Below are 57,671 nucleotides of genomic sequence, written 5' to 3' on the forward strand. Positions count from 1 at the left end.
AAGATGAGTAATCAATGGATAAAACAGCTGCCATTCATGTAGAGCAGGTTTCTTTTACTTACAATGGCCCGCAGATCCTTGAAAATGTAAATTTTGTTGCACAAAATAAGGCATTTGTCGGACTGGTTGGACCTAATGGTGGTGGTAAAAGCACTTTACTGAAATTAATTCTGGGTTTATTAAAACCAGACAAGGGACACATCAAAATTCATGGCCTGCCACCTGAGAAGGGGTGTTTGCAAATTGGTTACGTACCACAATTTGCATTGTTTCCCAGAGATTACCCTGTTTCCGTAGAAGAAGTGGTATTAATGGGACGCCTGGGTCAAACCCGTTTTTGGGGGGGGTATCGTGAGCAGGATAAACAGATTGCGATGCAAGTGATGCAGGAAGCACAAATTGAAAATCTGAAACAGCGCCCAATTAACAGCTTATCTGGCGGACAATTGCAGCGGGTATTAATTGCGCGGGCGCTGGCTTGTGAGCCAAAAACACTCATACTGGATGAACCCACCGCCAATATTGATATGCGCACTGAAGAAGATATTTTTGAACTGCTGAAAACCCTGAATCAGCGCTTGACCTTATTGGTGGTCTCACATGATATTGGTTTTATTTCCGGTTATGTTGATCAGATTGCCTGTTTGAATCAAACTTTGTTGTGCCATCATACCGATGCACTGGAAGGGGGATTGGATGCACAATCCATAGAAAACTTATATGGTGGTGCAGTACGCGCAATTCATCATCAACACCCAGGGATGCCGCATCATTGCCCTACACCGACTAACTCCCACTGATACCTCATCATGAATTTTTTTGAAGCCTTAGTGCAATTTTCATTTCTGCAACATGCCTTGCTGGGCGGCGTATTAGCCAGTATTGGTTGTGGTGTTATGGGGACTTATGTCGTGGTTAAACGCATCAGTTTTCTGGCCGGTGGTATAGCGCACGCCGTACTGGGCGGTATGGGGCTGGCCTATTATTTTCAGGGGCAGCCAATCATCGGTGCATTGATCGCCGCTATTCTTTCCGCCCTGCTCATTGGCTGGATTAAACTGCGTTGGCAGGAAAATGAAGATACCCTGATCAGTGCTATCTGGGCGATTGGCATGGCAGTGGGGATTTTATTTATTTCCCAAACCCCCGGTTATAACACCGATCTCATGAGTTATTTGTTTGGCAATATTTTATTGGTTACGCAGCAAGATCTGTATCTCATGCTGGTTCTGGATATACTGATTCTGGCAACTGTATTGCTGTTTTATAAACAGTTTCTTGCGGTTACCTTTGATGAAGAATTTGCCCGTTTGCGCGGCATCAAGGTTGAAGTATTTTATTTGCTGCTATTGTGTCTGGTGGCATTAACAGTGGTCTTATTAATCCAATTGGTCGGTTTGATACTGGTCATTGCTTTGTTATCTTTGCCTGCGGCAATTGCCCGTCAACATTTTAATTCTCTACCCCGCATTATGGGGTTTGCGGTTTTGCTCGGCATAATATTTACCGGTGGCGGCCTGATGCTGGCTTACAGCCCGGATTTACCCGCAGGTGCCACCATTATTTTGTTTGCTGGCAGCGGCTACTTGTTGTCGAGTTTAATTAAATATGCCAAGTTGTATCACATCAGTGAATAATAAACTTATCTGTTTTTTTTGCTGCCTCTGGCTGCCCGCCACACTATTTGCCAGTAATAACCCGGCAAACAATGAGCCGCATTTCACTGTTGCGCAAATTAGTGCTTTTGCTAAAAAAGTCGAAAAGAAACTGGGGCAAAAAGGCGCGCGGGTTTTTATTTTGTCGCGCGTAGGACGCCCCCGTGAGCAATTACCAGCGGGTATTCAATATACCCATACCGCACTTGCAGTGTACTCAAAGATTACGACAGAAGCCAGTGATACAATTCCAGGTTATGCGATTTATAATCTGTATCAAAAAAACCAACAAACTGATCGCAGTGAAATCGTGATTAATTTTCCGGTAGATTTTTTTGCTGACAGCTATTTGCTGGAAACCGGCATCATCATTCCCGTTCCCAAATTGCAACAGCGTTTACTGCAAGATATTCAGGCAGGTATGCATCAGAAACTGCACAATCCCCGCTATTCGATTATTGCCAATCCCTTTAACCAGCAATTTCAAAACTGTACTGAATATGTACTGGATTTATTAAATGCCGCAATTTATAAGACCGCTGATAAAGTGCAGTTAAAAGCCAATGCCAAAGCCTATTTTCAAGCACAGGCTGTTGAGGTGAACCCCTTAAAACTGATGTTTGGTGCGATGCTGGCACCTGAGGTGGCCTTGTCGGATCATCCAGATACGCCTGAAACAGCCACTTTCACCCGTATTGCCCGTTATCTGGAGAAGTATCAAATGGTACAGGAAGTGTTTGTTATCAAAGCGGATTAATGCGGGCTGGCATCATAAGATGTCACCTGATTTTGCACCACTTTACGAATCATTGCGGGTAAAGTCACCTTAAAATTGGAACCTTGTTCGGGGACACTGGTGACTTCAATCTCCCCTCCCATCATCTGAATAAAACTGTGTGTAATCGCCAGCCCCAGACCCGTGCCACCATATTTGCGGGTAGTAGAAGCTTCTGCCTGAGTAAAAGGTGTGAATATTTTTTCTAATTGCTCAACTTTTATACCAATGCCATTGTCACTGACCGTAAAATGCAACTGGTTTTGGCGCTCAAACCGTTGTCTTCGTACAATAAGCTGGATGCGGCCTTGCTGGGTGAATTTACAGGCATTGCTGAGTAAATTCAGCAGGATTTGTCGTAACCGTGTGAGATCGGAGTACATTTGCCCTAAATTATTATCCGTCGGTATATCCAGTAGCAATTCATTATGATTTTTTTCAGCCATTGGCAGCATGGTGCTATAAACATCCTGTAACATTTCTTCTACAGAAAAATCTTCCAGAAATAATTCCATACGATTGGCTTCAATTTTTGAAATGTCCAATACATGATTAATGAGTCCCAGCAAATGCCGTCCTGACTGACTGATTTTCATGGCATCTTGTTGTAAATCCTGATTTCCCACTTCTTCTGCCAGCATTTCACTGTAACCAATAATCGCATTAAGCGGGGTGCGTAACTCATGACTCATATTGGCTATAAAATGGCTTTTTGCCTGATTGGCTTCTTCAGCCGTTTTTTTCGCCTTTTCCAGCACCTGAGTCTGTGCATTGAGGTGATTTAGTAAATGGTGATTTTCATGGAAAGTATGCGCGACTTTGACAAACCACAACATCCACTCATCAGGCACATCAGGAATTTTAGTATTGGGCGAGTGACTTTGATCCTCAATATGCTGCACCAGTAAACCTGCCGGAGTAATAAATTCGCGGCGAATCAACCCGGCGCTGATCATGATTAAAATAATTAAAGCAGGCAATAAAAACAAAAAAGCCCAGTCACTCTGGCGCAGGGATTTGACCAGCAATTGATGTTTAGGTACTAATAAAATTAAATGCCAGGGTACATGTTGTAACGACTGTGATAAATACAGATAATCGCCTTGGGATAAAAATGTTTGCGTAGGCTGTAATAATATATCCGTGACGGGTTGCCTCAGCACGGCAGGCAAACCTGTCTTCAAGGTTTTAATTGTTTGCGTGCTGCTGCCTGCCATTGTGGAATGCCCCAATAACTGATCGTGCTGATTGACAATCAGAAAACTGTTATTACTGGCAGTTTGCACAAAATCTTTGAGCATATTCAAAGAGGTGTCTAATGCCACCACCCCAAGAAATTCCCCGCCTTCATCTTGTGGCGCGTAAATTGGCGCGGAATAGGTTGCCATTAAGCCTTTTCCGGCCTCATCCATATAAGCCTGACTCCATAAGGCCTGCGCTTGTGGATTATTTTCTGGTAATACTGCCGTGTAAAAATCACGTTGATAATAATGGCTATCAAATTTGAAAAACTGACTGGGAATCCAGGGATATAGATTGATGAAATAGCGCTTTGACATATAATAGGCCCAAGTCATATTGCTGAGGCTGTTTTGCGCGACCTGGAATAGGGTATTCAGGTTCAAAGCCATATTAATTTCCTGATAGAAATCTGCGCTGCGCTCAGTTAATGAACCACTGCCGGTTAAATTCCCCACCTTATCCTGTGAGTAAGGGGGGCAGACCTGATCTAATGCATAAGCAGGCATTTCTCCTGATTTTATTTCTCCAGGCTGTATGCGTAATTGTGAAAATAAGCCCTCTTCCAGCCCATCATTTAGAAAATGGGAGCGCGGATGGGTTTCCAAAAAATAATTGGCACTAATGCGTATACCTTCCAGCATTTCAACGCTGGTTTTCATTTTATGGTTTAATTGCCCCAGACGATCCATAAATAAACTGTGTAATGCGGTTTTTTCATGCAAATAGTGGGCACTGAATTGGAAATAAAATAATGTCAGCGAAATCATCGCAAACAATATAAAACTTACCGTCATGATCTGGTTGTAGCGTTTGAAAAAGTTCATTTTAGATGGTGGTATAACTATTTATTATCTGATGTTATGCAGTCACTATTTTTTACAATACGTAACACCAGTTATTTATTTTCAGAGAGCTATAACATAACCTGATGCCCGTGATTTGTACAGATACAATTCTACAGCTTGCAATTCCCTGCCCCTTGCCAGGGTTATTTGACTATCTGCCGCCACCACAAGCGGCAAGCGATAACTGGCAGGCCGGGATGCGTTTGCGTGTGCCTTTTGGCTCTAGCACACGTACCGGGGTACTCATTAAGGTGGCTACGCATACTCAGGTGGCACTGGATAAATTACGCGCCGCAGAAGTTGTGCTAGATGATAAGCCGGTTATTCCCACTGATATCTTAAAATTGGCGCAATGGGCAGCAAATTATTATCACCATCCGCTAGGACAGGTGCTGGAAACCCTGCTACCGTCTTTGCTTAATCGCGGTGAAGTTGCGGCTTTGCCAGACTTACCCGGATGGTGTGCGACAGAAAAAGGGCGGGAAAGCCAGATTGACAGCTTGCCCAAAAGAGCCTTGCGCCAACGCGCTTTATTGCAATGCCTGCAACAATACCCGGAAGGTTTAAGCAACGCCATGATCCAACTGGCTGCGCCGACACCACCAGCCACGCTAAAGCGATTGGAACAACAAGGCTTGATTCAGGCCAAGCGTTTTGCCAAGCCTTTGCATAGCCTGCTTAACACCCACAACGATACGACTCAATCCAAAACTGTGGCACTGGCATTAAATGCTGCACAACAAGCCGCAGTTGATGAGGTTTGCGGCGCACTGGGCCAGTTTCAGGCTTATTTGTTAGACGGCGTCACTGGCAGCGGTAAAACTGAAGTTTATTTACAAATCATTCAGCACGTCATTGCGCAGGGTCAGCAAGCACTGTTGCTGGTGCCGGAAATCAACCTCACGCCGCAAATGCTGTCACGTTTTACCCGCCGTTTTGATGTGCCGATTGCCATTTTGCACTCCCGGTTGACGGATAAGGAGCGTTTATCAGCCTGGTTAATGGCACGTGATGGTTTGGCCCCCATTGTGATTGGCACCCGCTCAGCAGCCTGGACGCCACTGTTGCGCCCTGCTGTATTTATTATTGATGAAGAACACGATAACAGTTATAAGCAGCAAGGCGGCCTGCACTATTCAGCGCGCGATTTAACGGTCATGCGCGCCCATCAAACCGCTTGTCCGGTGTTACTTGGCACTGCAACACCCGCATTGGACACGCTCTATAACAGCCAGCAACAGCGTTATCAGCGTTTGCATTTACCTGAGCGCGCAGGCGGTGCAAAGCCCCCTGATTATAAGCTGATAGACTTGCGGGTACATAAAACCTATGACGGCCTGTCTCAGCCGCTGGTTAAAGCCATTCAGACCCGCCTGGATTTGGGCCAGCAAAGCCTGATTTATATCAACCGCCGCGGTTACGCACCAACGGTGATGTGTCATGATTGTGGCTGGGTTGCCGAATGTCGCCATTGCAGCGCGCATTTAACTTACCATGCGCACAATAAACAACTGGCTTGCCATCATTGCGGCATGGTAATCGCGTTGCCCAGACATTGCCCCAGTTGTCAAAAAACTGCGCTACGCTGCCTGGGACAAGGTACGCAGCGCCTTGAACAAAGCTTGCAAGGGTATTTTCCCAAAGCCCGGATTCTGCGTATAGACAGTGATACCACCCGTGGCAAACACAATATGGAGAACCTGCTGGAACAGGTACACAGTGGTAAGGTGGATATTCTGGTGGGTACACAGATGCTGGCAAAAGGCCATCACTTCCCTAATGTCACCTTAGTGGGTGTCATTAACATGGATGGCGGATTGTTTGGCGTGGATTTTCGTGCGGGTGAGCGGGTAGCTCAAGCATTGATTCAGGTCGCTGGACGCGCTGGACGCGCGGAACTACCCGGAGAAGTGCTGGTACAAAGTTATCATCCCGACCACCCCTTGCTGCAAGCTTTGTTAAAACAAGGTTACGGCGCTTTTGCTGACACCGCACTGGCAGAGCGCAGCGAAGCAGAGTTGCCGCCTTATACCTATTTGGCGCTACTACGCGCGCAGCACCGCGATGAAAATAACTTACAAGCTTTTTTAAGTCATGCCATGAATCAAGCCAGTGCTGTCACCACCTCAAATCCCGTGGAACTCTTCGGGCCACTACCTGCACCTTTAAGTCGCCGCGCGGATTTACATCGCGCGCAATTACTCATCCAGACCAGGCAGCGCGCCGCTTTGCATCACTTGCTTCAGCAATGGCTGCCGCAGTTGACTGATAACCCGCATCGTAAAGGGATACAGTGGATGCTGGATGTCGATCCTCAGGATTTGTTTTAGACAGTGCCCAAGCCCCACTGGGGTTAGCTGTATAAAATTATGCGTTTTTTGGTTTTTTTACCACTACCGGCATTTGTCCGGAACATTTCAGTACGCACTCATTGACTGATTTTTTGACAATACTGCTGCGAAAATTGTCATCCACTTGCAGCCAGCGTTCCGCAATTTCAGGGCTGAGTCCTTCATCCAGTATCGCCTGACACAGAATATTCTGGCGTAAATCAGCAATTTCATCGGTGATGAACATGTGCATATGGATAAAAGCAGGGGTATCCCCCCGATATTGGTTTTCGCCACCAAAGGCGGCAACCATAAACTGGGTTTGTTTCATCACCAGTGATTCTTTGGATTTGCCAAAGAAAAACTGCCCCAGCCAGTCGTGGTCAAACATCACGTCATAAAAACGTTGATGCACCTGAGTGACCTTATCTTTGCCCCCAATTTTTTCCAGCAAATCCGTATTATCAGCCAGATTCCTAATATCACGGTGGACTTTACGCCGCTCTACCTGTGCGATGGCCTGTTTCATCAAGGCTGCCACATCAGCAAAAACAGCTTGCCAGGCTTCGCGTAAAGCTGTATCCATCTCAATTTCAGGATTACTGTCCAGAGCGCTTAACAAGGCGGCTTGTGCGGTATCAAAATATTCCGGTTGTACACCGTAATCAATCAGATGGCGCTCACCCATACGTGCCAGAGAAGGCTGGATTTTTTCCAGGTGCTTAACATTTTTCAGGATGTTCAGCATATTGGAAAACTTACGATTTAATACCTCAACACCGCCGGGAAACACTCGTTCCAGCGATATATCACGCAAAAACAGTTCCCGGAAAAATAAACGTGAAAGTTCATTAATATCTTGGATATTTTCTATGCAGTCTTTCACTAAAAGACGTTGCTCGGTTTTCTGTTCAAGCATTTTCTTTAAATCCAATTAATCGTCTTTAGCTCGAATCACACCAGTGACTTCGGCATCCTTAAATGAAGCATCTTCAATTTCAGCACCCGTTAAAATCGCATTACTGAGTTGTGCTTTATCAAAATTGGCTTTAGTCAGCGTTGCGCCGGTTAAATCCGCAAATTGAAACTCTGCGCCTGTGGCATCGGCTTCTTCAAAATTGGCTTCTTTGAGTTTGGCTTCAGATAAGTCCGCACCCTGCAAATTGGCTTTGGTAAAATTTGCACCGCGTAAATCCGCGCCACGCAATTTTGCCCCCGCTAAATTGGCACCTTCAAAATTAGCCTCGCGTAAATCCACTTTTAAGAATTTGGCACCTTGTAACTTTGCGCCTTCAAAATTGGCTTCTTTGAGGTTGACCCGGATAAATTTTGCACCCTGCAAATCTGATTGGGATAAATCAGCCTCATTAAAGTTCAGGCGATTTTTTTTCTTTTTAGCTTTGACCTTAACGCCTTTTAGATTACATTCTGAGCATTCCTTGTCTTCCAGCAGTGTTTCCAGGTTTTCCTGTATTTCTTCGGCATCTTCCTCTTCATCAGCCAGTACGATGCTGCTCCCGGCAAGGTTAAACCCCAATAAAAACAAGTATAAAGGCAAGTGTTTTTTATGATTCATGCTAAGACTCCTCAGACAATCAATAACGCAGCAAGTACATTACGTCCTTCTGCGGCTAACAGGCCATAAGTGCGACATGCTGCTGCGGTATCCATGACTTCAACACCAATACGGGCATTGATCAAAGCTTGCAACAGATGTGATGGTGGGTAACGAAAACAACTACCAGAGCCAAAAATAAGCAATTCAGCTTGCCAGTCCAGTAATGCGCTGAAATGTGATGGCGTTAACTGCTCAAATTGTTGCGGTGTCCAGAATTCCAGGCGTTGCGGACTGACTAACAGGCTTTGCGTGTGGTGCTCGCCATTAACTTTCACATATTCCTGAGATTGATAAGCCTGGATTTGGTAATGAGCTTCATTATGATCCAGTTGCAGGTTCATTGTTTTCAGCCGTTGTTTTTTCTTGTTGAATGCGTTGATAAATTTCTTCTCGGTGTACAGCAATTTCTTTTGGTGCATTGACGCCGATGCGCACCTGATTACCTTTAACACCCAATACGGTTACGGTCACATCATCGCCTATCATCAGCGATTCCCCAACACGCCTTGTTAATATCAACATCCTTTTATCCTCCTTGTCGATGTTTTGCCTGCTGCGCTATAAGAAACAGAATAAGGAACATGTTTGACTTGTTTTTTATCCTTGTTCCTGAGCGTTTACTCTCCAATGCTCATGATAATTGAGCAAGCGCCCCCCCAGATTTTACAACCTGTGCCAAGCCCTCAGGTTCACATCTATTATGACTTTATCGTATTATTATAAATCGCTGGCGTTACGCAAACGCTTCACAATGAGTTTTCCAAAGCAAAGCGAGTTACATAACATCAGTATAGAACTTTATAATACCATCAAAATTATAATTAATGCTACGCAACCCGGTTATTTTTGGTTTGAGGTGGAAGCAGTTTTTAGCCATGCAACGGCTAATCGGGCTTCCACCAACAAAGCTAACCTGCTGCCAACCATACTGCTGCGCGTAGTGTGACAGCACGGTTGGCGGTTAAGGAGTAAGGATGAAATAAGTGCAGAAACTGGGCGCAGGATTTTTATTTATTTTCAAGGCATGAAAACAGGCGCATAGCAAGCTATGTAACTGTTTTCACAACGCAGAAAATGGAGAAAAAGACCAGCCAGGTTGCTGAAGTTATAAAATTCTCACTCCTAAGTAGCTTGTGTATGTCCGGCGGTTCCCTGTAGGAGAATCACCGTCAAATAACAATATCATTATTTTTTCTCAACCGTTATTTACTGACCATTCCTAAGCTGATTCCCGCTTTTGAAACACGCCACTGCCCGCCAGTTCTTCCGTTTTGATTTCTTCCTGCACAATAATCGCATCCTTTAAGGATGTTTTGCCGGATAATAAGCGATTGAGATTGACATCAAAAGAGTCAAAATCAGGGTGGGTCAGGATTGGGATATAGACATTGACGTCTTTTTTCTGCCCGATGCGGTAGGCGCGGTCAGTAGCCTGGGCTTCTTTGGCGGGATTCCAGTGGCGCTCCAGGTGGATGACGTTATTGGCGGCGGTAATGGTCAGGCCCACGCCTGCCGCAACCGGGGAAATCAACATGACACCAAAACCTGGTTGTTCCTGGAAGTGGTCAATGAGTCCCTGGCGGGTGGGATTGTTGGGGTTTTTGCTCACGGCTTTGGTTTCACCGTTGATAATCGGCACTGATAAACCATAAATACGGCTCACGCCCAGCGCGACCATTTCCTGCAAGCGTTTATTGACGGCAAACACCAGCGCCTTTTCTTCACGCTCGCGGACGCCATCGAGTATATCCAGCAGCAGGCGCATTTTTTCCGATTGGTTCAAAAAGACACGCATGGTTTCCGGCGTTTGCGGCAGTTCCGGCACACCTTGTAATAAGGTCGGGTGCAGGGAGGCATCACGCAATTGTTGCAAGCCTAATAAGGCCGTACCCACGCCTTGCTGCGCTTCCATTTTGTCGATAGTAACATCGACCACTTCCTCATAACGCAGACGCTGCTCTCCCGCCATTTCGCAACTGATGCGCTCATCAAAAATAAAATCACCGTCCGCGTTGTAATCACCCAGAATTATGTGTTTTTTTGGCAGGTTTTTCAGGTGGTCTTCTTTAATACGCCGTAGCATAAAGCCGCCGACTGTATCCCGCAGCGCCTGTCCAATTTCTTCGCGCACCTCCTGGGCGGTTTCCTTGGGTGCTTTTAAGATGGGTTTGATGTAGTTTTGGCGGAATTCCTGGTAAGAGCCTAAAAAACCGGGCTGTAATGTATCAAACAAACACCAGAATTCTCCGAGGTGGTTTTCTACCGGGGTGCCTGTCATCAGTAGTTTGAAGTCGGCGTTTAAGGCTTTGGCGGCACGGGTTTGCAGCGTATTGGGGCTTTTGATGTTCTGCGCTTCGTCAAATGCGGCAATAGACCAGTTGACCGAGGCCAGTGAAAACTGGTAATCGCGCAGGGTTTGAAAGGTGGTTAAAACCAACGTGCGCGGTAAGTCCAGACGCTGTTCTTCCCAGATTAAACCAACTTTCAGTGAGCAGGGTGGATAAAAATCCTGTTCAGCTTCAGCTTCGGCTTCGGCTTCGGTTTCAGTTTCTGTTGTCGTTGCTGTTGTCGTTGCTGTTTCCTGGGGTTCGTCTTCTACGGCTGTGCTGGTGTTTTCTTGCAGGATTTCCGGCAAGTCTTCCCAGGGTGGTATATCGGTATCAGGTTCTGCAATTGGGGTTGCTGTTTCTTCCTGCAATGGCGCTTTGGTTTCTACACCCATGCCTTCAATACGGTACTGGGGCAAGTCACCATCCGACTGCAAAGTGATAATACGCTCAAATAAAGGGGTTTTGTAAGTGTCTTCAACTTCCCGTTTCCAGTTTTCCAGCAGGCTCAGCGGCGCAACCACCAGCACGGGTTTTTCAGACTGGGTGTGCCGCAGAATTTCCCGGATGCCAACGATAGTCATATAGGTTTTACCCAGGCCCATGTCATCTGCCAGCAGCGCGCCTTCGACTTTTTGTTTGGGGCCTAGCGGCTGGCCTTGGTTTTGCGCTAAGGCCAGCATCCAGCGTATGCCTTCGACCTGATGTGGAAAGGGGGTACGGCTGTATTCAGCAAAATCAATTTCTGTGCTGCTGCGTATACCTTTTGGCGGTGGTTGCAATTCTTCGCCAAAATCAGATTCCATATCATTGAGATGAATATCAATGGCGATGGGGCCAGTGTCTTCCGTTTGCTCTTCAGCAGCGTTTTGTAGTTCAACTTCCAGTTCTTCGACCGCTTTTAATACCGTGACGGGATCGGAAATATCCACCTGCCGTCCTTCAACGTGGACACAGGATGCATTGGTTTGTTGTGCATCAGCCAGACTCTGGCGAAAGTCTGCCAGGGTGGGCAGGTCACTAATAACCTCAGACAAGGCTTCCGGGGCAACCAGCGCAGGGCTATCTTCCCAGTTTTCAATCAGGGCATCCATTTCTGTGCCTGCGGCGGCACCAGCCTGGAACCATTGAATTTCATTACCACCGGTTTCGCCAAAATAGGCTTGTTGAAAGGGGCCAGCACCTTTTACGCGCAAAGAAAAACCATTATCCAAATGGATTAAGTCGGCATCTAAAAATGAGCCGGGCGCAGCAAAAAACTTGCTGCGCTGGGATAGCGGAATATAACGTTTTTGAATAATCTCATGAGCGGCTTTTAAGCGTGGCTCATCCAGCAAAATCAGTTGTTTGCCAACCCGCAGACTTTGTGCTTTGCCATCGGGATGTAATTGTCCCAGGCGTTTGGCGACTAAGGTCTGATCCAAGCCCTCGCCAAAGCTTGGCATGAGTTCCAGACTGCCATCGGCCTGCACTTCAACCGCCAAGCCAACTTTGTCCGGCGCGCAAACCTGGAAATCATTAAATGCGGCACAATCCAAATCCAGACCGGCTTTACTTGCGCTAATCAAACGGTTAACCGCAGCGAGATTGTCATATTCCTGGTGTGGTGAATGCTGGTGTTCGGCGATGGTATTGAGCGCATCCCATTGCAGGGCATCTGGCAGATAGATTTCAGTCTCACTGAGTTGCAGCAAAGGGCTGTCAAACTGGTAATAACGGATGAGTTCATCATCCTGGCTGCGTAAATTTAATTGCAAGGCAAAACTGTCTTCAGTGGAACGCCCGCTGATTTGCAATTGCATGGCACCCGGCCAAGGCGCGGGCAGGTTAAAAATATAACGGCTGTCGGCATCCAGCGCGGCGGCATCTGCCGGGGCTAAGAAAATACCGCAGGGCAAATCTTGGGCGATACCTTCTTCCAGCAGCATTTGCATCCGTAAAAACTGGTGTAATACCAAATCAGTGCCAGCACCGCGTTTGGCTTGTTCCCAGTCTTGTTCAGGAAACTGTAACGTGAGTCCTTGATCCTGTACCTGGTAACTCAGTTGTGAGCTTTCTACAAGCTGTTCCTTGCTGAATAAATTTTTGACTAAATCCGTCAGTCCCATGATTTTCCTTATGAATTAAAGAGTCTGTTTAACCAATTGGCAAAGCTGCTGGCAATTTCATGATCATGTTGGAGTGCATGAGAAGTAAGCGATTGCCCCAGTGGTTTGCCGGGTTCATCTTGCCAGGACAGGTAGGTGTGTAGTATGGCTTTACTGCGATGCACAGGCTTAAAACGGGTTAAGTTTTTAGCTTCGGCTTGGGTAACGCAATATTTCGCGTATTCCAGTGTTGGTGTCTCAGCCAATGGCATGAGGAAATCTTCCAACATACCTGGATCGTGATTATTGGGCATGAACCAGAGACCTATGCGAGGGTGGTTTTCTAATGTTTCAAGCACCGTACCCTGAGCTTCAGGCGCTTTGGGCAGGCTATAGCCAAAAGTGCTTAGAATACCTGCAAGCTGTTGCCAGCGGACGGCAAGGTTTGGTATTTTTTCCAGGATGTCAGTATCTAATACTACACCAATCGTATTAATATCCTGTTCTTCAACCAAGGCATCTAAACGGGATAATAAGTTTTCATCACCACCACACTCATATAAACCAAAACTTTCTTTTAGGTTGTATTTTTCGCACAAGGCCATAATGACATGGCAATCATTTTTTCCTTCTACCAGCAACACTTGGGAGCCTTTATATTTACAATTTGAAGACATCAGCGCATCTCCACATCTGTTGTCAAGGCATTGCCTAATCTTTTTCTTGGATATTCAGTCACAAACACAGTTTTATCGGGTGGATTATTCAAACGTAAAAAACTCCCGATACTTTCATCAGCCTGTAGCATCCATGCCTCATAAAAGCTCTCTACACAATCCCGGCTATGGGTGGTGGCAAATACCTGTACCTTGAGTTCTTCCGCCAGTTGAAAAATTAAAGCCCAAATTTGTGGTTGTATGCGCCAGTGCAAGCCATTCTCAAATTCATCAATCAATAAAGTACCATTTTGCGCATTGACCAGTGCTAAAATGATATGAAATAAATGGGTCATGCCATCACCGAGTTGCCGCAAGGGGACGCGCTGCCCCTGACGAAATACAACCGGAATCATTTCAATTTCTTCGTTTTTGGTATGATTGCGTATCAGTCCAAAACGGTCAATTTCAGGGTCTATTAATTGCAGAGCATGAATAACCGTATCTTCAAATGCTGTAAATACAATCTGATCCCATAATATTTCTATCTGCTTAGAAACAAAGCGCGTGGTAAATAGAAAATGCGTTTTTCCAGTGAAACGATATTCACTCATCAAGTAGGGTGTCAATTCGGATAAAAGGGTTTCATTGCGTATTATCCCTCCTGGCCCAGCATACTCCGTTACAAAAGTATTTTTTCCAGGAAATTTATTATTCATTTTCAGATCATATCCATAACACTCTTCTTCATATTCATTAACACCTTCAAGATGACGCAAGAAACAATCGAATAGTTCAATAGTTTCTGAATCTTTATGCTGGTGAAAAAGATGATATATCGGATGGTTGGCATCGCTGGATTCGTTTTTATTTTGCCAGAATTCTTCACGCTGCGTAAGAATGCTGCGCAAAATTTCAGGTGCTACATCTCCTGTGTAAAGCCACAAGGCTTCCAGCAGGCAGGTTTTGCCGGCATTATTTTTACCTACAATCAGATTTACGCGCCCGAAACGCTGAATATCAAGCGTCTTGAACACCCGAAAATTTTTAATATGAAAAGAAGTGATCATGCTAAACCCACTTTTGAGGACTAAAATAACAAGCAACTCAAACATTACAGTGCCAGGAGTATACGGTTTGCGCCAAGTTGCCGTCAAACCTGGTACTTTTGTCATCATATTATATTGCTTTGCCAAGAAAAATTTGAATATCCCCTCTATTTTTTCGATAATACTCTGTTTTATCTTAATCGCAGCAACACGAGGGCAAGGTATTGGAACGCATTTATGGAACAACCATCCTGTCTGTACGCAGAAATGGACAAGTTGTAATTGGTGGTGATGGTCAGGCGACCTTGGGTAATGTCATCATGAAAAATAATGTCCGTAAAGTACGGCGCTTGTATCATGATAAAATTCTTGCAGGTTTTGCAGGTGCTACCGCCGATGCTTTCACCTTGTTTGAGCGTTTTGAAGGCAAACTGGAACAGCATCAGGGCCACTTGGTGCGCGCAGCAGTGGAATTGGCGAAAGATTGGCGCACTGACAGGATTTTGCGCAAACTGGAAGCGATGCTGGTGGTGGCAGATGCCAATGCCTCATTAATGATTTCAGGTACCGGCGATATTATTGAGCCGGAAAAAAACTTAATGGCAATAGGCTCCGGCAGTTCTTATGCACAGGCGGCAGCGCAGGCCTTGCTGGAAAATACCGAGCTCAGCGCACAGGAAGTTGTAGAAAAAAGCTTGAGTATTGCCGCTGATATCTGCATTTATACCAATCACCAATTCACCATCGAAACGCTGGAAACCGGAAATTGATAATGAGTGAAATGACCCCAAAAGAAATTGTCAGCGAACTGGATAAACATATTATTGGGCAGGCGCAGGCGAAACGTGCAGTTGCCATTGCCTTGCGTAACCGTTGGCGCAGAATGCAGGTGAGTGATCATCTGCGTAATGAAATCACCCCCAAAAATATTTTACTGATCGGGCCGACAGGCGTGGGTAAGACCGAAATTGCCCGCCGTCTGGCACGTTTGGCGAATGCACCGTTTTTGAAAGTGGAAGCCACTAAATTTACCGAAGTCGGTTATGTTGGGCGTGATGTGGAATCCATTGTGCGTGATTTGATGGATATTTCCATTAAAATGTTACGCGAAGAAGCCACTGAAAAAGTTCAGTACCGGGCTATGGATGCCGCAGAAGAGCGTGTTTTAGATGCACTGCTGCCACCCGCACGTGGCGCACAGGAAGAAGACCAGAGCAGTACCCGGCAGAAGTTTCGTAAAATGCTGCGCGAAGGCAAGTTAGACGATAAAGAAGTCGAACTGGAAGTCAATGAATCACGCATAGGCGTTGAGATCATGGCACCGCCAGGCATGGAAGAAATGACCAGTCAGTTGCAGAATATGTTTCAGAACATGGGCAACAACCGCACCCGTTCGCGTAAAATGAAAGTTTCTGAAGCAATTAAGGTGCTGACGGAAGAAGAAGCGGAAAACCTGATTAATGAAGATGATCTCAGAGCCAATGCCGTAGAGCGCGTGGAACAGAACGGCATTGTATTTTTAGATGAAATGGACAAGATTGCGCGGCATTCTGAACGCAGTGGCAGTGGTGGCGATGTTTCCAGAGAAGGCGTGCAGCGCGATTTGTTGCCTCTGGTTGAAGGCAGCACGGTCAGTACCAAATATGGCATGGTTAAAACCGATCATATTCTGTTTATCGCTTCAGGTGCATTCCACTTTTCCAAGCCTTCTGATCTTATCCCGGAATTACAGGGGCGTCTGCCAATTCGGGTGGAGCTTCATGCCCTGACAGTAGATGATTTTACCCGTATTCTCACCGAACCCGATGCTTCTTTGACCGAACAATACACCGCCTTAATGGAAACTGAAGGGGTGAATCTGTCTTTTGATTTATCCGGTATTCATCGCATGGCAGAAATGGCATGGCAGGTGAATGAGCGCACGGAAAATATTGGTGCAAGGCGCTTGCACACGGTGCTGGAATCCTTGCTGGAAAATTTGTCGTTTGAAGCAGCAGAGAAATCAGGAGACAGCATTGTGATTGATGAGCAGTATGTGAATAGTCATCTAAATGAACTGGTGCAGAACGAAGATCTCAGCCAGTATATCCTGTAATACCAAGCCTTTTCAGGTTAATTTAGTTGTTCATAAAAAAGCCCCACTTAAGGGGCTTTTTTATGATTCCTGAGGCGTTTCCTTGCATTCTCCCAATGGATTTTTAGGGGTAAATAGCGCTTGTTTTACCTGCGCTAAAATGGATATCGGCGTACTCAGGATAATTTTCAGATCCAGCCAGAAGCGTATATTACGTGAATATGCCACATCCAGTGCCATCATTTGTTCATAGCTGGTATTATTTTTACCACTGACTTGCCACAGGCCGGTTAAACCAGGGTAGGCATCAGAACGGGTGTGATACCAGGAATAGTAATTTTTAACGGCGTATAACACATCCGGGCGCGGCCCCACCAGGCTCATTTCACCACGCAACACGTTAATAAGTTGTGGAAACTCGTCAATCCCGGTTTTACGCAGGATATTTCCATAAGGAATCACCTTGGGATCGGTATCTTCCAATTTGTACATGGGCTTACCATTTTTCAGCAATTCCGCCACATAATGCTGATGTTTGCTGGTATCGATATTACTTTCCATCGTTCTGAACTTGAATATCGTAAAGGTTTTTCCCAAATACCCGACTCTGGGTTGGGTGAATAGCACCTTGCCTTTGGAAATGGATTTAATATAAATGGCGACCAACAAAAATAAAGGGGATAGCAAAAGCAGGCCAATACTGGCCCCGACAATATCCGTTGCTCTTTTCCACCAGGGCATTGCCTGTATTAATAAGTGATCTAAGCTGGGCGGTGATTCCAATACTGCACCACGCTCTTCAGCATGTAAGTATTGTACGGTATCTGATACCATATTCTCCTGAGCGACCTGATACCATTCTCTTTCCAGCTCAGGATGCCAGTCTAAAGGATAGTGGTGAACCTGATGCAAGGGCATATCTGCTGATTCATAACGCTGCCTGAATAAGTGCGTGATGCTGTTAAGAAAATATTGTGTCCCTTGCATTTCTTGTACACCCGATAGCAATACACCAAGATAGTGTTCATTAACCCAACCGGCAACATCACTTAAGCACAAGCGCGAGGCTAATACTGTCAGCATTCTGCTGGCTTGCTCAGAACCTTGATCCAATTGAAAAGTGACCAGCATAAAATTATGTCCGTACTGGTCAGAACGCGCGCACTCGCGATCAATGATATTTAAAAAATCATTTTCGCTATAAAATAACGTATCCGTATCCAGAAATTTTTTCTGGCTTTTTGAGCTTGCTATCAGTTGGATCAGTGTATTATGAATCAGGGCATTATCCATAACTTTACTCCAGTTTTTTATCATGATTGATATTATTCTTGAGTTTGATGCATGGTGTTTAGGAGTGTTATTCTGAAAAATCAGGTGTTAAACTCAATTTTTTCTAATTTATATTGAGTAAGATCAACTTCAACACTTGGCACTTAACCATACAATAACTACAACAATTTGTAACAAAATATTATTTTTAAATTAAAAATGAGCAAGATAAAGTCCAATATCTGGGATTTAAATATAAATACTTGTAACAATTTGTAATAAAAGATTATTTTCAAGTTACAATAATATGATTTTTGATAAAACCTAAGTAGTCAGGATACTTAATTTGCATTTTGGGAAATTGATTTTCTCAAAATGAGACGCATTTTAAAAATACAGTTTTCTGTCTATCCAATCATTACTTTGAGTACAACTTATGTTCCCTTACCTCTTTTTGATTTTTATTATTGTTCCCGTTATTGAGATTTATTTGTTAATTACAGTAGGCTCGATCATTGGTGCCTGGATTACGATTTTGTTGATTATTGCAACCGCCATGATTGGTAGCGTATTGTTACGCCAGCAGGGTATTTCTGCACTACAACGTGCGCAACACAACATGCAACGCGGTGAAGCGCCCGCGCAGGAACTTTTGGAAGGTCTGGTGTTATTAATTGGTGGACTCTTATTAATTACGCCAGGCTTTTTTACTGATGTGCTTGGTTTTATCTGTTTAATTCCACCTTTGCGGCGTGGACTTATCCGCTTTTTTATGCAGCGTCTGCTGCAAAACATAGTTGTGATGCAAAGTGGCTATTCCAATACTCAGGAAGGCACCATTATTGATGGTGAATACCAGAAAGAGAAGGATGAATCGTGGCGTTTGAAGTGAAGCCATAATTTTAAAATCATGCTGTTTATCCTTTGTTTTTATGCTGGAATTAAGCTAATTTCCAATATGGAAAAACGGGCACTGCTTCGTTATACTCTTGCATTTAATTATTGAAGTGAATCAACCGGGTTCGATATCAAGCTTTACAGCAGTGGACACGGTTTTTAGTCGCATAGCGGCTAATCGAATTGACACCGAACTCAGGTTGAATCAGTAAAAGTGAATAGTTGTGATTGATGTAGAAGGTTTCAGAGCAAATGTAGGTATTATTTTGACCAATCAACTTGGGCAGGTTTTCTGGGCCAAACGGATTGGGCAGAATTCCTGGCAGTTTCCACAGGGTGGGATTAAGTCCTATGAAACACTGGAGCAGGCCTTATATCGGGAGCTGACTGAAGAAGTTGGCTTAACACGCGATCATGTTGAAATCCTGGGCATGACGCAGCAATGGCTTTATTATAATTTGCCCTACCATTTGATTCGCCATCACAAACGCCCATTGTGTATTGGGCAAAAACAACGCTGGTTTATTCTGCGTCTGCTGGGGAAGGAAAGTGATGTGCGCCTGGATTTAAGTGGAACCCCCGAATTTGACGGCTGGCGCTGGGTGAATTATTGGCACCCATTGCGCGAAGTTGTGCCATTTAAACGCAAAGTTTATGAATCTGCCTTAAAAGAATTGGAACCACTCTGCCCTGCTTTGAAAAGGCCGGCATAAAAAAATGACTACCCAATTAAGCCGTAGGTCTATATGCGTGTGCTTTTCAGCGGCTGCCACACAGCCCATACTTCCCATTAAGGTACCAACAGCAGCCGTATCTGCTTTTATTTTATTTCCATTTATTAGCTTATTTAATACAAGCTTTTTCTATCGAAGCAAGTTCTTCAGTGCTGAAAATTTCTTGTACAATATTAAATAATTCTCTTTCTTCAAACCTTGCATGTTTTTCTAATAAATCACCCAACTCTTTTAGCGTATCAGCAGTATGTTCAGCTGTTGGGTTAAAATAAGCGCTAATATCAGCATGCTCATTATAGAGCCTTTCTATAAGTGCTGTTTTTCCAAGTAACTTGAGTTGTGGTGCAATATGGGTTTCTTCTATACGGAAATGATTTTCTAACTCAGCTGCATAATATGCTTCCATTTCATGCCATATATCAGAGATATTCAAGTTACCTGTTAATTTAGCCTGTTTTGCCTTTTTAGCCATGACTAAGGCCCGGTGGTGATCGCTGGACAGACCGCTTAATTCGGGTACTCTTTTCATTGAAAATTTCCAATACTTTCTGGATGATGCTTTGCCAGTACGGCGAGAAAGGCACGCACAGGCCATCTATAGGCTGTCAGATAATTAATTTCCTGGAAGACCAACGGATAACACCCCTTTGAAGGGGTGTTATCCGTAAACCATTTACCTGAGAACTTATAAAAGACTAATGCTTAAAAAACATGAACCTTTTAGGCATTTAGATTTATTTTTTAATTTTCGTATTTTAGGAGTGAGGATGAAATAAGTGCAGGAACTGGGCGCATGATTTTTATTCATTTTCAAGGCGTGAAAACAGGCGCATAGCAAGCTATGTAACTGTTTTCATAACGCAGAAAATGGAGAAAAAGACCAGCCAAGTTTCTGAAATTATAAAATTCTCGCTCCTTATTCAGTATGTGCAGCAACTTTTTGTGCAGAAGTACTAACAGCTTTTAAACGCTCATTACATTCTTTCATAATAACGCGACGTGCTTTATATTCAGCCTGACTTTGTTTGGCTCTTGCTTCAAACGCTTCTTGATTTGGCATTTCAGCAGCACCGGGAAACATTTTATCCATTTGTGCGCGCATGGTATTCATTTGTTTTTCTTGCTCTGCACGCATTTTTTCAAATTGCTGTTTCATCGCTTCAGCATCAGCAGGGGCAGCAGGATAAGCAACCTGAGCTGGTTTTGCGTAAGGTGCGGGCATATTTTGGAATTGTTTTTCAAACTGTTCGCGCATGGCTTTCATTTGTGCTTCCTGTGCAGCGCGCATTTTTTCCATATGTGCTTGACGTTCTGCCGCAGAAGGCATTGCTGGTGCATTCCAGGTGGGTTGGAAAGGCCGTGGCATTGTTGCAGCCTGTTTTTCCATTTGCGCTCGCGCGGCTTTCATGCGTTCTTGCTGAGCAGCACGCATTTTTTCTATTTGTGCTTTATGCTCTTCTACTGATGGTCCGCCTGTCCATGGGCCGTTTACTGGATAAGGTGGGACAAAGGCTGACTGCTGGTAGATGTTATCCATTTGTGCTTTTTGCGCTTGAAACTGTTGTTCCATCCACTGCCGTTGTTGATCCATTTGTGCTTGCATGTGCTTCGCCATTGGATCTAAAGCTAATGCAGGGAAGGCTTGCGCGTGCATTTTTTCCATTTCAGCTTTACGTGCTTCAAATTTTTCTTGCATTTGTTGGTGACGTTTTTCAGCTTCAGCCTGCATTGCCTGTGCAGGACTATCATTTGCTACAGCGAAGGAGGTTGAAAAAGCCAGAGTAATTGCAAGCGGCAGGGTAGCGTATTTCATTTGATGGTACTCCGTATTATTAAGATAAGATATATGGAAGATAAGATATATGGAAAATTGTTATTTTCGAATATTATAACTTTCTAATGTTTGGATTTCAAGTTACTTTGTATAAAATTCACTTTCAATGTAAGCTCTGATAAGGAGTAAAATATTGAAAAGGCTGTCTACCTCTCGCTGCTTGGAATTAAAATTATATGCGGATTTTTTTTGCCATCATCTTGGCTTTTCTTGTAAATTTAGGACTTTTTTGGTGGATGCAGGAAATGATTGCTAAGCAATCAGTAATAATGGAAAAAAAAACATCACCTTATGTTATTGAAACCTTGAAACAGCAAGCTCCACAAAATCTGGAAAATACCGCATCTGTGCAATCTGCTCAGTTACCAGCAATGCCCCCAATACCTACATCATCACCTGTAACACCACCTCCAGAACCACTTGCTGTGCCGCCTCAAGCCAAAGACATCAGTTTACCGAAAAAAATCTTAAACTTACCACCATTAGATTTTATTCCACAATTTGCAAGCCTGAAATCGCATGAGATAATAAAAAAACCACCGAAACCCCCTGAAAAACAAGCAGTAATCCCAAACAAACAGGCTGAGCCTGGTAAAAACAGGCTAAGTACAAGTTCTGTTTCAAAACCGCTGGTTCATGCTCAGACAAAACCTGTTGCAGCCAGTAAACAATCCAGAATCATCAAAGCTGACAGTAACTTAATTCCTCTGCGCCGCATCGACCCAGTTTACCCCCCACGGGCCAGACGTAAACATATTGAGGGCCGGGTCACGATAGAATTTATTGTGACCGAGCAAGGTGCTGTCAGTGCGCCGGTTGTGGTAAAAGCAATACCCGCAGGCATTTTTGAAGAGGAAGCTTTACAGGCAATCAAACGCTGGAAATTTTCACCTAAGTACATTGATGGTGAAGTGGTACGACAACGCGCCAGACAAGTGATGTTATTCAAATTAAAATAATTAATAACATCTAAAGCATCAGTTTTCTCAGCTTAAAAGTGCTTTCATCACCCAAACGCTCTGGTATTTTGATATATTTATCATTTATCATTCTCACAATAACCTTATGGCTTTATTTTTTACGGTGTATCTTCCATGATATTCAGAATTGCAGGTATTTTTTTATTTTTAATAATGGGTGCCAGTCATGCCGATGATAAACAGGCTGTTTTAACATCAGGGGAAGCTGCTTTTTCCCGGGGTGAATTTCAACTTGCGGCAAGCCAATGGGAAAACCAGTTAAAAAATACTACGCCAGCAACAGCGCAGGCTATTGATTTACGTCTGCATCTGGCAGAGGCTTATCAAGCGCTGGGGATGCACGATAAGGCTTTTGCGCAATTATCACCACTGTCAGCCTGGGCTGAGCAATTAGTGGATAGCAAACGCCAGATTCAGGCACATAATCAAATCAGCGATATCTGGCTTAGTACAGGAGAATTGAATGCCGCGCATAATCATGCGCAGGCCAGTATGGACTTGTTAAAAGCATTGCAATCACCCCAACCAGGTCTGCAGGCGGCGACGTTAAACACCTTAGGTAATGTCTTGACCGAATTTGGCAGCCCTGAGCAGGCGCTATCAACTTATCAGCAGGCTGTTGCGCAGGCCGATAGCGCCATGCAACCCGCCTTGGCAAATAAAGCCGCCATTAATCTGTTGAATGTGCAAATCAGTCAGCAGCAGTTTCCTGAAATCACCCAAAATCTGAAAGATATTCAACGCAGACTGACATTGCAAAACAACGATCAGGATAAATTACATACTTATCTGGCGTTGGGTCTGGCAACACAAACACTCAGCACGGTTGCAAAAGCACCGGATAATATACGCCAGCAAGCATGGAAGAGTGCGGTTAAAAATTTTCACAGCGCCGCCCAACTTGCCAAAACCCTGGATTACAGCCGCGCACGCTCGCAGGCTTATGGTTACCTCGGTGCTTTATACGAACATTCCGGGGCAATAGCCGATGCTTTAAAACTCACCCGGCAGGCGATTTTCTTTGCACTGCAAGGTGAAAATCCCGATATTTTATATCGCTGGCAATGGCAGCAGGGACGCTTATTTGCAGCACAGCAAAAAAATGACCGGGCAATCAGCGCTTACCGGGAAGCTGGGCGCACCTTAAAACCCATACAGCAACGCCTGGATGTTGGTTATCGGCGCTCCCCCCCTGATTTTGATAGCGTAGTACGTCCGGTTTATTATGGCTTGGCGGGTTTATTAATCGCTAAAGCCCGGCAAAGTCCAGATAAAACCCAGCAACAAGCTTTGCTGCGGGAAGCCCGAAATGCTATTGAATCAATGAAAGTAGCAGAGTTGCAGAATTATTTTCAGGATGAATGCGTACAAGTTGCACAGAAACGGGCGAACCTGCGTAAATCCAGCCTGGAAAATGCCACGCCCGGCACGGCAACGATTTACCCTGTACCTTTGGATAAACAATTAATTCTGTTGCTGGGTATCAATGACCATATTGAAGCGGTCAGCGTACCGGTAGCCGCTGCGCAACTGCATTATGCGGTTAATCTGCTGCGCCTGCGTTTGCAAACCCGTACCACACGCCGCTTCATGTACCAATCTCAGCAATTATACAATTGGTTGATTCGCCCCTTGTTGCCACATTTGCAGGCCAGGCAGATAGATACCCTGGTTTTTGTGCCTGACGGTAGCTTGCGCAGTATTCCATTTTCCACTTTGCATGATGGACAACAATTTTTAATTGAGCAATACGCCCTGGCGAATACGCCGGGCTTGAGCCTGACTTACGCACAACCCATTAACTGGCAAAACAGCCAAATATTGCTGGCGGGTTTATCGGATGGAGTGCAGGGTTACAGCCCGTTACCCAATGTGCCGAAGGAATTGAAATCGATTCAGCAACTCACCCACGGTCTGGAAATGCTGAATGTGGCTTATACCCAGCCTAAATTTCGTGAAGCCTTAGCACAAACTTCGTATAGCGTGATACATCTGGCAACGCATGGTGAATTTGATGCCAACCCGGAAAATACCTATTTGCTGACATATCAGGAAAAACTGCATATGGATGATTTGCAGCAATTAATCGGCTTAGGCAAATTACGTGAAAAGCCGCTGGAATTACTAACACTCAGTGCCTGTAAAACGGCTGTCGGCGATGATCGCGCCGCCTTAGGTCTGGCTGGCGTTGCGATTAAAGCTGGTGCTGGCAGCGCATTGGCAACCTTATGGTTTATTGATGATGAAGCCACCTCTCTGGTGGTTACGCAGTTTTATAAAAACCTGCTTGGCACGCCCGGTTTATCCAAGGCTAAAGCCCTGCAACAAGCGCAAATTCAATTACTGACACAGGTACGTTATACCCATCCTGCCTACTGGGGGCCTTTCCTGTTGATAGGAAACTGGCTCTGAGGTACAACGCCAAATGCGTTGAAAATTGCTGCTGTCTATTGATAGTGCCTACTGGATTTTATAATTTTTTGTTAAAAAAGCTTACATCAAGTTCAGCTTGTAATATTAATCAAACGTTAAAAAAACTGCCAAGGAGGCAGACTCAAAAATGAATAAAAAATATGTTTATGCATTTAGCGAAGGTGATGGGAAAAATAAACAATTATTAGGTGGTAAAGGTGCAAATCTTTGTGAAATGACCCAGATTGGGTTGAATGTGCCTGCCGGTTTTGTGATTTCCACTGAAGCCTGTCTGACTTATCTGGCAGATGAGCAACACCGACTGCCCGAAGGTTTAATCGAAGAAGTTCACCAGCAAATTGCCACCGTTGAAAAAAATAGCGGTAAAGGTTTTGGTAATGCTGATAAGCCATTATTGGTTTCCGTGCGCTCCGGTTCAGCCATGTCCATGCCGGGAATGATGGATACGATTTTAAACCTGGGTCTCAATAACAATACCTTACCCGCCTTGATTGCGGAAACTGGTAATGAGCGCTTTGGTTACGATGCGTATCGGCGCTTTATTCAGTTATTTGGCAAGGTTGCCTTAGGTGTGCCTGATGAAAAATTTGATGTACATTTTGAAGCGGTTAAAAAACGCTCCGGGGTTAAAGCCGATGTCGGTCTGACAGCTTCAGATCTGAAAGAAATCAGTGGTTTGTTCCTGGATGTGGTTAAAGAACACACGGGTCGTCCTTTCCCAATGGATGTTTACGAGCAGTTGGAAATTTCCATCAAAGCCGTATTTAATTCCTGGATGGGTAAACGTGCGATTGATTATCGCCGAGAATTTAAAATTACCCCGGACATGGCCAATGGCACTGCCGTTAATATCGTAGAAATGGTATTTGGTAACATGGGTGATGATTGCGCAACCGGTGTGGGCTTCACGCGTAATCCCGGTACCGGTGAAAACCTGATGTTTGGCGAATATCTGGTTAATGCCCAGGGTGAAGACGTGGTTGCCGGTATCCGCACCCCCAAACCTGTGCATCATATGGGCGAAGAAATGCCGGAAATGCACAGTCAGTTAGAAACCCTGCGCAGCAAACTGGAAGCCCATTATCTGGAAATTCAGGATTTTGAATATACCATTGAAAAGGGTATTTTATACTGTCTGCAAACCCGCAACGGCAAAATGAATGCTGCGGCGATGGTGCGCACTTCCGTGGAAATGGTTAAAGAGGGCCTGATTAACAAAGAACAAGCCTTGTTACGTGTAGATCCTGAATTATTAGAGCAATTACTGCATCCCCGCTTAATGCAGAATATCAAAGTGCAGCCATTGGCGCAGGGCTTGCCCGCTTCTCCGGGCGCAGCCTCCGGGCATTGTGTATTTGACGCGGATCGCGCGGAAATTCTCGGACGTTCCGGGGAAAAAGTGATTCTGGTGCGTGAAGAAACCAAGCCTGAAGATATTCATGGTTTTTTTGCTTCAGAAGGCATACTTACCAGTCGTGGCGGTAAAACCTCTCATGCCGCCGTGGTTGCGCGCGGCATGGGTAAACCCTGCGTTGCCGGTGCGGAAGGTATTTCCGTTGATACTCAGCAGCGCATTGCCGTGGTAGGCGAGGTTACCTTAAAAGAAGGTGACTTTATTACCATTGATGGCGGCACGGGCGACGTGTATTTGGGTGAATTGCCTACGGAAGAACCGGAATTTTCTGATGAATTAAAAATCCTGTTGTCCTGGGCTGATGATATTGCTGAGCTCAAGGTGATGGCGAATGCCGATACCCCGGATGCCGCACAAAAAGCCGTGGAATATGGTGCTATGGGTATTGGCTTATGCCGCACCGAGCGCATGTTTAACGCCACTGACCGCCTGCCGTTTATGGTCAACATGATTCTGGCTGATACCACCGAAGAGCGCGAAGAAGCTTTGGCAAAACTGCGCGCCATGCAACGCCAGGATTTCAAGTCCTTGTTTAAGACGATGGCTCCCAATCCCGTCACCATTCGCCTGCTGGATCCTCCAATTCATGAATTCCTGCCCACCGAAAAAGAGCTGGAAGATGATATCGATAATCTGGAACAGGTACGCAAAGACATTAACGGCGTTGCGGTATTGTTAAGTTCTTTACGCCTGTTGCGTCCAGAAGTGAAAAGTAATCCGGAAAATACCGTATTACCGTTTAATGAAGAAGGCAAAACCCTGGTTGATGAAGCCATCGCGATGAAACGGCACATGCTGAGCAAGGTAAGGGAACTCTTTGAAGTCAACCCCATGCTGGGGCATCGCGGCGTGCGTTTATCGGTTACTTACCCTGAAATTTATGAAATGCAACTGCAAGCGGTGATGGAAGCCGAAGCAGAATGTATCAAAGAAGGGGTTTCTGTACATGTTGAAATCATGGTGCCGCAGGTTTGTACCTTACAAGAACTGAAACATGTCAAACGTTACGTCAGTGCCACTAAAGAGCGCATTGAAGCGCGTAACAATCTGACCTTGAACTTCAAATTCGGTACCATGATCGAAGTGGTTCGCGCTTGTATGCGTGCAGGGCATCTGGCTGAAGAAGCAGAGTTTTTCTCTTTTGGCACCAACGACCTGACCCAGGCAACTTTCTCCTTCTCGCGTGAAGATGCGGAAAACAAATTTCTGCCTTTGTATACCGAGAAAAATATTTTGCACAGCAACCCTTTTGAAGTGCTGGATATTAAAGGAGTTGGGCAACTCATGGGCTTAAGCGTGGATTGGGGGCGTCAAACCCGTCCCGGCATGAAAATCGGGATTTGTGGTGAGCAAGGCGGGCATCCAGAGTCGATTCGTTTTTGCCATCACATTAAGCTGAACTATGTTTCCTGCTCAGCCCCGCGTGTACCGATTGCACGCTTGGCTGCGGCACACGCCAAGCTGACAGAATCTGGCTATGTGGTTACAGAGCGGGTACAGGAAGTCAGCAGTTAATTTTTTCTGTTAGAAAAAATTAAAATACTATTCGGATTAAACCTTGCAGGTCTTAAAGACCCGCAAGGTTTTTCCAAATTTGCGACATACAATCAAAAATTTATCGTGAAATTTTGGCGGTTTTCATCGCCATAAGCGATGAATAAAGCTTAAATCAAACTCAGGTTAAATAATATGCACGTTATTGATGCCCTTAAACAACGTAAATCCACCCGCGCCTTTCTGGATAAAGCCGTCACAACTGCCCAAATTGAACGTATTTTAGATGCTGCCAGACACGCGCCTTCCGCCGCTAACACTCAACCCTGGCAAGTCGCTGTAGTGATGGGAGATAGTAAAAAAGCACTGGAACAAAAACTGGAGCAGGCTTTCCAGGGTGGTGAGACACCGGCAATGGATTACACTTATTATCCACAGCAGTGGCAGGCCCCCTATAAAGAACGTCGTGGAGCCTGTGCGGTACAAATGTATCAAGCTTTAAACATCCAGCGGGAAGACAAAGAAAAGCGCCGCAGCCAATGGGCCGCCAATTACCGGGCGTTTGATGCGCCAGTGGCGCTGTTTTTCTTTCTTGACAGCGTCATGGAAACCGGTTCATTCATGGACTATGGCATGTTCCTGCAATCAGTGATGCTGACAGCGCAGGCTGAAGGTCTGGCGACCTGTCCACAAGCCGCGCTGGGGGAATATCCACAGATTGTGAAACAAAGTCTGGGGTATGCGCAAGATACGGTATTGTTATGTGGCATGGCACTGGGTTATGAAGATACGGATGCCGAGGTCAATCATTACCGCACCCCCAGAGAAGACGTAACAAGTTTTACCCGGTTTTTTAGCTGATAAACTGAGTTCAAGGTAAGCTTCTTTTTGCGCCAATAGCGCAAAAAACTGCTTCCGCTTCATGCTAAGTTTTTGATAGTGAGCATAGAAAGTCACTATTTTTTAAAGATCCTTACATCGAACGCTGGTTTTTATTAACGATAAACCGGCCACACTGGTTTTTTACAACAAAATAGCTGCCACAAGGGTTTGACGACCACTCCTTGACCGGCGGCTTGTGCGCTGTACCAGCCATGCAGAAAAGCAATTGCCGGATGTTCGGAGTCCAGTTGGGTTTCGGCCTGCTGCTGTTGCAATTTCTTGCGTTTCTCAGGTTCGCCCAGTTCTTCGGCTAACAAATACAAAAAATTCAGGTAATTTTTACTGCCTGTATATAAGTTGCTTAGCAGACTTAAAGCGCGCCATTGCTTCTGACATTGTTTCCATAACCATTGTTGTTGCAGGGTATTCATTGGCTGCTCAGACATAATTTTCAAATGTCGGCGTTGCAGGCGATTACTGGCAAAACGCAGCAGCGTATGCGATAACAGTCGTTGCTGCTTATTATTGCCATATTTTCTCCAACTTTTAGTCAACAGAATATTGGATAACTGTAATAATAAGCGGGTGTAACGCGGCGAATCCAGTAAACCGGCAATCCGCTCCAGATGCACATCCTGACGGCTAATAGTGATTTCCAGCAATTCCTGAATATAATCGTCTTTGCGCATTTGCTGGGGAATCTGTAATAAAGCTTTATGTAATAAAGTCCAGTCTTCTGCCGGGGTCAATTGATTTTGCAGCCATGCCAATGGCTTGGACAGCTCTTGACGGATTTTTTTGGGTAAGATACTTTTAAACAAACTGATGACAGTTTGTAAATTACGAATGGTTTCCAGCATCTTTAACAAACCCTGCGCATCCTGTTCCCGCGTGGCAATTTCATTGCGTTGCAAACTATTCAGGTACAGTTCAAACAAGTAGATCATCGCTGTCTCTACATCCATATCGGATTTCAGACGCGCTTTCTGTGGTTGCCAGGCCTGACTTGCCAATGGCCTGATTTGCGTGGCTGACTGATGCAGGTGATAACCACGCTGTGCTTTACTGGCATTTTCCAAAACCAGTGGCACTTGCTCTAACAGACTCAAAGCCACATAAAATAAATCTTCTGTATTACCCTGCTTAAGCTCTAACTCAATTTCACTGATCGGCGTATTGCTCTGCGCAGTGCGCATTTCCCCCTGATCCAGACACAGCTCAATATGACTACCGTTTTTACCCTGCAATTGCCAGGTTGTACGGCGCATATCACTGGTAAATACAGGCTGAATTTTTTCCCATAGATTGGTTTTCTTAAAAACCTTATCGCGTATTGTCTCAGGTACATGCGCAAGTTCCGGCTGCTCACTGCTCACCTGTGCTTCCCATTCCTTACGCTGATGCAAACCGCCCACGCCTTTACCTGCCGTTTTGACGGCCTGAATCCAGGCATCATTTTCCCGGCGTACACGTAAACCAATTTTTGCAGCCAGCAATTCATATTTTGGTGTATCGTAATAGGTGCCCAGTAATCGTTGTTCTTTTTGAGTATCACTGGCAGCCTGTACCAGTTCATGTTGCTGTAATTGTTCGATTACCGCAGGATCAATACGCAATTTCAATTCAGTTTCGGTAGCCATTGCCAAGAGTCTCTTTATAATTTGTATACAGGTTTGCTTGATTTTTGCGCTAAATTCATAAAAACTGACCTTATTATATTCAATTGGGACTCATGATGTTGACTCAAATACGATTTTTTTTCAGTTTTTTTCTTTTTTTGTTACTACTTACGGGTTGCGGCGGTAGTGGTAGTGATGATAACAACGGCTCATGGTCAGACGAACCGGATTACCCTGAGCCGGAAGCACCGGCTTATGTCAATGCCAGCGGCGTGCTGGCTGCTGCTGGTAATACGGCTGTAGACAGCGATGTCAATGATCCCAACGCCAACTATCGTGACAACAATGGGCTGGAGCAAGCACAAACCATTCCCAATCCCGTGACTTTAGGCGGCTATGTCAATGAAGCCTTTACCGGTTCAGAAGGACGCTCTTACAACAGTGGTGATGCCTATGATTTTTTTGCTGTTGAGCTGCTCGCCGGACAAACCATCACATTATTGATTGCCAGCCCTGACTTGATAGCCAACGATCTGGATTTGGGTTTATTTGATGCAGGCAGCGGCGAGTTACTGGATGCCTCGGTCAGTATCGGCAATACGGAAAGTCTCAGCATCCGCCAAAATGGTCACTATATTATCCAGGTCGAAGCCTTTTCCGGTTATTCCAATTATGTCTTATCCATTGGACAACATGCCAGATTGCAGCAAGTATTTAACCCGCAAAGCCTGCGCTTAAGTGATGATTTTGCCGTTGCCGAAGTAATCACCCGGTTTAAACCTAAAACCACTTTATCTGCACTCAGTCAACAATTATCCGGCTTATCACTACAACATAAAGCGGGAAAACCTGAACAGGCGCAGTTACTGAGCATGGACTTAAGCACCACTTTGCAAAAGCATGTTCAGTCCAGCAAAACACAGGCTGTGCCATTGCGTTTTAAAAATCTCAAAACCCAACGCAAATATCAAACCTTAATGGCGATTAAGCAATTACAAAAGCAAGCTGGTATTCAACAGGCTGCGCCCAATTACCAGTTGCAAGCACTCAGAGTGCCGAATGATCGCCACTATGCACGGCAATGGCATTACCCTCTGATTAATCTGCCCCAGGCTTGGGACATCACCACGGGCAGCGGCAATGTCATTGTTGCCGTTGTTGATACCGGAGTTTTGCTGAATCATCCTGATTTGCGCAACAAAATTGGTGCTGGCTATGATTTTATCAGTGATACGGATATTGCCATGGATGGTGATGGCATAGACAGCAATGCCGATGATCCCGGCGATCAATCGCCCAATGGCAGCACCTTCCACGGCAGCCACGTTGCTGGCACTATTGCCGCAAGCAGTGATAATGATGAAGGCGTTGCCGGTATTGGCTGGCATACGCAAATTATGCCACTGCGGGTATTGGGCAAAAATGGTGCAGGTAATGATTACAGCGTGGCGCAAGCCGTGCGTTTTGCTGCGGGTTTAAGCAACAGCAGCGGTCAGATACCAGCGCAGCGTGCTGATGTGCTCAATCTCAGTCTGGGCGGGCCGATGATTTCAGCAGAGCTTAGCAGCGCAATTGCGCAGGCGCGCACGGCAGGCGTGCTGGTTGTTGCTGCCGCAGGCAATAACGGCAACAGTCAGGCCACTTACCCAGCGGCCCTGGAGGGGGTTATTTCCGTTGCTGCGGTAGGGCCGGATAAACGCCATGCCAGCTATTCCAACACCGGGGCGACCATTGATATTGCTGCCCCCGGCGGCTCCACCAGTCGCGATCTGAATGGTGATGGCATACCCGATGGCATCTTCAGCACCAACGGCGATGACAGTGAAAGTTTTGAGGTGCGCTTTACCTATGGGAGCAGTGTTGGCACTTCAATGGCAACACCACATATTGCCGGGGTGCTGGCGTTGATGAAAGCGGTAAATGCCAACCTCAGCCCAAATGATTTTGATGAGCTGCTGTCCAGTGGCCGCATTAGCGAAGACCTGGGCAGCAACGGGCGCGATAACTTATACGGTTATGGTTTGATTGACGCACATCAGGCGGTATTGATGGCACTGGAGATTGATGGCAACCCGCTACCGCCCCCCTTACCTGCCCTAAGCGTACAACCGGCTTCGCTCAACTTTGGCTCATTTACGCAGCAATTGGAATTTACTGTGTCTAATGCCGGTGGTGGTGATTTATTTATCCGCTCTGTGCACAGTGATCGCCCTGACGTGTTAAATATTACCGCGCTCAATACTGACAGCAATGGCCTTGGACGGTATCAAATCGAACTGCAACGCAGCGGCTTGGCAAGAGGCACTTACGGTGCCAGCTTAGAGGCAGAAACCACGCAGGGTGTCAGCCAAACCATTCCAATGATATGGCAGGTAGGCAGCCAATCGGGTGGTGATGCCGGCACCCAATATGTTTTGATGATTGATCCTGACAGCCAGCAGGCAGTTGATGAAACGCAGGTTAAGGCATATCAGGGGCATTATGATTTTTATATCAATGATTTGCCTGAAGGCAGTTACATTATTTTCAGCGGCAGTGATATGGATAATAACGGCTATATCTGCGAAGCAGGCGAATCCTGTGGTGCTTATTTGACACTGGAAAACCCCACGCAACTCCTGCTGGAGCGCAGCCAGGATAACATTGATTTTGATGTACAGTTTGATACTGAATTCTTATCGATTAGCAGCCAGGCTGTTGCTACAGATTCCAGTAAAGCACAAAAATTTGCCCGGCCTGAAAGCTAAATGGTGTTACGCAAAAGCTTCTTTTTTGTGCTTTAACACAAAAAAACCGCTTTTTGCTCCACGCTGATTTCTGACTGGTTTGAGAACGTAAGGAAACAAATGCATGGCACTCACCACTGTACCTTACATCAGGTGCGTGCTGGGTGCTTGGCTACACGGTTTAGTGATATTCTAAAGCGATGTTATCGGGCAATAGGTTAAAATAGATTTTTTGTAAAAAAATCTATTCCACAGGAAATCAAACCATCATGAAGTTCCCAACTCAATCAATTTTCCAATCCATACTATTTTTACTGCTCAGCAGTTTTGCCATTACAACAACGGTTTACGCTGATACTTACGAAGGTTTCACCCAGCCGGAACAGGAAATTGAAGTTGGCGCGCCGGATACCGGCATTTTAGCCAGTTTAAAGGTTCAGGAAGGTGATTTAGTAAAACAAGAGCAGATATTAGGTGCATTAGACAACCGGGTGCAGGAAGCCAGTTTGCGCATTGCCAAAGCCAAACAAAAAGCCAGTGGTGAATTAAAATCCGCACAGGCTCAAGCCAGATTGCATCAAACCCGGCTTAATCGTTTACTGCCTTTATTAGCACGCGGCGCGGCACAACAAGCAGAAATAGACCGGGAGCGTGCAGATTTAGCCATTGCCAAAGCCAAGGTGCAGGCTGCTCGGGAAATAAAAAAAATTCATGCCCTGGAAGCACAGCAGATTCAGGCGCAAATTGCCCGTCGCACACTACGCAGCCCATTGAATGGCGTGGTCACTGAAATTCATCGGGACGCAGGAGAACTGGTACAAGTTTCCAGCTCAGAATCTGCGGTACTCACCGTTGCAAAAATTAATCCCTTATTATTGATACTGCATGTTTCAACCAGCGCTGCCATGCAACTTAAAGTGGAGCAGAATTTAACTGTGCGTTTTCCCGGTTACAGCCAGGTTTCGGAAACCAGCGGTAAAATTATTCTGGTCTCTCCTGTCACCGATGCCGGCAGTGATACAGTCAAAGTAAAGGTTTTATTAAATAATGATAAGGGTGATTTGCGCAGCGGTATTAAAAGTCTGGTGGATTTGTCAGAGAAATAGCAAATCCTTCCTTTTTTCCCAAAATCGGTGGTAAGGAACGATAATGAAATAAAAACCGAAACCGGGTGAATGGAGAAAAAGACCAGCCAAGTTGCTGAAGTTATAAAATTCTCACTCCTAAGATTAATTTTTTAGGGACGTCGTGGCTGCCAGCCGTATTCAACATATTCCCACTCGACATGATTGTTGTTCAGTGTAATGAGGTTATAGCCCGGTTTGGTCTTGTACCAGTTACCGCGCCGCCACCATTTACCACATACTGCACCGCCGGTGATAAAAGTGGTGTTGCCCCACTGATAGCGTTCTTTAACATGTAAATGGCCTTGTAGAACCAGTATCAGGTTATGCTGACTAAACAGTTCCAGTACTTCTTTGTTATTGACAATCACACGGTTTGATCTGGGTTTAAACTCAACGCCCTGGGTCACATTATAAAAAGCGGTGACCAGTGGCACATGGGTAATAACGACAATAGGAGTATCCGACTTTAGTGCTGCTAAATCTTGTTTGAGCCATTCCATCTGGGCAGGGGAGATAAAGCCTCTGTATTTATATTTGCCACCAGTAACCTCCACCGAATCAAGCACAATAAAATGATACCCCAGCGTATCAAAAGCATAATAGGTGCGTGCCAGTCCCATTTTTTGCAGATAAATAGCACGCGGATCTTCCGCAGCCGGCGTGCCATCTTCAGGCAATGCTGCTACCAGGTCATGATTACCGATGGCAGGAAAAAGCGTTGCCTGAATGTTGTTGTGCATTTTCATATATGCATCCCAACGGTGGGCAACCGTGGCTACTGAGGATTGAAAGCCATCCGTGATGTAATCCCCCCCGCCTAAAACGATGTCGGGATGTTGGGCGTTAATGCTTGCTGCCGCCATTGCCAGCGCTTCAGGTGTATCCCACTCCTTTCTGGCATGGATATCGGTATAAAAAGCAAGACGAATGTGCCTCTTGGCAGAACCTTGAACGGGCAAAATGGGTTTACTGGTACAGCCGACAACGGTTGAAGCCACCGCTGCGCCAATTGTTTGCAGAAAAAAACGACGGCTTAGCTTAGTCATGATTTTTCCCCATGCCTTGAAAGTTGGAAAGACAGATAGAGTAATCCGGCAAGTATGGCAATAAAAATAAGCTGAATCCACAGCGCGCTGATTTTTGTAATAAGGTTCCTGGAGGTAGCGCTCTCATACTTCATTTGCCGATCTATCGCCTGCTTCATATCCGCAAGGTATTGCCTGTCCCAAAAGAACTTTGAGGGTTTAAAGGTCTCGGAAAAATATTTTTCCAATATATTATTCTCGTAATAGGCGCGGGTGATATATTGGCTATATTTTTCCGGGTTATCTTTATATTTATCGGCTCTCTTAGCATTCACGTTGCGACTGAACAGGTGGACGAGACATTCATGCAAAAATGGATCGGATATCGGGGTATATTTCTGCAAGAATTCGCTGTATTTTTCCTTTGTATATTGATTGATGATAGCAACAGCTTCTTTGGCTCTGGCTGCATCAGTCTGTTTTAATTCATCATGATTCAGTCTGGAGCGAAAAATTCCGGTATCGGGATCCTTGTAAAGATAGCCGTATTCGACCATGACAGATTCATTGCTACGCAAAAAGTCAAGCAAAGGAATTTTCTCAGCATACCAGGCAATCCGTGGTGTTGTATTGAGAAAAGTCAGTTGCATCAAGACAACAAAAACAATCAGTACGCGAGACAAAAACAAAAGACTGCTTGCGCGAACAGGAGCAGAAATAAAACTCGGATTAAAACCTTTGGCAATGCCGATCTGTACCAGGACGACCGCAAAAAAATTAATCCATATATCAGCAAGCTCCCAATATCTTCCCGGAACAATCCACTGAATCGTTTCATCCAACGTACCAATAATCGCACCTAGTGCTGCTGCCGAGAAGTAGATGCTATAGTCTTTGTTTCGATGCGCAAGTGCCCGGAAAAGAAAAACGCCAAGCACACTATACAATACAAAATGAACCGCTTCTTCAGGCATTTCTCGCAAATGAATAGTATAGGCGATAAAGGCTACTGTAACAGTCAGTAGCCAAACTTTATTTTTGCCAGTCTGGAGTTTACGCTTGCTAAGCTCTAACAGCAGCACGACACTGGCAATGATGATAAAAATGAGTACAACATATAAAAAGAAAGAACTGCCAAAGTACTTATCAACCAATGCTTCAATCGTTCTAGCAAATGGTATGGCAATAAAGATAAAGACAGACCAAAGCGTTACATAAACCCAAGAGCGTAATTCTTTTCCCATAACATTTCCCCTCTTCGCTTAGGATTGAGAACTTTATAACTTCAGCAACTTGGCGGGGATTTTTCTCCATTTTCTGCATTATGAAAATACTTACATAGCTTGCTATGCGCCTGTTTTCAGGCCTTGAAAATAAATAAAAATCCTGCGCCCAGTTTCTGCATTTATTGCATCCTCATCAAACAAAGCGTATGTGCGTTTGCCGTATCAATAAGAAAAATTTATAATCAACCGATATTACGCAGTCGCTTCTTTGAGCTAAGGAAATAATCGTTGCGTGAGATCAAATAACCCGTACAAAATTATATCTGCGTAACTTCCGTCATTCATCAAACCCAGATTATCACATAGGAAATTTCATGAAAGCCAATGAAATCAAAAAAGGCAGCGTACTGCAAATCGACAATCAGCCCATCATGATTAAGCAGGTGCAAGTGCAATCGCCTTCTTCGCGCAGTGGCAGTACCTTATATAAGGTCAAAGGTAAGAATATTGTCACCCGGCAGAAGTTTGAGCGCAGCTTTAAAGGCGATGAACAGGTGGAAACCGTGGAATTTGTGCGCAGGCCGGTACAATTGTTATATCAGGACAGTGACGGTTGCACCTTTATGGACAGCGAAACCTATGAGCAGTTCATTGTCTCCAAAAACCTGATAGAAGAAGAGCTTACTTATGTCAGCGAAGGGCTGGAAGGGATGCAGGCATTTATCAGCAATGAGCAGGTTTTAGGTATCGAACTGCCCGGTACCGTTACCCTGGAAATTGTTGACAGCGCACCGGGTATCAAAGGCGCTTCCGCTTCTGCACGCAGCAAACCTGCCACCCTCAGCACCGGTTTGGTGGTGCAGGTACCGGAATATCTTAATCCCGGCGAGCGCATTAAAATCAATACGGATAATGGGGCTTATATTTCACGGGGCTGATAGTTGTCCCATATAAAACCCCAGTTAAAATCAATAAGTAACTGAATTTTAATAAAAATATAAAATGGCACAGTACATGCCTTATATACAGATGTCTATTAAAGAGGCTTTACAGCCCTTTAATTAAAGGAAAGCCCTGATAAGACTGAATAAATCAAAGGAGTATAAAATGAAACTTCGATACAAACCTTTAAACGCAGTCATCACGCTGATATTCACCATTTCTATGTACAGCGCTATTTTCGCTCAAACACCACCGCAACCAACGATTGATGGGTGCAGTGGATTAGACACTGGAGACAGTTGCAGTTTTGTCACACCCAACGGCACAGAAAGCGGTTTCTGTACTATGGCGGACACGGTATTATTTTGCACCCCAAACCCCGCTTCGAGTGCTGGTGTTACTGCCACTGCGGTACCTGATGATATTGGCACGATGATAGGCACTACCGGCGGCAGTCTGCCGGATACGGGGCAGACTTACTGTTATGATGCCAATGGCAGCGCCACTACCTGCCCCGTTTCAGGTGCCGCTTTTTATGGTCAGGATGCGCAGTATCAGGGGAATGCCTTGAGTTACACTAATAACGGTGATGGCACTGTCAGTGATAATATCAGCGGTTTGATGTGGCAGCAGACAACAGACATAAATGGCGATGGTGTTATCAACAGCAGCGACAAACTGAGCCTTGGTAACGCACAAAGTTATTGCGAAAGTCTGAATCAGGGTGGGCATAGCGACTGGTGGCTGCCTGACATCAAGCAAATGTATTCGTTGATTGATTTTGATGGTCAAGATGTCAGCAGTTACAGCGGTACCGATACCAGCGGCCTGATTCCTTTCATCGACACTCAGTATTTCACCTTTGGCTATGGCGATACGGCTGCTGATGAACGTATCATTGATGCCCAATATGCATCTTCCACCCAGTACGTCAGCACCACCATGAATGGTGATACAACGATGTTTGGAGTAAATTTTGCCGATGGGCGTATCAAAGGTTATGGCATAGCACTTCACGGTCAAGATAAAACTTTTTATGTTCAATGTGTCCGTGGCAACAGTGCTTATGGTCAAAATAGTTTTACCGACAATGGTGATGCAACCATCAGCGACAAGGCCAGTGGTTTGATGTGGGCGCAAAATGATAACGGCAGTGGATTAAGCTGGGAAGATGCGCTGGCTTGGGTGACGCAGCAAAATGCTGCTGCCTATTTAGGTTATAGCGACTGGCGCTTGCCCAACATCAAAGAGCTGCAAAGTCTGGTAGATTATACCCGTTCGCCGGACACCACAGGCTCCGCCGCCATTGACCCGTTGTTCAACGCCAGCGCGATTAGCAATGAAGCGGGACAGAGCGACTATGCTTATTACTGGAGTAGCACCACCCATATTAATAGTGGCCCGGTACCTGGCGCAAATGCCGCATATATCAGTTTTGGGCGTGCCATCGGTTCCATGAACAGTGGCAGTACCTGGATAGATGTTCACGGCGCAGGTGCGCAGCGCAGTGACCCAAAAACTGGTGATGCGGCTGATTATCCCCAAAGCCACGGCCCACAGGGTGATGCCCAACGAGTTTTCAATTATACCCGTTTGGTGCGCACAGATGGCGGCACCGACAGTTCCCAATGTGCCGTTTTCAATGCCACAACCACACCCCAGCTTAATTTACCCTGTGTGGATGTGAGCGGTACACTGTACAGTGTAGGTATGAATATGGTTAATGCAACGGATCTGCTTTTCGCGGTGGATGCCAGCAGTCTGCAAGCACTGAATACGACAGCAGGTGGGGATTGTGCTGCTTTTCCTTACGGTTCACAAAGTCGTTTGCGCTTAAACTGTGTAGATGTCGATGGCAGCAAGTTGTGGGCGGAGTTAACGTATATTCCGGGCATAACGGATATTGAGTTTGAGCTGGTGGATTACGGCAGTCATTAGGCAATAGGTAGGCAAAATGCCGATAAGGAGCGAGAATTTTATAACTTCAGCAACCTGGCTGGTTTTTTTCTCCATTTTCTGCGTTCCGAAAACAGTTACATAGCTTGCTATGCGCCTGTTTTCACGCCTTGAAAATGAATAAAAATCCTGCACCCAGTTTCTGTATTTATTTTATCCTCACTCCTTAAAGGGGATTTCATAGCCAACGATACCAACTTCACCATCTATCGATTTGTTTTTTTTGCTATCAATCCACGCATCCGGCACAGTTTAATGATGCATCGCCTGGGTTTTATCCCACCAGTTTTCCAGACCCTGCGCATTTAACTCAATATCCATTGCCAGTTGGTTCTGGATTTGTTGTTTGCTTTGCTGGCAGCCGTGGGCTTGCAGTCGCGTGATTAAATAGTCGCTTAATGCCTGTACCAACAACGTATGGCGTTGCTGTTTATCCTGTGCATGGGCGAGAGCAATCTCTCCGGTGATGCGTACAAATTCATCAATTAATTGATGCAGATTTTTCGCCAGACGTGGCAGTTCAGTGACTTCGCCATAATGGGTTAGGTAGGCTTTTTTGGCCGGATAAGACAGCAAACGATTAATCGAAGCATGCAGCGCACCAGGGTCAAATTGTATCGGCGTGGTTGCAGGAAATACAAAGGCCCCTTGTTTGTTGTTTGTATTTTGATCAAAGCCCCGATAGGATAAACCAAAGGTATCGCCGGTAAACAAGCTCTGACTGCTGTGATCAAAAATACAAAAATGATGTAGCGCATGACCAGGGGTATCCAGAAAGAGTAATTCCCGTCCATGAAAATCCAATTCATAGGTATCATCGGCCTGAATAACGCGCGCTTCAGGAATTTTGGGAATGTCGCCGTATAAACGCTGAAATTTCTTTTCCCCATAGACAGCTTGCGTGCCTATTATCAGACGAGCGGGATCTATCATATGCTGCGCACCACGCGGATGTACAATCAGTTTGGCCTGAGGGCAAACCTGCATCAAGGCACCGGCACCGCCTGCATGATCCAGGTGTACATGCGTGACCACAATGTATTCAACTTGTTGTGGTGACAGGTTTTTAGTTTTCAGCACATCCAGAATACCGGGGACGGAATAGCTGGTACCGGTATCAATTAACATGGCATGATTATTTTCCCGCAGCAAATGAATCGCAGCAAGGCCTGGACGCACATAAGCGGCATCAATGGTGGTGATGCCATAATCATGATCTTGAAAAGCAAGAGCGGCTGTATTCATTCCTTATTCCTCCAGGAAAAATTGTTTGCGTTGAGTAGGGCTTAGCTTACGGGCCAGGGTGTTTTTTGCATAAGCAATGACCTCTGCCGTATTATCAAAAACCGGCCAAAGTTGTGCGCTGTGATCGGCTGAGCTGCTCAGTATCTGTTTTCCATCCGGGCTGAACATGACTTCAGTGACTTCTTCACTGTGTGGCTTGAAGGCATTAATGAGTTGCATGGTCGTGCTGTCATATAAGCTGATTTGTCTGTTTGCTGCTAGTATCAGTAAGTGTTGCCCATCTGGACTGAGCGCAAGTTTTAACAGTGCATTATCCGCTGTTAAAGCCGGTAGTGCGGGTAAAACTTCAGCCTGGGATGCTGCGTTTTCGGGCAATTGCCAGATTCGCACGCTATTATCCAAAGACTCTGCAAATAAACCATCATTTCCTGAGATGCTGAATAAACGTTTGCCATCCGGGGAAAAGGCAAGCGCATTAATCTTGTCTTCATGTCCGCTTAAGATCACAGACAGACTTGCATTTGCCGTAGACCATAAGCGTATTTTATGCTCGGCATGTAGCGTCAGTGCGTATTGGCTGTCGGGGCTGAATAACAGTTGCTGCGCACCTTTTAATTCTTCACCCAGAGTGGTGATTTCATTAATTTCCAGCGCACCCTCCTGGTTTTCAATCGCCCATAAAATAGCACCAGGCCCTTCTGCGCTACGGGTCAGTAAAAAGTGCTTATCAGGGCTGATGATGGCCTGCTCTATCGCACCGGTAAAGCTTTCCACTTCGGCAAGGACTTGCGCCTTGTGGCTGTCCCATAACTGCGCCGTGCCATCAGCTCGTGCCGTTATCAGCCATTGCCCATCAGCCGTATAAGCCGCTTGCAAAACTTTACTGAAACCGGATTCCGAGGTGGGGTTCAACGTGTATTGCAAGCTTAATTTTTGTTGCGCGGCCTGCCATTGCCATAATTGTACCTGGCCTGCGTGATCCCGGCTCAGCAGTTGTTTACCATCTGCGCGAAAATGTAAGTCGATGATGGGCGATGACAGCCTGTCATCGGCAAAAAGCTGTTGTCCATTGTCCCGCTGCCAGAGGCGCAGGCTGGTTTCTTTGGGATTCCACGGATCGCCTGAGGCGCTGGCGATAAAGTGTCCATCAGGACTAAAAGCAATACTATTAACGCTATCCTGATGACGACTGAAACGCATATTGAGATGACTGTCATAGACTTGCCACAGTCGCGCTGTGTTATCTTTGGAATCCCACATGCGCCCCCCGGCAGTGGCAATTTGCCTGCCATCAGGGCTGAACTGTAGATGCTGTATGCGATCTTCATGTCCGGCTAAGGTTGCCAGGTGTTTGCCTGTCGCGCTGTCCCACAACCAGGCCAAACCATCATTACCCGCCGTTGCCAGCATTTGTCCATCCGGGCTGAAAGCCAACGCATACAGTTCACCGGAAAATCCGGGATACTGGAGCAGGCTTTGTTGCGTACCCTTATCCAATTCCCATAAACGCGCGGAACCATCCAGCGAGATGGTTGCAACCAGTGCAATGGATTGTTGGTCAGGGCTGAATTGTGCATCCAGCACCGGGCCTTCATGCCCTGCCAGCGTAAATAGCATTTGACCATTTTGATCCCATATTTTTGCAGTTTTATCTTCTGACGCAGTAATGATATAGCGACCATCGAGACTAAGACGGGCTTGTAATACAGCGCCTTGGTGGCCCTCCAGGCGTTGCAATTCCTGCCCCGTTGCCACCGACCATAAACGCGCACTGCCATCCTGGGAGGCACTTAGAATTTGTTGAGCATCGGGGCTGAAATGTGCCTGGGTTACGCTGGCCTGATGCCCTTGCAAGGTAAAACGCAGTTTTCCGGTGCTGACTTCCCACAGTCGCATCGAGTTATCCGGGCTGCTGTCTAAAGCACCTGCTGCGCTTAACAACCATAAACTATCAGGGCTGAAAACCAGGCTATTGATGGGGGTTTGATGCCCACTGAGTTCAGCTAACATTTCTCCCTGCACATTCCAGATACGTACAATACCATCACTGGCAGCACTGGCAATATGCGCACCATCCGGGCTGAAAGCCAAAGCCGTTACAGGGGCTGCATGTGATGCAAAAACCACAGGTTCAGCAGCATTTTCAGCCAGAGACCCCAATGACCAAAGGCGTATGCTTTTATCCGAAGAAGCCGTCAACAACTGCTTTCCATCGGGACTGAAGCGAATCTGACTGATTTCGCTTCGATGACCTTGTAAAATTTTACGCTCCCGCAGATTAACCACCGCCTGATAGAGTTGCTCAGTTGCCTGACTGATTTCAGGGCGTTCCGGGTGTGCTGCATCCGGCAGAGCCTCTAGTGCTAATAAGGCCGCATTCGTAAATTGCTGACGCTCATTCTGGCGCGTGGCAAGATGGGCTAAAAACAGTGATTGGGTTTTCTGGGTACGGATAACTTGTTTGCGGGTATTTTCCTGCGCCTGCTGCGCCACGTCTGCCTGATGCTCGGCTTCATCGGCTTTTTGCCAGGCATAAACGCCAAGGCCAAGCATAATAATATTGAGTATGGCAAAACCACTGACCCAACGCCGGGTATTGCGTAATTTACGCTGTGCCAGCAACATTTTGGCATCACGTCGGCGTTGCGCACGTTGCTGCGAAGCTTCGATATACACCAGCTCATGCGGGGCTAAAATTTCCCGCCAATGTTCCAATAAATAACTGGCTTCCATTAAAGGTTTACCATCAGGAAGTAATAAGTCTGATAATTGCTGTTCCTGCTGCCAGCGCAAAGCATTATCAGCTAAAAAGGCGCGAATGCGCAGCCATTCCCGATCTTCGCTCAACCAGTTTTCTAACACCGGCCAGTGCTGAAACAGGGCTTCATGCACAATGCGCACAACGGCCTGTCCTTGATCGTTTTTATCACTGATTAATAAGCGCGCATCAATGAGCTTTTCCACCAGCGCCTGTTGTTCTGCCTGCTGACTTAAAGTCTCCAGTGGCGCACGGCGCGCGGTAAACGGCATGGTTTCATTATCACTGACCGTAACCAGCGCCCGCATCAACTTTTGCAGGGCTTTGCGTTCCGTGTCATTTAGCTGCTGGTAGATATGATCGGCATGTTGCGCCAATGCCCCGGTAACGCCGCCAATTTCCTGGTAAGCGGCATTAGTTAAGGTGTTGTCATGACGTCGTTGATATAAAGCCTGCAAAGTAAATTCCAGCAAGGCGAGACTGGTAGCCTGGTCGGCAATTTCATCAAAAATACGTTCATTTAAAGGCGCTTGTTGCGGCAGGTGTTCAAAACTCAAACCTGCTGCCTGCGCCGGACGGGTAATAATCTGATGAATCTCGCTGGGGCTGGGCGGCATTAATAAATAGCGGCCCTTACCCTCTAACAATGCAGCCAACACTGAATATTCACTGGCCTGTGCCAGAAACTCACTGCGCATGGTGCCCATTACCCAAATCTTGCCACTACGCGCCCAGGCTGAAATTAAATCAAAACACTGCTGACGAACCGCTTCTGTCACCCGCTCCAGGGTAAAAAATTCTTCAAATTGATCCAACAGCAATACCGCTACCGGCAGCGTTGCTGTGTGCCCCGTATGATTGTGCGTCAATGCAGGCTTAGAAACATCAATCTGCCCCGTAAAAGCCTCGACTACAGACTGTAAGCTGGTGAGTAGATCATCTCCAGCATCAGACGGGCGAAACAGTACACAGGGCAGTGCCAGTTTGCGCAATAAGGGCAGGATGCCAGCGCGCATCAAAGAAGATTTGCCGCTGCCACTCAATCCCAAAATTAACACAAATGCACAGCTATTTTCCGCTTGTTCGCGCAAGGCATTGTAAACTTCATCAATGGATTGATTGCGCCCGAAAAAAACCGGGGCGTGGGTTTCATCAAAAACTTCCAGGCCACGAAAGGGCGAGCCTGACCACTGAATTTGGCAAAGTCTGCGGCTGTGACTATCAGCAGGCAGAAATTTTTCTACCAAAAGTTTACATAAATGCGTTTCCAGTTTTTCTTCAAATTCCGTCAGGCTGCGAAATTCACTATGTCCCCTAGGATAACGCCCCTCTTCATCCTGAAACCATTTACGGTAAAAGCCGTGTACCCCCTCCATTTGCCGGGTTTTTTCTGCAAATTGTTTATCTTCCGGGTTTAACACCAGCTTGTTGCGTTTGAAATACATCAAAATTGCGGGACTGCCTTTGGCTTCATAAGCATCCAGCGCATCTTCAAATTCCGCAACCGTACCGGATTCATATTCACTGCCATCATCACGTAAAATCGGCGTGCCATCTTCAAATACTGAACCTTTAGGCAAGGGCGTGCCGATACGTGACCACAACAAACAAATAAATAAATCACTGTCTGCGGCGCGGGGAAACTGGGTCTGAAAGGTTTCCGTAGCAAGTACCGGCTCATCTTCCCAGAAGAATCCCTGTAATTCCAAACGCCCTGCCAGTTTTTTTTGTAAACGCTGGAGGATTTGCTGGGTCAGTTGGCGTTCTTCAATGACATCACCGGGAGAGGAAACAAATATTCGTATCGTTTTCATAAAACTATCTTACCCCATAACCGTCCGCAAACACTGTAGCCAATGATTTTCCAAAGAAGAAAAAGCGATAAAATGGGGGTTGAGCAAAGATTCCTTGGTATTGTAACGCAGATTTTTTAAATCCAGATCGGTTAATTGGCCTCCGGCTTGTTCAACAATACATTGCGCAGCGGCGGTATCCCATTCTGAAGTCAGGCCAAAGCGCGGATACAAATCCACCTCACCCTCAGCCACCAGGCACATTTTCAAGGAGCTGCCGATACTTTGCACCTGGGTATTTTCACCCAGGCATTGAATGAACTGCTGATTCATCTCAGAACCATGCGAGCGACTGCCTGCCAGACTCACCTGTTTGGGCCGATAAGGGGCAACGTGAATGGGGTGTGGCAGACTTTCCGGAACTTGTTTATAGGCACCGATTCCGGTGGCGGCAAAATAACAATGATGAGTGACCGGCACATAAACCACGCCCAGCACCGGTTGATGATTTTCTATCAAAGCGATATTAACGGTAAACTCACCATTACGTTTAATAAATTCCTTGGTGCCATCCAAGGGATCAACCAGCCAGTAACGCTGCCATTGCTGGCGCTGCGCAAAATCAATATCACTGTCTTCTTCAGATAATACGGGCCAGTCCTCCAGCGCGCGCAAGCCATTAAATAAAATCTCGTGCGCCGCCTTATCAGCTAAGGTCAGAGGACTGTCATCGGCCTTGCTTTCAATGCCCATATCCTCTTGCTGATAAATCTCTAAAATAGCCTCAGCCGCTTGTTTTGCCAGTAGCAGCACTTCATCCAGTAGTGTTTCGTAACGTTTATCGTTCATGCCATCTATGTCCTGTTGCAATTTTTTTGTACCTTGCGCAAACTATCATAATTGCCATCATGATGTAGCTGATAATGTTGAATACAAGGGCGGGTCACTAATACCTGATCTTCATACCATAAGGGTACATAAGGTAAGTCCTGCCATATTTGTTTTTGTAACTGTTGATAAGCCAGCACCTGGCTTGGCAGATCATCGGCCTGTTCTGCCTTTTCTATCCATTGATCCGCTTGAGGGCTTTGATAACGTCCCCGGTTTGCACCTTTAGGGGGTATTGATTCACTATGAAATACATAACGAAAAATATCCGGCGTTTTAACACCCACCCAGGATAAACTGTACATTTGAAAACGTCCGCTTTTAATATCACTGTAAAACGTACCCCAGTCATAACTGCGTAGATCAACTTCAATGCCAACTTGCTTTAATTGGTGTTGAATCACGGTTGCCCGGCGCAGGCTCAAAGGATTGCTGGAGGTTTTATACAGTAAACGCAGTGGGTGAGCTTTATCAAAACCAGCTTGTTTTAATAAGGCCCGGGCTTTGTCGGGATTATAAGGATATTGCGCCAGGTCAGGGTGTCCGGCCCAATGCGTCGGCGGTAATAAAGCGGCGGCTAAACGCGCGGCATCGCCCATCAGATAACGGATAATTTCTTCACGATTCAGTGCATGAGCAACTGCCTGACGTATTTTCAACTGCCCGGTAGCCGCATCTTGCAGATTAAAACCCATATAGGTGAAGTTACTGCCGGGGCGTTTGCTGATGCTGATGTGTTCTTTGTTGCCCAACCAGCGTATCATTTCCGCAGGCAGGTTATTTTGCAGAATATCCAGTTCACCGCGTAATAATTTCAACACCCGCACCAAAGGATCTTTCACCGGCACCAATATAATTTTCTGTTGGTCAGCACGGCGGCGTAATATTAAGGGTTCCGCTTCGCGCCAGCTTATTAATTCAAAATCACCACTGCCCTGGGGCTGACGATTAAATGGCGCTGCTTCGGCAATGCCTTTGGCGGGTAAAATGCCCAGTGTCAGGTGGGCGGGAAATAATAAATCGGGTTTCTCTATTGTGAATTCCAGTTCTCGTAAACTGAATACAGAAATTTCTTGAATATTATCCAACGCCCCCCGGTGGGGGGATGCCGTTGTTGGATCTAATATGCTGTCATAAGTGGCTTTGACATCCTTTGCCGTTACCGGTTGACCGTCAGGAAAATGTCCTGGCTTTGCATTTAATACAAAACGATAACGTGTGGGACTGAGCTGCGTCCATTGCGCCAGGGCTGGCACCGGGCGTAAACCCGCATCAAAATCAACCAGGCGCTGATATAATAAGCGGTTAATCCTTGCAGATTCAGCGTCTGTGGCAAAACGCGGATCCAGCGTAACGGGTGTGGCTGACAAGCCAAAACGGATAATGTTATCGCTTGTTTCGGAAGGGGGCAACTGGCAGGCTGTCAGTGTCATTTGCAGCCATAGCACCAGCGCAAAAAGACGGATTGGCTTAGACATAAATTAACTGATGTTACACAGTGGCTTCTTTTTAAGGATTGACGTATTGGTTAAAAAATCGCCACTGCATAACACTGGTTGATCTCCGGTTGGTGTAACTTCAGTAAATTAATTCTTGTTCATCAAGGAAAATAATTGATAAACCTGGTTTGAAAATGTAGTAAGCTGATTTTCAGAAAAGGAAGCCTGGGAGGCTGTCATGCTCCTGAGCTAAACTTCCTAATATACCATCTTGCCCAAGTTAAATGTACAAAACCTCATTGTTCCCCAACTCAAAATATGAAAATAAAAACACCCTGGAAAACCTTAAAAATAATTGCTTTAACGCTTATTTGCAGTCTGCTGCTACCAGCTCATGCAGAAGAGGCCGGGCAGTTTAACTTATTTAATAAGGATCGTGGTAAAGCACCGGTACCTGTAATAAAACCAAATAAGCCTAAGAAGCCAGCAAAATCACCACCTAAAATAAGCAAACCCAAGCCACCTAAAAAATTACCGCCGCAAAAGGATTTTTCCCTGCGGGGTATTAACCGCATTGGCAGCCTATACCGCATTCACCTACAAGCACCCGATAGAAAACCCTTATGGGTGGATTGGCGTAAGGGCAATAAAAAAGACATTCCCGGTTATGCCGGTTATCGCATTTTGAAAGTGGGTAAGCGTCGCCTGCAACTGGCTTACCCTAAGGGCATACCCTGCCAAAAAGATAAACCGGCGCAAGGCGTCACCTGTAATGTTGCTAAAAACTATGCGCGCATGGAAATTCTGCGTGGCAAGCCCACTGCCGCGCCTGCGGCTCCAAAAGCCCCGGCACGCATTTCGCGGAATAAGAATCAGGCGCGACAGGCAAACAGGACATCAAACCGGGGTCAGTCAAAACAGACCCCCGCTTTAGCCGCCTCTTTTAAAAAGCAGATTAAGCCTGAAGATGTCCCGAAAGGCATGAAAGTGGTGAAAACCCCGTTTGGTGATCGCTTGATTCAAAAACCCAAATAAGCGACAAGCAGCGTGGAGCAAAAGTATTATTTATTGGCCATTGCTGAGTAGGCAAGTTGGACAGAACACAATATACTACGCCTTCTTGATACAGCATCAATGTTTGATGTTAGGCACAACATAAGGAGCATAATGCGTAATGTGGGGAAAAAAAGAAGAACGCGTGACCCGAATTGATTCATTAATTGGGCAGGAAACGCAATTAAATGGGGATTTACATTTTTCCGGTGGTTTGCATGTTGATGGCAAAATCACGGGCAATGTTTATGCTGGAGATGACAGCACCTCCGTATTAACCCTGAGCGAGCAAGGTATCATTGAAGGTGAAATTCATGTACCTAATGTCATTTTAAATGGTCAGGTAACGGGGGATGTTTATGCCAGCGAACACATTGAGCTGGCACTGAATGCATGCATCACGGGCAATGTGTATTACAACCTGTTTGAAATGGCAATGGGTGCTGAAGTCAACGGCAATCTGGTGCATAAAAAAGATTGGGATAAGTCTGCCAAGCCCCAAAAAGGTAAGGCCTCATCCACAGCGAATAACCCCGCACAAGCGACGATGCCCAATAACCAGGCTGATGCAAATAAAACAGATTAGAACTGAATTTAGCAATGGCTTTGCTGATTTGGATAAAAATCCAGTGCATTGCCAGTGCATTGCCAGTGCATTAACGGTTGCGCCCATTGACTGCGATCTTCTGTCAACCACTTCTTAAAACCTCATCGTTTTATGCACAACAGCACGCGTTTACAACCACTTGCCGCAAGAATGCGCCCACAGTCCTTAGCGGACATGGTTGGGCAACAACATGTGCTAAGTCCCAATAAACCGCTATATCAGGCAATTGCTGGCGGACATCTACACTCCATGATTTTATGGGGGCCACCCGGCACGGGGAAAACCACCCTGGCGCGCATCGTAGCCAATTATGCCCATGCGCAATTTCTGAGTTTATCCGCCGTATTATCCGGGGTGAAAGATATTCGTCTGGCGGTAGACAAGGCCAAACACAACACGGAACAGGCCACGATTTTATTTGTCGATGAGGTACACCGTTTTAATAAAGCCCAGCAAGATGCTTTTTTACCCCATATTGAAGATGGCACTATTACCTTTATTGGCGCAACCACGGAAAATCCTGCTTTTGAACTCAATAATGCGCTACTCTCCAGAGCGCGGGTGTATGTCTTAAAAGCCCTGGAAACAGCGGATATTGCGCAACTTATCCAGCGCGCGCTGGTTGATAAAGAACGGGGTCTTGGTTCGTATCATCTGGAAATGCCGGAACACTTACAACAGCAATTGGCAGCAATGGCAGATGGTGATGCGCGCCGGGTATTAAACCTGCTGGAAATTCTGGCGGATTTGGCGCAGGCCGGGGAACAGCAAAAAATTACTGAGGCTTTATTAAAAGAAGTCCTCGGTGAAGCAGTCATGCGACAATTTGATAAGGGCGGTGATATTTTTTATGATCAGATTTCCGCCCTGCATAAATCCGTGCGTGGCTCTGATCCTGATGCGGCGCTATATTGGCTGGTGCGGATGCTGGATGGTGGTTGCGATCCGCTCTATATTGCTCGGCGCATCGTGCGCATGGCCAGCGAAGACATAGGCAATGCTGATCCCCGTGCTTTGACCCTGGCAGTGAATGCCTGGGAAACCCAGGAGCGTCTGGGCAGCCCGGAAGGTGAGTTAGCCCTGGCGCAAGCAGTGGTATACCTGGCTTGCGCGGCAAAAAGCAATGCCGTTTATCTGGCATTTAAAGCGGCAAAAAAACAAGTGGCAGCAACCGGCTCTTTGCCAGTACCCGTGCATTTGCGTAACGCGCCTGCCAAGCTGATGAAAGAATTAGGTTATGGCAAAGCCTATCGTTATGCGCATGATGAGCCACATGCCTATGCGGCTGGGGAAAACTATTTTCCTGAGACCTTAGAGGGGCAGCATTATTATTTTCCAGTGGATAGAGGTTTGGAAATTAAAATTGCAGAAAAACTGGCCTGGTTGCGGCAATTGGATCATGCCGTTATTTAATTCCCGTTCCTAACCCGGATGAACCCTATGGATACATTACAGGAACATCATTTAGGCGAAACCCCATTGCCGATTATGTGCGATGATCCCGACCAGGGACCACAAATTGCCGCGCACATGATAGGGCAAACGGAACATTATCTGGACATACTCAGTTATGATTTTGAGCCGTTTTTATACCATAATGAACTGTGTTTTGAAGCCTTTGAAACCCTGGCTTTGTCCAGTCGCCACAGTCGTATCCGGGTATTAATTTATGAGCCGCGCCAGGTTGCGCAGCGCGGTCACAGCATTTTAACCTTAGGCCAGCGTTTAAGTAGTCGCTTCCAGTTTCGCCGTCCGGCAGAACTCACCCAAAGATACCCGGACAGTTTTTTAATTGCGGATAATATCGGTATCATCCATCGCCCGTATCAGGATAGCCGTAACTTTTCCGCGAATTTTCAGGATGGCGAGCTTGCAAGGGAATTAGGCAGCCGTTTTCAACGCCTGTGGGATGAAGCTGAAGATGATCCCTGGCTGCGGCGGCTTGTACTTTAGTGAAGTTAGATAAGCTACAACAACGCCTGAATGCAGCGAGTTTTTACAGCCCTTTGTTGCGTCTGCGCCTGGGTGGCAAACCCGGACAAGCCCGTTTATTGGATTGTCAACAGTTTGAAGCCCAGCAAACCGGCCTGGGGCAAGCTTTACTGGATACCATTATTTCCGGTAAGGGTCGCTGGCAGTGGAATTGTCCGGATCAAAAACTCTACGCGCAAATTAATCACCGAATTTATCGGCAGGCAGAGCTGGCGCAACGGGAAACTGGCGTACACGCGCTGTGGCTGGGCTACCCTCTCTTTTCTGTGGCAGATGTTGCTGCCCCAGGTAGCAAGTCAGCTTCCCCAAAAAAACAAGCCCTGTTAGCGCCGATATTCCTGTTTCCGGTACAACTGCAAACCAGCTTGCAACACCAGGGGCGTTTAACGCTGCAACGCCCAGCCACGCTGGGCAATGCACGATTAAACCCTTTACTGGCGCACCGGTTGCGGCATTTGTTGGGCATTGATTTTCCTGAACTGCCCTTAAATCCCGATGCTGAAGCCATTGCGCAGTTTTTGACCGACTTCTGTCAGCGTTTTCACGATGCACCCCGGTTTGATGCTGAGGCGGATTTATGCCCGATTCCCGCGCTGGATAACTTGCCGGAACAAGTGCAATTACATCCCGCCGCAGTCCTGGGTTATTTTCATACCCCCAATGCCGCCTTATTATCTGATTTAGAGGTGTTAGAAAAACAAATCCATGAGACTCAAGCTCAGAACCAGGACTTACCCTTATTACGTTTGCTCACCGATAAACCCAAGGCCTTAGCAACACCCAATCAGCAAAAAATCAGTGAAGCCGATTCCTGGTTGGTGTATCCCGCTGATTTTTCACAAACGGAAGCGGTTGCCAAGGCCAGACAGGCACCGGGACTGGTCATTCACGGCCCACCCGGCACGGGTAAATCCCAGACCATTGTTAATATTATCGCCGATGCCCTGGCACGGCGCGAAACCGTGTTAATGATTTGCCAGAAACAAGCGGCATTGCAGGTGGTGCGGGAGCGTCTGCAACAAGCGGGGCTGGCAGATTTATGTATGCAGGTGCAGGATGCCGACAGCGAGCGTTTAAACGTATTTCGCAGTCTGCGCGCACAGATTGACAGCTTGCCGGACACGCTCACTGAGTTGGATATACGCCCCCGTTTGCAATTGGCCCAGCAAATCACGCGCCTGGAAAGCCAACTGGAAAAACATACATGTGCGGTGCAGCAAAGACAGGAAAACAGTGGCTTATCCTATAGAGAAATTCTGGCTGAAATTGCAGCACTGGAAACAACATTTCCCGGCATACGCCCTTTGCAGGGTCTACAAACCCGACTGGCGCAGGTAAATAACCACGAATTAGAAGTGCTCAGCGAGCAGTTGTTAAAACTGGGGCATTTATTCGGTCAGGCCACGCCGTTGGAAAACCCCTGGCATCTACGCAAAGCTTTACGCAAAGCCATTCCCGAGAGCGAAGTGCGCGCGCAACTGCAACGCCTGCGCACCCTCAATGCCCGCCATTTGCATTTGCAGGAAGACGGCCTGCCAGTGGTATTATTACCGGAAAACCCGCAAGCACTGGGAGAGAAAAATACTAAAGACAATAATCTGGATTATTTTGCCGGTTTTCTGGAAAAATTACGCAATACCAGTCTGCGCATCTTAAAAAATCCACAAGCCAGCAAAGAGCAGGCGCACAACCCAACGCTGCAAGCCTGGTGGTCAGCTTTGCGCGGTGCAACGCCTTTGCTGCTGCTGCAACACCAACAGCGTTGCGCCAACACGGCCTCATTGCTGGAACAACTGGATCAGCATCCAATTGACAGTGATTTATTGAATAGTGCCAATCCGCTGGCAAAATACATCCCCAGCGCAGACATGGCAAAATGCCTGCAACACACCCGGTATTTTTTATCTTATCAGGCAAAACGCTGGCGTTTTATTTTGCCCCGTTGGTACACTGCAACGCGGACTTTACAAAAATTACATCAGCAAGCGGAGAATGGTGACAGCTTACTGCAAGCCGTGCAAAACCTGCATCGCTATCTGGAAAATCTCAGCCTGCACGCAGAACTGGTGTGCCTGTGTCAAACTTTAGTACCAGGGCGCGGTTGTACCTTGCGCAACCCACTGGCACAACAGGCTTTTTTACGTGCTACCTTGATTGCTTTTGAGCAGGCGCAGTGGTTATATCAGCAGGAACAGCAACAACAATGGCTGCAACCTTTATTTGATCAACTGGAAAAACAAAGCCAGGGTGATACCCAGGCTGATTTTGAGCAAACTCTGGAACAGGCAACCCGCCGCCTGCCTATGGCAAAAACGCTATTAAACGCGCTGGATGACTTGCAGCACTGGTTACAGCCGCAAGCCCTGCAACTACCGCAGCAACAAGTACGTGCTGGTGAAAGTCTGGAACCCTGGCTGGACAGCCTGGAACAAGGCTTTGCCCAGATGCCCGCATTACAGAGCCTGGAAAAAGATCGCAAACGCCACGGCGGATTATTACGTGCACTGCTGGAAACCCTGGAAGACTACGAACAACAACGCAGACAAAACCCGGACAATAAAAAACAAGCCCTGCCACAACCACCGGAAAACTTAAATGGCGCAACAGGACGCGCTTTTTACGGGCGCTGGTGGGATGCTTTGTTACGCCGCAGCATGTTACAAGTCTGGCGTTTGCAGTGTGAACAGGATAATCCCAGCCTGCGTGATCTCACGCCAGAAGCCCACGCCGATTTGGTGCAACGACTGCAAGATGCGCTGCATGAAAAACAACGACAAGAAAGCCCGTTAATGCTTCAGCAATGGCAAAAACGCCAGTTGCCGCTACGCAACCGCCCCTGGAAACGCCTGTTTCAACTGCGCAGTTCGCGCCAGAATCAGGCCAAGCGCCTGCGAGAAGCCGTACATGAAGGCTTGGCTGAAGGCTTATTGGATTTACGCCCCTGCTGGTTAAGCAACCCCGACACCGCCGCGCAGATTTTTCCCTTGCAGGCGGGTTTGTTTGATTTAGTGATTTTTGACGAAGCCTCACAATGCCCACTGGAACAGGCCGTGCCGGTCTTATATCGTGGCAAGCGCCTAGTGGTCTGCGGCGATGAAAAGCAACTGCCACCCACCGGATTTTTTAATTCCCGTCAGGATGCAAATCAAGACAATGGCGATGATGATGAAATCACCCAAAGCTGGCAGGAAGACCTGCTGCAAACCAGTATTGGCATTCTGCCGGAAACCCGTCTGCGGGTGCATTACCGCAGCCAGAACCCGGCGTTGATTCAGTTCAGCAACCGCGCATTTTATCATGATTTATTGGAAATTCCCCCGGCAGCGCATCAAGCATCAAACCGGATACCCATTGAATACCAGTTTATTGACGGTATCTATCAGCAGCGGTGCAATGAACAGGAAGCCGAAGCGGTTTTGAATCAGTTGCAAGTGCTATGGCAGCAAGCACATTACAGTGTCGGCGTGGTCACGTTTAATCAGGTGCAGCGGGACTTAATCGAAGACAAACTGGCGCAGCGTTGCCAGAATAACCGCGACTTTGCCAAACACTATCAGCAACAGCTTAAAGCAGCGGATAATCAAAGCCTGTTTATTAAAAACCTGGAAAACGTGCAGGGTGACGAGCGCGATGCCTTGATTTTCAGCACCACCTTCGGCCCGGATGCCAGCGGTCGCGTACAGCGCCGCTTTGGGCCGCTGGGCAGCGCAGGTGGCGAGCGGCGCTTGAATGTTGCGATTACCCGCGCCAAAACCCACATCACCGTCATTTCCAGCCTGCCCCCGGAATCCCTGCCGGAATTACGCAATTATGCCTTAAGCGGCGAGTTAAAACCCGCGCATTATTTATCACTGTATCTGCATTACGCGCAGGGCGTGGCGCAACAGGAAACAGAACAAACCACGCATTTATTAAGCCTGCTGGGTCAGCAGCAAACCAGCCTCGCCGCGCAGGCTTCCGGCGGCGAAGCGCAAAAACTGCTGGCAGATGTGCAACAGAAACTGGAACAACACGGTTATGTCTGTGAACAACACGTAGGCAGCGGTGGCCTGCAAATTGATTTAGCGGTCAAAAATGCGGCGGGTGATTATAAACTGGGTCTGCTCTGTGACGGTGGCAACTGGTTTAACCACCGCAGTAACCGGATGCAAACCGTGTGGCGGCAACAACTGCTGCAAGCGCGGGGCTGGCGTTTATACGTGCTCTGGAGCCAACGCTGGTGGCTGGCACAGGATGCGGAACTGAAAAAGATTTTGGCGTGTTTGAGTTAAATCAGGAAAATTTTAAAGGCATTATTCCAATAAGACAAACTCCACCCGTCTATTGTGCTGGCAGGCACTGTCTTCAGCTTGTTGACAACCAACATACAAAGGCTGGCTTTCACCCAAACCTTGCACCTTAAAACGCTGGGCAGGCAAATGGTGATAGCGTTGTAAAAAAACCAGCACAGCCTGTGCGCGTTGCCATGATAAGTTGTGGTTATAACTCGCCGTCCCCAGCGCATCAGTATGCCCAACTAAAGCCAGTTTCAAATCTGGACGCTGTTGCAAGGCTTGCCCCCAACTGTTTAATACAGGCTGGGTATCGGGTCGCAAAACGCTGGAATCAAAAGCAAATAACACCACTGCCCGATCCTTGGCAATACCCAAAATACCCTTGGGTGAATAAACAGGTTTGGCGGCAACGCCTTTAGCTTGATATTCCGGCAGTTGGGCATCGGCGCATTCACGGGTATCAAGGAAATGCAGGATTTCATCAGTGTTGGCGGGTGCGCAAAGGTTTTGATAGACCTCGGCGGCCTGGGCGTTGAAGCTGAGTAGTAATACACTGAGGATGTAGGCTGGTTTCATGTTGTTTAGACCTCTCTGGTTCCCACGCGCCGGCATCATGCCATTAATCCAGATCAACTTTTGCATAAATGTCCTGCAAAACAATATTGATATTTAATGATTCAATCAGCAGGCAATCATCTGCCTTGTTCAATACCGTCAATAACCATTGCTTATCTGTTTTACGTTGGTAATACTCAATCTGTAACCTATCCTGGCTCACCAGAATATAATGCTGCACACTGGGCAAATGTTGATACATGGAGAACTTATAGCCACGATCATAAGATTCAGTAGATGGTGATAATACCTCAATGATAAGCATGGGATTACATAAATTATCCAGATTTTTATCATCAAATTGTTGTGGCTCGCAGGCAAGCACAACATCAGGATAAACAAAATCACCCTGTTCACTGAATTTTACCCGCATATCACTACTATAAACCTGGCAATCGCTGTTTTTTAAGCGTACCCCCAACTCAATCACCAGATTGCTCGTCAGCGTATTGTGTCTGCGGCTTGCCCCTGCCATTGCAAAAAGTTCACCGCCGACAAACTCACTGCGCTCGCTTGCTTTGCGCTCTAGTTCCAGATACATGGCAGGGGTATAAAGTAATTTTTTTTGCGTACTCATTGTTCCATTCACTCCGGGATAGATAAATGTTTTCCGGCTTTTCGTTACCAGGCTCTAGCGTGGCAATGCCTACCTGCACGACTTTGAAGGTTAGCTCCGAATGGCGTTGCCGGAGCGAAGACCTGACAGGTTTTTAAAAACCTGTCAGGTCTATAGAATGCTTGATTTCATGGGGTTTTATTGCTTAACCTTCAAAGTCGTGTATCTTGACGCTGGAGCATTAAAATCTACATTCCCACATGGAAACGTGGGAACGAGAGAAGAGGAAAAACAGCAAAAAGCAAAGGTCACTGTCCGTCGCGCACCAGGCGAACGTGCCGGTTGCTGCCACGGTAGTCGTTGCCGTCGTTTCCATTGCTGAAGTGCACGTACCAGGCGCCGTCCGAATCGGCGGCATAGGGCGAGCCTGACCAGACATCATATGGCGTATTAGGAAATACACTTTGTACGATGGTGGGGTTTTCATGGTCTGTTTCAGGTGATCCGGCACACCCCCAATCAAAGTTATTTGGCCGCTCCTGCGCTATATATTCCTCCAGCCCTGGCTTACCCTGATTAAAATAATCCAGCTTGCCATTGCTACAATACACCAGGCTGCGTAACTCTTGTATCGTGGGTATACGCCAGTCCTGATATTCGGCAAATGAGGCAGTTTGTTGTTTTGCCTTTTTCCACTCCATCGCTTTCTCTGCCCCCTGACAAGTCGCCCCATCCCAACGCTGCCCCACAACACAACGCATCCACATCAACCCGGTTTTTGTATCCACAGCCGTGCCATTGGCATAAGCCACATAATGTTTAATACGCTGCCCTTGTGCTTGAGAAGGTGTACGGGTTGTTTCCGGCACTGCTTGTGGCTGCGCTGATTGCTGTTCCTGCTTTTCCTGTACCAGAGCAATCGCACCACACCCCGCCATACAATAATCCCCAATCAAATCATCTTCATTTTTAGGTTTTTGGATTTCCACCCGCTTACCGGCGCGTTTATCCTTTTGTGTCTGCAAAAATACCGCATCGCGCACCAGTTTCACCACCCGGCTGATGGGCTGATTGGCCTGTTGTTTTAAGGTTTGCAGCAAATAGCGGGTATACAGGCTGTTGCGCTCGCGTGGTCTGCCCCAGGCAATCTGGTTGCTGCCAGCGGCATAAGACACCAACGCACCGTCAGGCTGCATCAGCGCAAACCCCGCTGCACCCATGCCTTTTTTGCC

43 protein-coding genes (1 of these 43 running past the window's edge) are annotated in these 57,671 nt (G+C 46.4%); 22 read left to right on the top strand and 21 right to left on the bottom strand.

Translation table 11 applies throughout. The features are described 5' to 3' along the window. Window positions 1-14: 14 nt before the first annotated feature. Genes QUF61_RS10690 through QUF61_RS10700 form a run of 3 tightly spaced genes read left to right on the top strand, consistent with a single transcriptional unit; the run spans window position 15 to window position 2,412 of the window. Complete coding sequence (locus tag QUF61_RS10690) at window positions 15-800, top strand: metal ABC transporter ATP-binding protein (protein WP_103921017.1); 786 nt, start codon at window positions 15-17, stop codon at window positions 798-800. 9 nt (window positions 801-809) lie between these two features. Continuing rightward, entirely contained in the window at window positions 810-1,637 is an 828-nt protein-coding gene (locus QUF61_RS10695; RefSeq protein WP_103921016.1) for a metal ABC transporter permease, read from the top strand. Continuing rightward, window positions 1,630-2,412, top strand: coding sequence for a DUF2145 domain-containing protein (locus QUF61_RS10700; RefSeq protein ID WP_286019442.1), 783 nt, complete (start codon window positions 1,630-1,632; stop codon window positions 2,410-2,412). The genes QUF61_RS10695 and QUF61_RS10700 overlap by 8 nt, the downstream gene beginning before the upstream one ends. Here QUF61_RS10700 and QUF61_RS10705 read toward each other — a convergent pair. After that, entirely contained in the window at window positions 2,409-4,496 is a 2,088-nt protein-coding gene (locus QUF61_RS10705) for an ATP-binding protein (protein ID WP_289681647.1), read from the bottom strand. The two genes, QUF61_RS10700 and QUF61_RS10705, sit on opposite strands and share 4 nt — an antisense overlap. A 104-nt stretch (window positions 4,497-4,600) precedes the next feature. On the opposite strand from QUF61_RS10705, the gene QUF61_RS10710 reads away from it, so the two are divergent. Then, window positions 4,601-6,847, top strand: coding sequence for a primosomal protein N' (locus tag QUF61_RS10710; RefSeq protein ID WP_289681649.1), 2,247 nt, complete (start codon window positions 4,601-4,603; stop codon window positions 6,845-6,847). Between the two features lie 37 nt (window positions 6,848-6,884). Here QUF61_RS10710 and QUF61_RS10715 read toward each other — a convergent pair whose 3' ends face one another. Genes QUF61_RS10715 through csrA form a run of 4 tightly spaced genes read right to left on the bottom strand, consistent with a single transcriptional unit; the run spans window position 6,885 to window position 8,987 of the window. Then, entirely contained in the window at window positions 6,885-7,766 is an 882-nt protein-coding gene (locus QUF61_RS10715; protein WP_103921013.1) for a globin domain-containing protein, read from the bottom strand. A 15-nt stretch (window positions 7,767-7,781) separates the two neighbouring features. Further along, window positions 7,782-8,423, bottom strand: coding sequence for a pentapeptide repeat-containing protein (locus tag QUF61_RS10720; protein WP_103921012.1), 642 nt, complete (start codon window positions 8,421-8,423; stop codon window positions 7,782-7,784). 11 nt (window positions 8,424-8,434) lie between these two features. Further along, on the bottom strand, window positions 8,435-8,806 hold the full coding sequence (locus QUF61_RS10725) for an Mth938-like domain-containing protein (RefSeq protein WP_103921011.1): 372 nt from the start codon (window positions 8,804-8,806) through the stop codon (window positions 8,435-8,437). Further along, a complete protein-coding gene (csrA, locus tag QUF61_RS10730) occupies window positions 8,784-8,987 on the bottom strand; it encodes a carbon storage regulator CsrA (protein WP_103921010.1) in 204 nt (67 codons plus the stop codon). The genes QUF61_RS10725 and csrA overlap by 23 nt, the downstream gene beginning before the upstream one ends. Window positions 8,988-9,165: 178 nt before the next feature. Between csrA and QUF61_RS10735 the strand changes: the two genes are divergently transcribed. Continuing rightward, a complete protein-coding gene (locus QUF61_RS10735; protein ID WP_289681651.1) occupies window positions 9,166-9,411 on the top strand; it encodes a hypothetical protein in 246 nt (81 codons plus the stop codon). Between the two features lie 273 nt (window positions 9,412-9,684). On the opposite strand, the gene QUF61_RS10740 is transcribed toward QUF61_RS10735, so the two are convergent. From QUF61_RS10740 to QUF61_RS10750, 3 genes are read right to left on the bottom strand one after another with little or no spacing between them, the layout of a single operon-like run. Further along, window positions 9,685-12,900: a DEAD/DEAH box helicase gene (locus tag QUF61_RS10740; RefSeq protein WP_289681653.1), complete on the bottom strand. Its 3,216-nt coding sequence runs from the start codon at window positions 12,898-12,900 to the stop codon at window positions 9,685-9,687. A gap of 8 nt (window positions 12,901-12,908) precedes the next feature. Next, complete coding sequence (locus tag QUF61_RS10745; RefSeq protein ID WP_289681655.1) at window positions 12,909-13,556, bottom strand: DUF3226 domain-containing protein; 648 nt, start codon at window positions 13,554-13,556, stop codon at window positions 12,909-12,911. Then, window positions 13,556-14,605, bottom strand: coding sequence for an AAA family ATPase (locus tag QUF61_RS10750; RefSeq protein ID WP_289681656.1), 1,050 nt, complete (start codon window positions 14,603-14,605; stop codon window positions 13,556-13,558). Before QUF61_RS10750 ends, QUF61_RS10745 begins: the two co-directional genes overlap by 1 nt. Before the next feature lie 203 nt (window positions 14,606-14,808). On the opposite strand from QUF61_RS10750, the gene hslV reads away from it, so the two are divergent. Beyond that, entirely contained in the window at window positions 14,809-15,354 is a 546-nt protein-coding gene (gene hslV / locus QUF61_RS10755) for an ATP-dependent protease subunit HslV (RefSeq protein WP_103921005.1), read from the top strand. Window positions 15,355-15,356: 2 nt separating this feature from the next. Continuing rightward, complete coding sequence (hslU, locus tag QUF61_RS10760; RefSeq protein WP_289681658.1) at window positions 15,357-16,679, top strand: ATP-dependent protease ATPase subunit HslU; 1,323 nt, start codon at window positions 15,357-15,359, stop codon at window positions 16,677-16,679. 60 nt (window positions 16,680-16,739) lie between these two features. Here hslU and QUF61_RS10765 read toward each other — a convergent pair whose 3' ends face one another. Further along, complete coding sequence (locus QUF61_RS10765; RefSeq protein ID WP_289681659.1) at window positions 16,740-17,951, bottom strand: sugar transferase; 1,212 nt, start codon at window positions 17,949-17,951, stop codon at window positions 16,740-16,742. A 415-nt stretch (window positions 17,952-18,366) separates the two neighbouring features. On the opposite strand from QUF61_RS10765, the gene QUF61_RS10770 reads away from it, so the two are divergent. Together QUF61_RS10770 and QUF61_RS10775 are read left to right on the top strand one after the other, a co-directional pair. Then, window positions 18,367-18,822 (top strand): FxsA family protein, encoded by a 456-nt coding sequence (locus QUF61_RS10770; protein WP_103921002.1) that lies wholly within the window; start codon window positions 18,367-18,369, stop codon window positions 18,820-18,822. Between the two features lie 229 nt (window positions 18,823-19,051). Beyond that, window positions 19,052-19,540 carry an RNA pyrophosphohydrolase gene (locus tag QUF61_RS10775; protein WP_103921001.1) on the top strand — a complete coding sequence of 163 codons (489 nt, stop codon included), beginning with the start codon at window positions 19,052-19,054 and terminating at the stop codon, window positions 19,538-19,540. Window positions 19,541-19,670: 130 nt separating this feature from the next. Here the strand turns inward: QUF61_RS10775 and QUF61_RS10780 are convergent, their stop codons facing one another. Then, window positions 19,671-20,090, bottom strand: a complete 420-nt coding sequence (locus QUF61_RS10780) for a hemerythrin domain-containing protein (RefSeq protein WP_177428529.1) — start codon at window positions 20,088-20,090, stop codon at window positions 19,671-19,673. Window positions 20,091-20,477: 387 nt separating this feature from the next. Then, a complete protein-coding gene (locus QUF61_RS10785; protein ID WP_103920999.1) occupies window positions 20,478-21,374 on the bottom strand; it encodes a hypothetical protein in 897 nt (298 codons plus the stop codon). 290 nt (window positions 21,375-21,664) lie between these two features. Between QUF61_RS10785 and QUF61_RS10790 the strand changes: the two genes are divergently transcribed. From QUF61_RS10790 to QUF61_RS10805, 4 genes are all read left to right on the top strand, one after another. Further along, window positions 21,665-22,354, top strand: a complete 690-nt coding sequence (locus QUF61_RS10790; protein ID WP_289681660.1) for an energy transducer TonB — start codon at window positions 21,665-21,667, stop codon at window positions 22,352-22,354. Window positions 22,355-22,489: 135 nt separating this feature from the next. Next, the gene (locus QUF61_RS10795) at window positions 22,490-24,787 is read left to right on the top strand and encodes a CHAT domain-containing protein (RefSeq protein WP_289681661.1); all 2,298 of its coding nucleotides are present in this window, start codon (window positions 22,490-22,492) and stop codon (window positions 24,785-24,787) included. Between the two features lie 148 nt (window positions 24,788-24,935). Continuing rightward, a complete protein-coding gene (gene ppdK, locus QUF61_RS10800; protein WP_103920995.1) occupies window positions 24,936-27,737 on the top strand; it encodes a pyruvate, phosphate dikinase in 2,802 nt (933 codons plus the stop codon). 174 nt (window positions 27,738-27,911) lie between these two features. Further along, window positions 27,912-28,577 carry a nitroreductase gene (locus QUF61_RS10805; protein ID WP_289681662.1) on the top strand — a complete coding sequence of 222 codons (666 nt, stop codon included), beginning with the start codon at window positions 27,912-27,914 and terminating at the stop codon, window positions 28,575-28,577. A 134-nt stretch (window positions 28,578-28,711) separates the two neighbouring features. Here the strand turns inward: QUF61_RS10805 and QUF61_RS10810 are convergent, their stop codons facing one another. Continuing rightward, a complete protein-coding gene (locus tag QUF61_RS10810; RefSeq protein WP_289681663.1) occupies window positions 28,712-30,238 on the bottom strand; it encodes a CYTH and CHAD domain-containing protein in 1,527 nt (508 codons plus the stop codon). Window positions 30,239-30,375: 137 nt separating this feature from the next. Here QUF61_RS10810 and QUF61_RS10815 point away from each other — a divergent pair, with 137 nt between their 5' ends. Continuing rightward, window positions 30,376-32,964: a S8 family peptidase gene (locus tag QUF61_RS10815; protein ID WP_289681664.1), complete on the top strand. Its 2,589-nt coding sequence runs from the start codon at window positions 30,376-30,378 to the stop codon at window positions 32,962-32,964. 248 nt (window positions 32,965-33,212) lie between these two features. Further along, window positions 33,213-34,049 carry an efflux RND transporter periplasmic adaptor subunit gene (locus QUF61_RS10820; protein WP_103920984.1) on the top strand — a complete coding sequence of 279 codons (837 nt, stop codon included), beginning with the start codon at window positions 33,213-33,215 and terminating at the stop codon, window positions 34,047-34,049. A 131-nt stretch (window positions 34,050-34,180) separates the two neighbouring features. Here QUF61_RS10820 and QUF61_RS10825 read toward each other — a convergent pair whose 3' ends face one another. Together QUF61_RS10825 and QUF61_RS10830 are read right to left on the bottom strand one after the other, a co-directional pair. After that, on the bottom strand, window positions 34,181-35,116 hold the full coding sequence (locus QUF61_RS10825; RefSeq protein WP_289681666.1) for a metallophosphoesterase family protein: 936 nt from the start codon (window positions 35,114-35,116) through the stop codon (window positions 34,181-34,183). Further along, a complete protein-coding gene (locus QUF61_RS10830; RefSeq protein WP_103920982.1) occupies window positions 35,113-36,339 on the bottom strand; it encodes a VanZ family protein in 1,227 nt (408 codons plus the stop codon). The genes QUF61_RS10825 and QUF61_RS10830 overlap by 4 nt, the downstream gene beginning before the upstream one ends. A gap of 356 nt (window positions 36,340-36,695) precedes the next feature. On the opposite strand from QUF61_RS10830, the gene efpL reads away from it, so the two are divergent. Both efpL and QUF61_RS10840 read left to right on the top strand, forming a co-directional pair. Further along, the gene (gene efpL / locus QUF61_RS10835; protein ID WP_289681668.1) at window positions 36,696-37,259 is read left to right on the top strand and encodes an elongation factor P-like protein EfpL; all 564 of its coding nucleotides are present in this window, start codon (window positions 36,696-36,698) and stop codon (window positions 37,257-37,259) included. 169 nt (window positions 37,260-37,428) lie between these two features. Then, a complete protein-coding gene (locus tag QUF61_RS10840) occupies window positions 37,429-39,201 on the top strand; it encodes an Lcl C-terminal domain-containing protein (RefSeq protein ID WP_289681669.1) in 1,773 nt (590 codons plus the stop codon). Between the two features lie 270 nt (window positions 39,202-39,471). On the opposite strand, the gene QUF61_RS10845 is transcribed toward QUF61_RS10840, so the two are convergent. Genes QUF61_RS10845 through QUF61_RS10860 form a run of 4 tightly spaced genes read right to left on the bottom strand, consistent with a single transcriptional unit; the run spans window position 39,472 to window position 47,381 of the window. After that, window positions 39,472-40,464, bottom strand: a complete 993-nt coding sequence (locus QUF61_RS10845; RefSeq protein ID WP_289681670.1) for an MBL fold metallo-hydrolase — start codon at window positions 40,462-40,464, stop codon at window positions 39,472-39,474. A gap of 3 nt (window positions 40,465-40,467) precedes the next feature. Beyond that, complete coding sequence (locus QUF61_RS10850) at window positions 40,468-45,036, bottom strand: nSTAND1 domain-containing NTPase (protein WP_289681672.1); 4,569 nt, start codon at window positions 45,034-45,036, stop codon at window positions 40,468-40,470. Between the two features lie 9 nt (window positions 45,037-45,045). Then, the gene (gene cysQ / locus QUF61_RS10855) at window positions 45,046-45,864 is read right to left on the bottom strand and encodes a 3'(2'),5'-bisphosphate nucleotidase CysQ (RefSeq protein WP_289681673.1); all 819 of its coding nucleotides are present in this window, start codon (window positions 45,862-45,864) and stop codon (window positions 45,046-45,048) included. Window positions 45,865-45,869: 5 nt separating this feature from the next. Then, complete coding sequence (locus QUF61_RS10860; protein WP_289681674.1) at window positions 45,870-47,381, bottom strand: ABC transporter substrate-binding protein; 1,512 nt, start codon at window positions 47,379-47,381, stop codon at window positions 45,870-45,872. 279 nt (window positions 47,382-47,660) lie between these two features. Here QUF61_RS10860 and QUF61_RS10865 point away from each other — a divergent pair, with 279 nt between their 5' ends. The 5 genes from QUF61_RS10865 to QUF61_RS10885 all read left to right on the top strand — a co-directional run bounded on the left by QUF61_RS10865 (window position 47,661) and on the right by QUF61_RS10885 (window position 55,265). Beyond that, window positions 47,661-48,377: a hypothetical protein gene (locus QUF61_RS10865; RefSeq protein WP_289681675.1), complete on the top strand. Its 717-nt coding sequence runs from the start codon at window positions 47,661-47,663 to the stop codon at window positions 48,375-48,377. 139 nt (window positions 48,378-48,516) lie between these two features. Next, the gene (locus tag QUF61_RS10870) at window positions 48,517-48,981 is read left to right on the top strand and encodes a bactofilin family protein (RefSeq protein WP_289681676.1); all 465 of its coding nucleotides are present in this window, start codon (window positions 48,517-48,519) and stop codon (window positions 48,979-48,981) included. A gap of 132 nt (window positions 48,982-49,113) precedes the next feature. Then, the gene (locus QUF61_RS10875; RefSeq protein ID WP_289681677.1) at window positions 49,114-50,415 is read left to right on the top strand and encodes a replication-associated recombination protein A; all 1,302 of its coding nucleotides are present in this window, start codon (window positions 49,114-49,116) and stop codon (window positions 50,413-50,415) included. 27 nt (window positions 50,416-50,442) lie between these two features. Then, on the top strand, window positions 50,443-50,955 hold the full coding sequence (locus QUF61_RS10880; RefSeq protein ID WP_103920974.1) for a DUF7931 domain-containing protein: 513 nt from the start codon (window positions 50,443-50,445) through the stop codon (window positions 50,953-50,955). Continuing rightward, on the top strand, window positions 50,955-55,265 hold the full coding sequence (locus QUF61_RS10885; protein ID WP_289681678.1) for an AAA domain-containing protein: 4,311 nt from the start codon (window positions 50,955-50,957) through the stop codon (window positions 55,263-55,265). Before QUF61_RS10880 ends, QUF61_RS10885 begins: the two co-directional genes overlap by 1 nt. A gap of 21 nt (window positions 55,266-55,286) precedes the next feature. Here the strand turns inward: QUF61_RS10885 and QUF61_RS10890 are convergent, their stop codons facing one another. The 3 genes from QUF61_RS10890 to QUF61_RS10900 form a co-directional block, all read right to left on the bottom strand. Beyond that, window positions 55,287-55,844: an OmpA family protein gene (locus QUF61_RS10890; protein ID WP_289681679.1), complete on the bottom strand. Its 558-nt coding sequence runs from the start codon at window positions 55,842-55,844 to the stop codon at window positions 55,287-55,289. A gap of 43 nt (window positions 55,845-55,887) precedes the next feature. Then, window positions 55,888-56,460 (bottom strand): Uma2 family endonuclease, encoded by a 573-nt coding sequence (locus QUF61_RS10895; protein WP_289681680.1) that lies wholly within the window; start codon window positions 56,458-56,460, stop codon window positions 55,888-55,890. Window positions 56,461-56,747: 287 nt separating this feature from the next. Continuing rightward, window positions 56,748-57,671, bottom strand: the 3' portion of a protein-coding gene (locus QUF61_RS10900; protein WP_289681682.1) for a caspase family protein. 519 nt of this gene lie beyond the right edge of the window; only the last 924 of its 1,443 coding nucleotides appear in the window; its start codon lies off the right edge, out of view; the stop codon is at window positions 56,748-56,750.

The organism is Candidatus Venteria ishoeyi, assembly GCF_030378065.1.
Classification (GTDB): Bacteria; Pseudomonadota; Gammaproteobacteria; order Beggiatoales; family Beggiatoaceae; genus Venteria; species Venteria ishoeyi.

What these genes read in the sequence shown, in the direction of transcription:
- QUF61_RS10845 (WP_289681670.1), bottom strand. Translation starts at nt 40,464, where the DNA reads ATGAATACAGCCGCTCTTGCTTTTCAAGATCATGATTATGGCATCACC.
- ppdK (WP_103920995.1), top strand. Translation starts at nt 24,936, where the DNA reads ATGAATAAAAAATATGTTTATGCATTTAGCGAAGGTGATGGGAAAAAT.
- QUF61_RS10840 (WP_289681669.1), top strand. Translation starts at nt 37,429, where the DNA reads ATGAAACTTCGATACAAACCTTTAAACGCAGTCATCACGCTGATATTC.
- QUF61_RS10725 (WP_103921011.1), bottom strand. Translation starts at nt 8,806, where the DNA reads ATGAACCTGCAACTGGATCATAATGAAGCTCATTACCAAATCCAGGCT.
- QUF61_RS10830 (WP_103920982.1), bottom strand. Translation starts at nt 36,339, where the DNA reads ATGGGAAAAGAATTACGCTCTTGGGTTTATGTAACGCTTTGGTCTGTC.
- QUF61_RS10720 (WP_103921012.1), bottom strand. Translation starts at nt 8,423, where the DNA reads ATGAATCATAAAAAACACTTGCCTTTATACTTGTTTTTATTGGGGTTT.
- QUF61_RS10820 (WP_103920984.1), top strand. Translation starts at nt 33,213, where the DNA reads ATGAAGTTCCCAACTCAATCAATTTTCCAATCCATACTATTTTTACTG.
- QUF61_RS10850 (WP_289681672.1), bottom strand. Translation starts at nt 45,036, where the DNA reads ATGAAAACGATACGAATATTTGTTTCCTCTCCCGGTGATGTCATTGAA.
- QUF61_RS10825 (WP_289681666.1), bottom strand. Translation starts at nt 35,116, where the DNA reads ATGACTAAGCTAAGCCGTCGTTTTTTTCTGCAAACAATTGGCGCAGCG.
- QUF61_RS10785 (WP_103920999.1), bottom strand. Translation starts at nt 21,374, where the DNA reads ATGAAATACGCTACCCTGCCGCTTGCAATTACTCTGGCTTTTTCAACC.
- QUF61_RS10795 (WP_289681661.1), top strand. Translation starts at nt 22,490, where the DNA reads ATGATATTCAGAATTGCAGGTATTTTTTTATTTTTAATAATGGGTGCC.
- csrA (WP_103921010.1), bottom strand. Translation starts at nt 8,987, where the DNA reads ATGTTGATATTAACAAGGCGTGTTGGGGAATCGCTGATGATAGGCGAT.
- QUF61_RS10750 (WP_289681656.1), bottom strand. Translation starts at nt 14,605, where the DNA reads ATGATCACTTCTTTTCATATTAAAAATTTTCGGGTGTTCAAGACGCTT.
- QUF61_RS10895 (WP_289681680.1), bottom strand. Translation starts at nt 56,460, where the DNA reads ATGAGTACGCAAAAAAAATTACTTTATACCCCTGCCATGTATCTGGAA.
- QUF61_RS10770 (WP_103921002.1), top strand. Translation starts at nt 18,367, where the DNA reads ATGTTCCCTTACCTCTTTTTGATTTTTATTATTGTTCCCGTTATTGAG.
- QUF61_RS10765 (WP_289681659.1), bottom strand. Translation starts at nt 17,951, where the DNA reads ATGGATAATGCCCTGATTCATAATACACTGATCCAACTGATAGCAAGC.
- QUF61_RS10710 (WP_289681649.1), top strand. Translation starts at nt 4,601, where the DNA reads ATGCCCGTGATTTGTACAGATACAATTCTACAGCTTGCAATTCCCTGC.
- QUF61_RS10715 (WP_103921013.1), bottom strand. Translation starts at nt 7,766, where the DNA reads ATGCTTGAACAGAAAACCGAGCAACGTCTTTTAGTGAAAGACTGCATA.
- QUF61_RS10810 (WP_289681663.1), bottom strand. Translation starts at nt 30,238, where the DNA reads ATGGCTACCGAAACTGAATTGAAATTGCGTATTGATCCTGCGGTAATC.
- QUF61_RS10860 (WP_289681674.1), bottom strand. Translation starts at nt 47,381, where the DNA reads ATGTCTAAGCCAATCCGTCTTTTTGCGCTGGTGCTATGGCTGCAAATG.
- QUF61_RS10745 (WP_289681655.1), bottom strand. Translation starts at nt 13,556, where the DNA reads ATGTCTTCAAATTGTAAATATAAAGGCTCCCAAGTGTTGCTGGTAGAA.
- QUF61_RS10690 (WP_103921017.1), top strand. Translation starts at nt 15, where the DNA reads ATGGATAAAACAGCTGCCATTCATGTAGAGCAGGTTTCTTTTACTTAC.
- cysQ (WP_289681673.1), bottom strand. Translation starts at nt 45,864, where the DNA reads ATGAACGATAAACGTTACGAAACACTACTGGATGAAGTGCTGCTACTG.
- QUF61_RS10780 (WP_177428529.1), bottom strand. Translation starts at nt 20,090, where the DNA reads ATGAAAAGAGTACCCGAATTAAGCGGTCTGTCCAGCGATCACCACCGG.
- QUF61_RS10890 (WP_289681679.1), bottom strand. Translation starts at nt 55,844, where the DNA reads ATGAAACCAGCCTACATCCTCAGTGTATTACTACTCAGCTTCAACGCC.
- QUF61_RS10695 (WP_103921016.1), top strand. Translation starts at nt 810, where the DNA reads ATGAATTTTTTTGAAGCCTTAGTGCAATTTTCATTTCTGCAACATGCC.
- QUF61_RS10870 (WP_289681676.1), top strand. Translation starts at nt 48,517, where the DNA reads ATGTGGGGAAAAAAAGAAGAACGCGTGACCCGAATTGATTCATTAATT.
- QUF61_RS10880 (WP_103920974.1), top strand. Translation starts at nt 50,443, where the DNA reads ATGGATACATTACAGGAACATCATTTAGGCGAAACCCCATTGCCGATT.
- QUF61_RS10705 (WP_289681647.1), bottom strand. Translation starts at nt 4,496, where the DNA reads ATGAACTTTTTCAAACGCTACAACCAGATCATGACGGTAAGTTTTATA.
- QUF61_RS10790 (WP_289681660.1), top strand. Translation starts at nt 21,665, where the DNA reads ATGGAAAAAAAAACATCACCTTATGTTATTGAAACCTTGAAACAGCAA.
- QUF61_RS10735 (WP_289681651.1), top strand. Translation starts at nt 9,166, where the DNA reads ATGACTTTATCGTATTATTATAAATCGCTGGCGTTACGCAAACGCTTC.
- QUF61_RS10740 (WP_289681653.1), bottom strand. Translation starts at nt 12,900, where the DNA reads ATGGGACTGACGGATTTAGTCAAAAATTTATTCAGCAAGGAACAGCTT.
- QUF61_RS10805 (WP_289681662.1), top strand. Translation starts at nt 27,912, where the DNA reads ATGCACGTTATTGATGCCCTTAAACAACGTAAATCCACCCGCGCCTTT.
- QUF61_RS10875 (WP_289681677.1), top strand. Translation starts at nt 49,114, where the DNA reads ATGCACAACAGCACGCGTTTACAACCACTTGCCGCAAGAATGCGCCCA.
- QUF61_RS10865 (WP_289681675.1), top strand. Translation starts at nt 47,661, where the DNA reads ATGAAAATAAAAACACCCTGGAAAACCTTAAAAATAATTGCTTTAACG.
- efpL (WP_289681668.1), top strand. Translation starts at nt 36,696, where the DNA reads ATGAAAGCCAATGAAATCAAAAAAGGCAGCGTACTGCAAATCGACAAT.
- hslU (WP_289681658.1), top strand. Translation starts at nt 15,357, where the DNA reads ATGAGTGAAATGACCCCAAAAGAAATTGTCAGCGAACTGGATAAACAT.